At 56.8% G+C, this 56,299-nt stretch carries 58 protein-coding genes and 1 tRNA gene (1 of these 59 cut by a window edge); 33 read left to right on the top strand and 26 right to left on the bottom strand.

The window, feature by feature from the left end; all coding sequences use genetic code 11:
* The 4 genes in view from BMY44_RS00295 to BMY44_RS00280 are tightly spaced (at most 34 nt apart) and all read left to right on the top strand, a layout consistent with a single transcriptional unit that may run on beyond the window.
* Window positions 1–1,193, top strand: the 3' portion of a protein-coding gene (locus tag BMY44_RS00295) for a circularly permuted type 2 ATP-grasp protein (RefSeq protein WP_089988853.1). It extends 235 nt beyond the left edge of the window; only the last 1,193 of its 1,428 coding nucleotides appear in the window; the start codon falls outside the window, past its left edge; it ends in the stop codon at window positions 1,191–1,193.
* A 1-nt stretch (window position 1,194) separates the two neighbouring features.
* On the top strand, window positions 1,195–2,136 hold the full coding sequence (locus BMY44_RS00290; RefSeq protein WP_089988851.1) for an alpha-E domain-containing protein: 942 nt from the start codon (window positions 1,195–1,197) through the stop codon (window positions 2,134–2,136).
* The gene (locus BMY44_RS00285; RefSeq protein WP_089988849.1) at window positions 2,136–2,933 is read left to right on the top strand and encodes a transglutaminase family protein; all 798 of its coding nucleotides are present in this window, start codon (window positions 2,136–2,138) and stop codon (window positions 2,931–2,933) included. Before BMY44_RS00290 ends, BMY44_RS00285 begins: the two co-directional genes overlap by 1 nt.
* A 34-nt stretch (window positions 2,934–2,967) precedes the next feature.
* Window positions 2,968–3,699 carry a proteasome-type protease gene (locus BMY44_RS00280; protein ID WP_089988847.1) on the top strand — a complete coding sequence of 244 codons (732 nt, stop codon included), beginning with the start codon at window positions 2,968–2,970 and terminating at the stop codon, window positions 3,697–3,699.
* A gap of 19 nt (window positions 3,700–3,718) precedes the next feature.
* Here BMY44_RS00280 and BMY44_RS00275 read toward each other — a convergent pair whose 3' ends face one another.
* Entirely contained in the window at window positions 3,719–4,555 is an 837-nt protein-coding gene (locus tag BMY44_RS00275) for a nitroreductase family protein (RefSeq protein ID WP_089988844.1), read from the bottom strand.
* A 127-nt stretch (window positions 4,556–4,682) separates the two neighbouring features.
* On the opposite strand from BMY44_RS00275, the gene BMY44_RS00270 reads away from it, so the two are divergent.
* The 7 genes from BMY44_RS00270 to BMY44_RS00240 are packed head-to-tail and all read left to right on the top strand — an operon-like array spanning window position 4,683 to window position 10,399.
* Window positions 4,683–5,405, top strand: coding sequence for a succinate dehydrogenase/fumarate reductase iron-sulfur subunit (locus tag BMY44_RS00270; RefSeq protein WP_089988842.1), 723 nt, complete (start codon window positions 4,683–4,685; stop codon window positions 5,403–5,405).
* Window positions 5,405–5,761, top strand: coding sequence for a succinate dehydrogenase/fumarate reductase transmembrane subunit (locus BMY44_RS00265; RefSeq protein ID WP_089988838.1), 357 nt, complete (start codon window positions 5,405–5,407; stop codon window positions 5,759–5,761). The genes BMY44_RS00270 and BMY44_RS00265 overlap by 1 nt, the downstream gene beginning before the upstream one ends.
* Window positions 5,758–6,111: a succinate dehydrogenase, cytochrome b556 subunit gene (gene sdhC / locus BMY44_RS00260; RefSeq protein ID WP_089988835.1), complete on the top strand. Its 354-nt coding sequence runs from the start codon at window positions 5,758–5,760 to the stop codon at window positions 6,109–6,111. Before BMY44_RS00265 ends, sdhC begins: the two co-directional genes overlap by 4 nt.
* Window position 6,112: 1 nt before the next feature.
* Entirely contained in the window at window positions 6,113–7,870 is a 1,758-nt protein-coding gene (locus tag BMY44_RS00255; RefSeq protein ID WP_089988832.1) for an L-aspartate oxidase, read from the top strand.
* Entirely contained in the window at window positions 7,867–8,823 is a 957-nt protein-coding gene (locus BMY44_RS00250; protein ID WP_089988829.1) for a fumarate hydratase, read from the top strand. Before BMY44_RS00255 ends, BMY44_RS00250 begins: the two co-directional genes overlap by 4 nt.
* Window positions 8,820–9,737 (top strand): homocysteine S-methyltransferase family protein, encoded by a 918-nt coding sequence (locus BMY44_RS00245; protein ID WP_089988827.1) that lies wholly within the window; start codon window positions 8,820–8,822, stop codon window positions 9,735–9,737. Before BMY44_RS00250 ends, BMY44_RS00245 begins: the two co-directional genes overlap by 4 nt.
* Window positions 9,734–10,399, top strand: coding sequence for a fumarate hydratase C-terminal domain-containing protein (locus BMY44_RS00240; RefSeq protein ID WP_089988824.1), 666 nt, complete (start codon window positions 9,734–9,736; stop codon window positions 10,397–10,399). The genes BMY44_RS00245 and BMY44_RS00240 overlap by 4 nt, the downstream gene beginning before the upstream one ends.
* On the opposite strand, the gene BMY44_RS00235 is transcribed toward BMY44_RS00240, so the two are convergent.
* Window positions 10,400–11,020, bottom strand: coding sequence for a glutathione S-transferase family protein (locus tag BMY44_RS00235; RefSeq protein ID WP_089988821.1), 621 nt, complete (start codon window positions 11,018–11,020; stop codon window positions 10,400–10,402). It lies immediately after the preceding gene.
* Between the two features lie 23 nt (window positions 11,021–11,043).
* The gene (locus tag BMY44_RS00230; RefSeq protein ID WP_089988818.1) at window positions 11,044–11,787 is read right to left on the bottom strand and encodes a sulfite exporter TauE/SafE family protein; all 744 of its coding nucleotides are present in this window, start codon (window positions 11,785–11,787) and stop codon (window positions 11,044–11,046) included.
* On the opposite strand from BMY44_RS00230, the gene BMY44_RS00225 reads away from it, so the two are divergent.
* Both BMY44_RS00225 and BMY44_RS00220 read left to right on the top strand, forming a co-directional pair.
* Complete coding sequence (locus BMY44_RS00225; protein ID WP_131801546.1) at window positions 11,776–12,210, top strand: hypothetical protein; 435 nt, start codon at window positions 11,776–11,778, stop codon at window positions 12,208–12,210. The genes BMY44_RS00230 and BMY44_RS00225 overlap by 12 nt on opposite strands.
* Window positions 12,197–12,985 (top strand): inositol monophosphatase family protein, encoded by a 789-nt coding sequence (locus BMY44_RS00220; RefSeq protein ID WP_242650442.1) that lies wholly within the window; start codon window positions 12,197–12,199, stop codon window positions 12,983–12,985. Before BMY44_RS00225 ends, BMY44_RS00220 begins: the two co-directional genes overlap by 14 nt.
* Here BMY44_RS00220 and BMY44_RS00215 read toward each other — a convergent pair.
* The 5 genes from BMY44_RS00215 to BMY44_RS00195 form a co-directional block, all read right to left on the bottom strand.
* The gene (locus BMY44_RS00215; protein ID WP_089988813.1) at window positions 12,982–14,046 is read right to left on the bottom strand and encodes an ABC transporter ATP-binding protein; all 1,065 of its coding nucleotides are present in this window, start codon (window positions 14,044–14,046) and stop codon (window positions 12,982–12,984) included. The two genes, BMY44_RS00220 and BMY44_RS00215, sit on opposite strands and share 4 nt — an antisense overlap.
* Window positions 14,043–16,259, bottom strand: a complete 2,217-nt coding sequence (locus BMY44_RS00210) for an ABC transporter permease (protein ID WP_089988811.1) — start codon at window positions 16,257–16,259, stop codon at window positions 14,043–14,045. Before BMY44_RS00210 ends, BMY44_RS00215 begins: the two co-directional genes overlap by 4 nt.
* Before the next feature lie 3 nt (window positions 16,260–16,262).
* Complete coding sequence (locus BMY44_RS00205) at window positions 16,263–17,243, bottom strand: ABC transporter substrate-binding protein (protein ID WP_089988808.1); 981 nt, start codon at window positions 17,241–17,243, stop codon at window positions 16,263–16,265.
* 548 nt (window positions 17,244–17,791) lie between these two features.
* On the bottom strand, window positions 17,792–17,947 hold the full coding sequence (locus BMY44_RS00200; protein ID WP_089988806.1) for a DUF1328 domain-containing protein: 156 nt from the start codon (window positions 17,945–17,947) through the stop codon (window positions 17,792–17,794).
* Window positions 17,948–18,370: 423 nt separating this feature from the next.
* Window positions 18,371–19,459 carry an AI-2E family transporter gene (locus tag BMY44_RS00195; RefSeq protein ID WP_089988803.1) on the bottom strand — a complete coding sequence of 363 codons (1,089 nt, stop codon included), beginning with the start codon at window positions 19,457–19,459 and terminating at the stop codon, window positions 18,371–18,373.
* Between the two features lie 221 nt (window positions 19,460–19,680).
* On the opposite strand from BMY44_RS00195, the gene BMY44_RS00190 reads away from it, so the two are divergent.
* Window positions 19,681–20,481: a PRC-barrel domain-containing protein gene (locus BMY44_RS00190; protein ID WP_089988801.1), complete on the top strand. Its 801-nt coding sequence runs from the start codon at window positions 19,681–19,683 to the stop codon at window positions 20,479–20,481.
* A 370-nt stretch (window positions 20,482–20,851) separates the two neighbouring features.
* Window positions 20,852–21,847 (top strand): GNAT family N-acetyltransferase, encoded by a 996-nt coding sequence (locus tag BMY44_RS00185; protein ID WP_089988798.1) that lies wholly within the window; start codon window positions 20,852–20,854, stop codon window positions 21,845–21,847.
* Window positions 21,848–22,122: 275 nt separating this feature from the next.
* Here the strand turns inward: BMY44_RS00185 and BMY44_RS00180 are convergent, their stop codons facing one another.
* The 3 genes from BMY44_RS00180 to BMY44_RS00170 form a co-directional block, all read right to left on the bottom strand.
* Window positions 22,123–22,794 carry a VPLPA-CTERM sorting domain-containing protein gene (locus BMY44_RS00180; protein ID WP_089988796.1) on the bottom strand — a complete coding sequence of 224 codons (672 nt, stop codon included), beginning with the start codon at window positions 22,792–22,794 and terminating at the stop codon, window positions 22,123–22,125.
* Window positions 22,795–22,911: 117 nt separating this feature from the next.
* Window positions 22,912–23,607, bottom strand: a complete 696-nt coding sequence (locus BMY44_RS00175) for an anti-sigma factor (RefSeq protein WP_089988794.1) — start codon at window positions 23,605–23,607, stop codon at window positions 22,912–22,914.
* Window positions 23,604–24,101 (bottom strand): sigma-70 family RNA polymerase sigma factor, encoded by a 498-nt coding sequence (locus BMY44_RS00170; protein WP_341349651.1) that lies wholly within the window; start codon window positions 24,099–24,101, stop codon window positions 23,604–23,606. Before BMY44_RS00170 ends, BMY44_RS00175 begins: the two co-directional genes overlap by 4 nt.
* 234 nt (window positions 24,102–24,335) lie before the next feature.
* On the opposite strand from BMY44_RS00170, the gene BMY44_RS00165 reads away from it, so the two are divergent.
* The gene (locus tag BMY44_RS00165; RefSeq protein WP_089994277.1) at window positions 24,336–24,749 is read left to right on the top strand and encodes a DUF7282 domain-containing protein; all 414 of its coding nucleotides are present in this window, start codon (window positions 24,336–24,338) and stop codon (window positions 24,747–24,749) included.
* Window positions 24,750–25,208: 459 nt separating this feature from the next.
* The gene (locus BMY44_RS00160; RefSeq protein ID WP_242650441.1) at window positions 25,209–25,628 is read left to right on the top strand and encodes a WYL domain-containing protein; all 420 of its coding nucleotides are present in this window, start codon (window positions 25,209–25,211) and stop codon (window positions 25,626–25,628) included.
* A gap of 26 nt (window positions 25,629–25,654) precedes the next feature.
* Here BMY44_RS00160 and BMY44_RS00155 read toward each other — a convergent pair whose 3' ends face one another.
* The 9 genes from BMY44_RS00155 to BMY44_RS00115 all read right to left on the bottom strand — a co-directional run bounded on the left by BMY44_RS00155 (window position 25,655) and on the right by BMY44_RS00115 (window position 36,623).
* Complete coding sequence (locus tag BMY44_RS00155) at window positions 25,655–26,713, bottom strand: serine hydrolase domain-containing protein (protein ID WP_131801545.1); 1,059 nt, start codon at window positions 26,711–26,713, stop codon at window positions 25,655–25,657.
* A gap of 11 nt (window positions 26,714–26,724) precedes the next feature.
* Window positions 26,725–27,726, bottom strand: a complete 1,002-nt coding sequence (locus BMY44_RS00150; protein WP_089988784.1) for an alpha/beta fold hydrolase — start codon at window positions 27,724–27,726, stop codon at window positions 26,725–26,727.
* Entirely contained in the window at window positions 27,723–28,757 is a 1,035-nt protein-coding gene (locus BMY44_RS00145; protein ID WP_089988782.1) for a serine hydrolase domain-containing protein, read from the bottom strand. The genes BMY44_RS00150 and BMY44_RS00145 overlap by 4 nt, the downstream gene beginning before the upstream one ends.
* A 27-nt stretch (window positions 28,758–28,784) precedes the next feature.
* Window positions 28,785–29,465, bottom strand: coding sequence for a DUF4386 family protein (locus BMY44_RS00140; RefSeq protein ID WP_089988779.1), 681 nt, complete (start codon window positions 29,463–29,465; stop codon window positions 28,785–28,787).
* The gene (locus tag BMY44_RS00135; protein WP_089988777.1) at window positions 29,462–30,355 is read right to left on the bottom strand and encodes an SDR family oxidoreductase; all 894 of its coding nucleotides are present in this window, start codon (window positions 30,353–30,355) and stop codon (window positions 29,462–29,464) included. Before BMY44_RS00135 ends, BMY44_RS00140 begins: the two co-directional genes overlap by 4 nt.
* 237 nt (window positions 30,356–30,592) lie before the next feature.
* A complete protein-coding gene (locus BMY44_RS00130) occupies window positions 30,593–30,955 on the bottom strand; it encodes a glycine zipper family protein (protein WP_089988774.1) in 363 nt (120 codons plus the stop codon).
* A gap of 106 nt (window positions 30,956–31,061) precedes the next feature.
* Window positions 31,062–32,087, bottom strand: coding sequence for an AraC family transcriptional regulator (locus tag BMY44_RS00125; protein WP_089994275.1), 1,026 nt, complete (start codon window positions 32,085–32,087; stop codon window positions 31,062–31,064).
* Window positions 32,088–32,426: 339 nt separating this feature from the next.
* Complete coding sequence (locus BMY44_RS00120; protein ID WP_089988772.1) at window positions 32,427–35,399, bottom strand: zinc metalloprotease; 2,973 nt, start codon at window positions 35,397–35,399, stop codon at window positions 32,427–32,429.
* A gap of 222 nt (window positions 35,400–35,621) precedes the next feature.
* A complete protein-coding gene (locus BMY44_RS00115; protein WP_089988769.1) occupies window positions 35,622–36,623 on the bottom strand; it encodes a LacI family DNA-binding transcriptional regulator in 1,002 nt (333 codons plus the stop codon).
* Window positions 36,624–36,926: 303 nt separating this feature from the next.
* On the opposite strand from BMY44_RS00115, the gene BMY44_RS00110 reads away from it, so the two are divergent.
* From BMY44_RS00110 to BMY44_RS00085, 6 genes are all read left to right on the top strand, one after another.
* A complete protein-coding gene (locus BMY44_RS00110) occupies window positions 36,927–38,195 on the top strand; it encodes an ABC transporter substrate-binding protein (RefSeq protein ID WP_089988766.1) in 1,269 nt (422 codons plus the stop codon).
* Between the two features lie 109 nt (window positions 38,196–38,304).
* A complete protein-coding gene (locus BMY44_RS00105; protein WP_089994272.1) occupies window positions 38,305–39,150 on the top strand; it encodes a carbohydrate ABC transporter permease in 846 nt (281 codons plus the stop codon).
* Window positions 39,147–39,986, top strand: a complete 840-nt coding sequence (locus BMY44_RS00100; RefSeq protein WP_089988764.1) for a carbohydrate ABC transporter permease — start codon at window positions 39,147–39,149, stop codon at window positions 39,984–39,986. The genes BMY44_RS00105 and BMY44_RS00100 overlap by 4 nt, the downstream gene beginning before the upstream one ends.
* Window positions 39,987–40,016: 30 nt before the next feature.
* Entirely contained in the window at window positions 40,017–41,060 is a 1,044-nt protein-coding gene (locus BMY44_RS00095; protein WP_089988761.1) for an ABC transporter ATP-binding protein, read from the top strand.
* A 9-nt stretch (window positions 41,061–41,069) separates the two neighbouring features.
* Window positions 41,070–42,347, top strand: coding sequence for an MGH1-like glycoside hydrolase domain-containing protein (locus BMY44_RS00090; RefSeq protein ID WP_089988759.1), 1,278 nt, complete (start codon window positions 41,070–41,072; stop codon window positions 42,345–42,347).
* A 44-nt stretch (window positions 42,348–42,391) separates the two neighbouring features.
* Window positions 42,392–42,820: a GNAT family N-acetyltransferase gene (locus tag BMY44_RS00085; RefSeq protein ID WP_089988756.1), complete on the top strand. Its 429-nt coding sequence runs from the start codon at window positions 42,392–42,394 to the stop codon at window positions 42,818–42,820.
* 175 nt (window positions 42,821–42,995) lie between these two features.
* Here the strand turns inward: BMY44_RS00085 and BMY44_RS00080 are convergent.
* Window positions 42,996–43,085: transfer RNA gene (locus tag BMY44_RS00080), tRNA-Ser, on the bottom strand.
* A 197-nt stretch (window positions 43,086–43,282) separates the two neighbouring features.
* Here BMY44_RS00080 and BMY44_RS00075 point away from each other — a divergent pair.
* From BMY44_RS00075 to BMY44_RS00065, 3 genes are all read left to right on the top strand, one after another.
* Window positions 43,283–43,954 carry a cupin domain-containing protein gene (locus BMY44_RS00075; protein ID WP_089988753.1) on the top strand — a complete coding sequence of 224 codons (672 nt, stop codon included), beginning with the start codon at window positions 43,283–43,285 and terminating at the stop codon, window positions 43,952–43,954.
* A 65-nt stretch (window positions 43,955–44,019) separates the two neighbouring features.
* Window positions 44,020–45,255, top strand: a complete 1,236-nt coding sequence (locus BMY44_RS00070; protein ID WP_089988749.1) for a putative DNA modification/repair radical SAM protein — start codon at window positions 44,020–44,022, stop codon at window positions 45,253–45,255.
* Between the two features lies 1 nt (window position 45,256).
* Window positions 45,257–46,681, top strand: coding sequence for a UdgX family uracil-DNA binding protein (locus BMY44_RS00065; protein WP_089988747.1), 1,425 nt, complete (start codon window positions 45,257–45,259; stop codon window positions 46,679–46,681).
* Here BMY44_RS00065 and BMY44_RS00060 read toward each other — a convergent pair.
* From BMY44_RS00060 to ychF, 3 genes are read right to left on the bottom strand one after another with little or no spacing between them, the layout of a single operon-like run.
* On the bottom strand, window positions 46,678–47,094 hold the full coding sequence (locus BMY44_RS00060; RefSeq protein WP_089988744.1) for a VOC family protein: 417 nt from the start codon (window positions 47,092–47,094) through the stop codon (window positions 46,678–46,680). The two genes, BMY44_RS00065 and BMY44_RS00060, sit on opposite strands and share 4 nt — an antisense overlap.
* Window positions 47,095–47,141: 47 nt before the next feature.
* The gene (locus BMY44_RS00055; RefSeq protein WP_131801544.1) at window positions 47,142–47,525 is read right to left on the bottom strand and encodes a hypothetical protein; all 384 of its coding nucleotides are present in this window, start codon (window positions 47,523–47,525) and stop codon (window positions 47,142–47,144) included.
* A 17-nt stretch (window positions 47,526–47,542) separates the two neighbouring features.
* A complete protein-coding gene (ychF, locus tag BMY44_RS00050; protein WP_089988739.1) occupies window positions 47,543–48,640 on the bottom strand; it encodes a redox-regulated ATPase YchF in 1,098 nt (365 codons plus the stop codon).
* A gap of 96 nt (window positions 48,641–48,736) precedes the next feature.
* On the opposite strand from ychF, the gene BMY44_RS00045 reads away from it, so the two are divergent.
* On the top strand, window positions 48,737–49,153 hold the full coding sequence (locus tag BMY44_RS00045; protein ID WP_089994270.1) for a VOC family protein: 417 nt from the start codon (window positions 48,737–48,739) through the stop codon (window positions 49,151–49,153).
* On the opposite strand, the gene BMY44_RS00040 is transcribed toward BMY44_RS00045, so the two are convergent.
* Window positions 49,154–50,428: a reverse transcriptase family protein gene (locus BMY44_RS00040; protein ID WP_165611756.1), complete on the bottom strand. Its 1,275-nt coding sequence runs from the start codon at window positions 50,426–50,428 to the stop codon at window positions 49,154–49,156.
* Window positions 50,429–50,718: 290 nt separating this feature from the next.
* Here BMY44_RS00040 and trpA point away from each other — a divergent pair, with 290 nt between their 5' ends.
* The 5 genes from trpA to BMY44_RS00015 all read left to right on the top strand — a co-directional run bounded on the left by trpA (window position 50,719) and on the right by BMY44_RS00015 (window position 54,542).
* Window positions 50,719–51,510 (top strand): tryptophan synthase subunit alpha, encoded by a 792-nt coding sequence (gene trpA / locus BMY44_RS00035; RefSeq protein ID WP_089988733.1) that lies wholly within the window; start codon window positions 50,719–50,721, stop codon window positions 51,508–51,510.
* Window positions 51,511–51,730: 220 nt separating this feature from the next.
* Window positions 51,731–52,894: an alpha-hydroxy acid oxidase gene (locus BMY44_RS00030; RefSeq protein ID WP_089988731.1), complete on the top strand. Its 1,164-nt coding sequence runs from the start codon at window positions 51,731–51,733 to the stop codon at window positions 52,892–52,894.
* A gap of 34 nt (window positions 52,895–52,928) precedes the next feature.
* On the top strand, window positions 52,929–53,327 hold the full coding sequence (locus tag BMY44_RS00025) for a hypothetical protein (RefSeq protein WP_089988728.1): 399 nt from the start codon (window positions 52,929–52,931) through the stop codon (window positions 53,325–53,327).
* Between the two features lie 87 nt (window positions 53,328–53,414).
* Entirely contained in the window at window positions 53,415–53,927 is a 513-nt protein-coding gene (locus BMY44_RS00020) for a copper chaperone PCu(A)C (RefSeq protein ID WP_089988726.1), read from the top strand.
* Between the two features lie 3 nt (window positions 53,928–53,930).
* Entirely contained in the window at window positions 53,931–54,542 is a 612-nt protein-coding gene (locus BMY44_RS00015; protein WP_089988723.1) for an SCO family protein, read from the top strand.
* 30 nt (window positions 54,543–54,572) lie between these two features.
* Here BMY44_RS00015 and BMY44_RS00010 read toward each other — a convergent pair whose 3' ends face one another.
* Window positions 54,573–55,721, bottom strand: coding sequence for an MFS transporter (locus BMY44_RS00010; RefSeq protein WP_089988721.1), 1,149 nt, complete (start codon window positions 55,719–55,721; stop codon window positions 54,573–54,575).
* Window positions 55,722–55,794: 73 nt separating this feature from the next.
* Here BMY44_RS00010 and BMY44_RS00005 point away from each other — a divergent pair, with 73 nt between their 5' ends.
* Entirely contained in the window at window positions 55,795–56,193 is a 399-nt protein-coding gene (locus BMY44_RS00005; protein ID WP_089988718.1) for a VOC family protein, read from the top strand.
* Window positions 56,194–56,299 lie beyond the last annotated feature (106 nt).

Raw genomic sequence — 56,299 nt, 5'->3', positions numbered from 1 at the left:
CAGAGTGGTCGAAACTGTCAAAAGGGGTGGATCAGCGCGTGCGGGCAATCAACGCATTCCTGCATGACATCTACAACCGTCAGGAAATTCTGAAAGCGGGTATTGTTCCGATTGATCTAATCGCAAAGAACGATGCGTTCCTGCCGCAGATGATGGATTTCACCCCACCCGGCAGCGTCTACACGCATATCGTGGGTACCGATATCGTCCGCACGGGCGAAGATGATTTCTTTGTACTTGAAGACAATGCGCGCACGCCGTCCGGTGTCAGCTATATGCTCGAAAACCGCGAAACGATGCTCCAGATGTTTCCCGAGCTGTTCAGCAAGATCAAGGTGCAGCGAGTCAGCGACTATCCCAAGAACCTGCGCGAGTCGCTCGAAGCATCGGCACCGCCGAACTTCGACGGGTCGCGCCCTTGCGTCGTCGTGCTGACACCCGGCATTCATAACTCGGCGTACTATGAACACAGCTTTCTGGCAGATCAGATGGGCGTTGAACTGGTCGAAGGACACGATCTGCGCGTTATTGACGGGCATATCGCAATGCGCACGACGCGCGGTTACAAAACGATCGATGTGATCTATCGCCGGGTCGATGACGATTTCCTTGATCCACTGACGTTCAATCCCAACTCCATGCTTGGTGTCCCCGGAATTATGGATGTCTATCGCGCGGGCAATATCACAATTGCAAATGCTCCCGGAACCGGCGTTGCGGATGATAAGGCGATCTATAGCTACATGCCCGATATCGTCGAATTCTATACCGGCGAGAAAGCGATCCTGAAAAACGTCGAAACCTTTCGCTGTTCAGAAGCAGACAGCCTGCAATATGTGCTCGACAATCTTTCGCAGTTGGTCGTCAAGGAAGTCCATGGATCGGGCGGTTATGGCATGCTGGTCGGACCTGCGGCCAGCAAGGCTGAACTCGCCGACTTTGCCGACAAGCTGAAAGCCAGACCCGCCAACTACATCGCACAACCGACCCTGTCCCTGTCCACCGTGCCGATTTTCACTGAAAGCGGTCTTGCACCACGCCATGTCGATTTGCGCCCTTTCGCACTTGTCTCACCACAAGGTGTGAACATCGCGCCGGGCGGACTGACCCGTGTGGCCCTGACCGAAGGCAGCCTTGTGGTGAACTCTTCCCAAGGGGGCGGCACCAAGGACACTTGGGTGCTGGAGGACTGAGATGCTTGGAAAAACGGCAGGTGGACTTTACTGGATGTTTCGCGGGTTGGAGCGCGCGGAAAACACCGCCCGGCTGATCGAAGCAGGTTTCCGGATTGCACTGACGCGGTCCAGCGATCCCGAGTCAGAATGGCAATCCGTTATTGTGACTGCCGCACAGCAGCAAAGTTATGAATCAAAGCATCAAGGCTTTGACAGCGCCCGCGTAACGGATTTCCTGCTGCGTGATCCCGACAATCCAAGCGCTGTGCGGTCCGTCATCAAGACGGCCCGCGACAATGCGCGCCTGACCCGCACGGCGCTGACAACCGAGGTCTGGGCCGCAGTCAACGAAACCTGGATGATGCTGGACGAAATCCTGCGCGATCCAGTGCCCGAAGCCGAATTGCCAGATGTGCTCAACACGATCCGCCAGCAATCCGCACTGGTACGCGGCGCATTGCATGGCACGATGCTGCGCAACGATATCTATGACTTCTGCCGTCTTGGTACTTTTATGGAACGGGCCGATAATACGGCACGGATCATCGACGTGAAATATCACGCGTTGCTGCCCGCTCCATCCTTTGTCGGAAGCCGGATGGACAACGTTCAGTGGGAAATGGTCTTGCGGTCTGTCTCGGCCCACCGGTCATTCCGCTGGGCAGTCGATGGCGAATATAACGCGGCCAATATCGCCGACTTTCTGATCCTTGACCGGCGCATGCCGCGCTCTCTTGCGTTCTGCACCAGCCAGCTTGTCGAGAACCTGACCTATCTGGCGGATGAGTATGGCGAGGACAGCGCAAGCCTGCAACTGGCGAAGTCCTTCGATGCACGCCTGAAAGATCGCGATATCAACTCGATTTTCGAGGAAGGGTTGCACGAATTCCTTGGATCTGCCCTTTCGGCTGCTGCCATGCTGGGCCAGCAGATCGAGCAAGAATACAGGTTCAATTACTGATGCCCCTGTCGATAACCCACACCACGCGCTACACCTATGACCAGCCGGTCAGCTATGCCCTGCAAAAGGTGCGCTTACGGCCGCAATCCAACCCGCTGCAAGAGGTGATCCGTTGGGACCTATCAATTGATGGTGGCCGGATCGAAACAAGTTACCGCGATCACTATGGCAATCATGTCGATCTGGTCAGCGCCGACATTGACACGCAGGAAATGACGATCACGGCGACAGGAGAAGTCGAAGTGAAGGATCGCGCCGGCGTTTTGGGCATGGTCTATGGTCGCGCCCCGCTTTGGCACTTTACACAAGAAACGCCACTGACGACAGCCGGACCGCTGATTGCGCCGCTGGCCAAAATCGCGGCGGTCGATCCCGTCACGACTGAAGTGCTGCACGCCCTCTCTGCCGCCATTCTGGAAGCCGTGCCCTATCAGGCGGGCCAAACACACGCAGGCACTTCCGCAGAAGAGGCGATGACCCTGCAATGGGGTGTTTGCCAGGACCACAGCCACATCTTTCTGGCCGCTGCCCGTCATGCGGGAATCGCCGCGCGCTATGTCAGCGGGTACCTGCATATGACCGACCGCGTCGATCAGGATGCCAGCCACGCTTGGGTCGAAGCGCATGTGCCCGACCTCGGGTGGGTGGGTTTTGACATTTCGAACGGGATCAGCCCGGACGAACGCTATGTCCGCCTTGCTGTCGGGCGTGACGCGCAGGACGCCGCTCCGATTTCGGGGTTGCGCATGGGCAGCGGTGACGAGACCATGATTGTATCTTTGCAGGTGCAGCAGTAAGCCTTGTCGGACAAAGATTCCAAGGACCAGTTCCATGACATATTGCGTTGGCTTGCGTTTGAACAAAGGTCTTGTTTTCATGGCCGACACACGCACGAATGCAGGGGTCGATAACTTCTCGACGACCCGCAAGATGTTCAGTTGGTCAATTCCCGGCGAACGCGCGATCACGATCATGACGGCTGGAAATCTGGCGACGACGCAGGCGATGATCAGCCTTCTGAACGAAAGGTCCGAAGCGGTTGCTGATCGCGACCCCGGCATTCTGAACCAGCCAACGATGTTTCAGGTTGCCCGACTGGTGGGTGCCACGCTGAAAGAGGTCATCGCCTACAGCACTCCGTCGTCCCCGTCAGCTGCTGATCAGTTCGGCGCATCCGTGATCGTCGGCGGTCAGATCAAAGGCGGCAAGCCCACCATCTTCCTTGTCTATCCCGAAGGCAACTTTATCGAGGTGTCAGCGGATTCCCCATTTTTCCAGATCGGCGAAACAAAGTATGGCAAACCCATTCTTGTGCGCGCCTATGACGCCGACCTTGCCTTTGAGGATGCGTTGAAACTGCTCATAGTGTCCTTTGACAGTACTGTGAAATCGAACTTGTCCGTTGGTCTGCCGTTCGATCTGCAGGTCTACGAGAGCGACAGCTATGATGTCGATCGGACAGCGCGGATCGAAACGGATGACCCGGTTTACAAGCGCATTTCATCCCGCTGGGGCGATGCGTTGAAGAATGCCTTGGATCAGTTGCCGCCCTACGAAATCTAAACACGGCGCAGGGGGCGTTTCAGTCCAGCTTGAAGCCAATCGCACGAATGTAGGCCCCGAAATCCGCCCGCTCTGGCTGGCTGTATTGCCGCACCTTGTCTTCGGACCAGCCGTAGTCCGCGCTTTCGCCAAAGGTTTCGACGTTGCGCTGCCGCGCATAAGGCAGCGCTGCAGCGCGCGAAGTGTCGTAATCACGAACCGCTTCTTTCAGGTTCTCCTCGCCATAGCGATCAGTGTGACAGGTGACGCGCAGCGGCAGACGTGGCGAGATCGATGCCGCACTCTCCGGAAAACCCACCGCCAGACCGGCAAACGGAAAGACATGGTTCGGTAGGCCAAGCAGTTTTGACACGGCAGCAGATTCATTGCGCACGGCACTGATCGGACAGCAGCCAAGTCCCATCGCTTCCGCCGCAGTGACAAACGCACCCAAAGAGATGGCCGCATCGCCCGCCGCATTGAAGACAGCATCGAAATGATCGTTGGCGAATGGCACGTCGTGGATTTCGTGGAGTAACCTCTGACGACGGTTATTTCCGCAGAAAATTGCGATCATCGGGGCCTTTGCCACCCAGTCCTGGCCCGCAACAAGCCGGGAAAGTTCACTCCGGACCGCGTCAGATTTCAGCAGTATTATGTCGCGCTGCTGCAAATCGCTTTTGGTCGGGGCGGACATCGCGATGGCACATAGAAGATCAAGCCACCCGTCAGGCACAGGTTCGGGCCGAAAAGTCCGACAGGAGCCACGCGCAGCCATGTTTGCAATCAAGTCGTGGTCAGAAAACGTATCGACATCCAATAGAGCGTCGCAAAAGCGTGCGTGCAGCGCTGAGTGGAGTTTGGAGTCCTGTCCCATCTTGCCTTTCCCGCGCTTGCCGCGCCGTTACAATCGGACTGCAGAAAGCCGCAAACTTCGCCTTCTTTCGAGCCGCCTGTCATGTATAGTCTGTCATGGATGCCCCATTTCTTGAAAGGCGCATTTTATGCCAGCGGACAGCTTCACGGTCACAATCCGGCGTGGCCCAGACACGCCGGATGCGCGGCGTGTCTTCGATGTGCCCACCTATGCAAATCAAACCGTGCTGGACGCTGTCACATGGGTGCAGCAAAACGAAGACCCGACGCTGAGCTACCGCTTTGCCTGCCGGGTCGGCATGTGCGGCTCTTGCGCGATGATGGTGAACAGTGTGCCGCGCTGGACATGCCGGACGCAGATTTCCAAAGTGCTGAACGGTGGCAATGTCACACTTGAACCGCTGCGCAATCTGCCCGTGGTCAAGGATCTTGTCGCCGATATGGACCCGTTCTTTGACAAATGGATCGCTGCTGAAGGTCTGCACCACGGCACGCTAACCCGCGATGATCCAATTGCGCCGGTGGACACGCAAAGTCCCGAACGCGCCAATGCAGATGCAGGAATTGAATGTATCAACTGTTCCGTTTGCTACGCGGCCTGCGATACCGTTGCAGGCAACCCGGATTATCTGGGCCCAGCAGCATTGCAACGGGCGTGGACTTTGCTGAACGACGCAAAGGACGCCGGCCGCGCGACAATACTGGACGCCGTGTCCGGTCGTGACGGGTGCCACAACTGCCATGCAATGGGGTCCTGTACGACCTATTGCCCGAATGAATTGGACCCGATGACTGCCATAGCCGGACTGAAACGCGAGACGGCACGATTGTTCTTCAAAAGGCACCGTTGATGCTGACCTTACGCCTTTACATGTTGCAACGGATCACCGCCCTGCTGATGGCACCCTTCGTCATCATGCATCTGGCCGTCATGATCTACGCGGTGCAGGGCGGCCTGAGTGCTGCAGAAATTCTTGACCGCACGCGAGGATCGCTGATGTGGTTTCTGTTTTACGGCAGTTTCGTTCTGGCTGTGTCGGTCCACGGCTCGATCGGATTGCGCGCGGTCGCGCATGAATGGGGCGGCCTGAACGGTCGCGTCCTGGATTTGTTCATGTGGATCATTGGTGCCTGCTTGCTACTGCTCGGAGCGCGGGCCGTTTGGGGCGTAACCTATGCCATTGGACCGGGCGGAGGTGCGGGATGAAGGCAACTGCTGGCATTACTGCGCGCGCACATCCGTTGTGGCTCGCCCACATCCTGCATCGTCTGTCCGGCATCGGGTTAGCGCTGTTCCTGCCGCTGCACTTGTGGGTGCTCTCGCTTGCGATCACAAGCCCGGCGCGGCTGGATGGCTTCCTCTCATTGACCGAAAGCGGCGTCATCAAGCTTGCGGAATTTGGGCTTGTCTTCCTTCTGGCGGTCCATATGTTCGGTGGTCTGCGCCTGATGGCTTTGGAATGGTTGCCATGGTCGTCACCGCAGAAAACGCTCGCTGCGTTGGCGACGGCCGTGTCGTTCCTGATTGCCACGCTCTTTCTGCTCAAGGCGATCTGACATGCGCTTGTCCGACATAGACCGCCACGATACCGATATCCTGATCCTCGGCTCCGGCGGCGCTGGACTGTTTGCTGCACTCCACGCCAGGCAATCCGCCCCCGAAGGCACCAGGATCACGATTGCCGTTAAAGGACTGATCGGCAAATGCGGCTGCACCCGCATGGTCCAAGGTGGCTACAATGTCGCGCTGGGCGGTGGCGATACGGTCGAGCGGCATTTCATGGATACGATCGAAGGCGGCAAGTGGCTGCCCAATCAGGAAATGGCGTGGCGGCTTTGCGAACAGGCGGTCGTGCGCATCCGAGAGCTGGAGAACGAAATTGGCTGCTTCTTTGACCGAAACCCGGACGGGTCTCTGCACCAGAAAGCGTTTGCCGGTCAGACGGCAGACCGCACAGTTCACAAGGGCGATCTGACAGGGATCGAGATCATCAACCGTTTGATGGAAAAGGTTCTCGCCTCTGGCGTTGAAAAGCTGCAGGAACATCGCGCCGTCGGCCTGATCCCAACGACGGACGGATCGGCCATCGCCGGTGTCCTGATGATAGACATGCGCACCGGACGGTTCCGGCTTGTGCGGGCAAAATGCGTCATGATGGGCACCGGCGGCGGGCCGACGATGTACAAGTATCACACGCCAAGTGGCGACAAGACGATGGACGGTCTTGCCATGGCCCTGCGCGCGGGTCTGCCGCTACGCGACATGGAGATGGTGCAATTTCACCCCACGGGCCTTTTGGCAGGTGATCACACGCGCATGACTGGCACCGTGCTTGAAGAAGGCCTGCGCGGCGCGGGTGGCCAGTTGCTAAACCACGCAGGCCAGCGGTTCATGTTCGACTATGACGCCAAAGGCGAACGGGCTACGCGCGACGTGGTCAGCCGCGGCATCTATGCCGAGATGCGCAAGTCCAATGATCCCAAGCAGGAAGGCGTGTTCATTTCCATGGCGCACCTTGGCCCTGAAAACGTGCGGGCCAAGTTCAAGGGGATGGTCAAGCGCTGCGAGGACAGCGGGTTTGATCTGGCTGCAGGAAAGGTCGAGGTGGTGCCGACCGCGCATTACTTCATGGGGGGCGTTATGGTGGATGTGGATACGCGCACAGAAATGGAAGGGCTCTATGTCGCGGGTGAAGACGCAGGCGGTGCCCACGGATCAAACCGGCTGGGCGGCAACGGCGTTGCCAATTCCACAGTGTTCGGCGGGATTGCTGGCGATGTCATGGGCACCGAAGTCCGCGCCATGGCGCTGCGCGCCCCGGATGAAGATGTGCTGGCCGCGGAGTTCGAAAGGGCAGTCCATCCGCTGACCCGGACGCCGGGCTTGGTGCTGCCCTTGCGCAAACAGTTGCAGGATCTGATGTGGGAAGACGTCGGCGTGATGCGCACCAAAGCAGCAATGGAGAGAGGCTTGAAAGGTATCGCAACCGTGTCTGACGCCTTGATGGATGTTGGAATCGCAGCCGATAATCTAGCGTTCAATCTCACTTGGCATGACTGGCTGAACCTGCGCTCGCTTTGTGATATATCAGAAGTGATCACAAGGGCGGGGCTCGCCCGCGAAAACTCGCGCGGCGCACACTACCGCGAGGATTTTCCCGAACCGGGCACGATGGAGCAAAGCGAGTTTACGGTGGCACAAAAAGACGGAGACATGTTAAAGGTTTTAAGCAGGCCGGTCGCATTCAGCATTGTGCGTCCGGGCGCGACGATCATGCCCAAAGGCGCACCCGAAACGCTCGTGTCAGCTACATGATCCCCATTCACCTCATTCAATCGACTGCCGAAACCCTCATGGACAAGGCCGCCATTGAAATCCCTCAGGATTATCTGGAAGGCCTACAAGAGGCCGCGCGAACCGAGGACGGCGACCTTTCTTCCTTCGTGCTGAAAGCGATGCTCGACAACTACGAGGCCGCCAAAGAAGACCGCCGCGCGATGTGCGGCGACACTGGCGTGCCGCGCTGGTTCGTGAAAATGGGAAACGAAGCGCAGATCGAAGGCGGGATGGTCGCGCTCGAAGCCGCGCTGCGTCGCGCGACCGCCAACGCCACCAACGGGGTCCCCCTGCGCCCGAACCGGGTACATCCGCTTTGGCGCACGGATCATAACAACAACGTCGGGATCGGTGCCCCGGAAATCGAATACACCTTCGAACCGGACGGTGCGTGGATCGACCTGATCACTGTGCACAAGGGCGGATTGTTCGGCACCGACTACCGGATGCTGTTTCCGTCTGACGGCGTTCAGGGGATCAAGCGGTTCTATCTCGACAGTCTCATGGCCTTCGGCAAGCGCGGCCTAGCTTGCCAACCGGCAATCATCGGGATCGGACTTGGCGGATCAAAGGACATCTGCATGACGCTTGGCAAACGGGCTTCGACCCTGCGCATTGTCGGCAGCCGCAACCCCGATCCGAAAATCGCCGCAATAGAAGATGAATTCAAAGAGCTTGGCAATTCCATCGGCATGGGGGCCATGGGCTTTGTCGGCAAGAACATGGTAATCGATTGCCACATCGAAGTTGGCTATTGTCACACCGGCGGATTGCCCATGTCGGTGCACGCCTTCTGCCTGTCGTCACGCCGGGCAGTGGCACGCATTTACGCGGACGGGCGCGTCGAACACCGCACAGACCCGGATTGGTTCACCCCATATCAACGCCGCGAAACTGTAGAATGGGAACCAGTTCAAGAGGCAACAGAATGACACTGTTGCCGCATCAGTCGGACAAGCGCTTTGTCGTCTGGACCGGCATGGAAACGGATCTGATTTTCAATCAGGGGATCGATCTTCCGGGGTTCGCAAGTTTTCCGCTGCTGGAAAAGGAAGACACCAGGTTACTTTTGGCCGATTATGTAAAACGCCAGATTGATCTGGCGGCGCGGCACGGGATCGGCACGATTCTGGAAAGTGTCACATGGATGGCGAATGCTGATCGGGCGCGCGCACTTGGATATAATGAACAAGGCCTCATCACGGTGAACCGCGATGCGATTGGATTTCTGGCTGAAATACGTTCGGAGCACGACACGTCCAATGTGCTCATCAGCGCCAACATCGGTCCGCGGAGGGACGCTTACACCGCAGACCAAACCATGTCACCAGACGATGCAGAATCGTATCACGCAGCACAGATCGCAAGCCTCATCGGCACAGAGATCGATCTGTTGAGCGCATACACATTAAGCAATTCACCCGAGGCGATTGGCATTGCCCGCGCCGCTAATAAACTTAGCATCCCCTGCGTCATCGCCTTCACTGTCGAAACAGATGGTCGACTGCCAAGCGGCCAGCAGCTCGATGACGCGATTGCACAAACGGACGCGGCAACGAACACCAGTCCGGTCTATTACATGATCAACTGCGCCCATCCCGATCACTTTGCAGATAAGCTGTCGGGCAATACACGCATTCGCGGCGTCGTCGTGAACGCGTCCAGATGCTCTCATGCTGAGCTGGACGAGGCTACCCAACTGGATGACGGCGACCCGGTCGAGCTTGCAGAGCAGGTTGCCGGCCTCTTGCGTGCGCACCCGGCACTGGGGGTATTCGGGGGCTGCTGCGGGACCGATCTGCGCCATCTGGACGCGATGGCGAAACGTGTAGGTGCGATACAATGAGCCCGCGCGAGGTCCGCCTGTCCACGACACCAACCCCCGAAGCCATCGCCGACCTGCGCCTTGGCGACGTCGTCTATCTGGACGGGCTGATGTACACCGCGCGCGAGGGCGTCTACATGCGCGCGCTTGAAGACAAGGCCAACATCCCGATGGAATTGCCTAGCCAGTCGGCCGCGAATTTTCATTGCTCCCCTGCAGCGCGGATCAATGCGGACGGGTCTTTTGACATGGGCGCGGTAACGGCCACTGCGTCATTCCGGTTTGCAAAATGGTTGCCCGAGTGGATGGCCAAAACGGGTGCCAAATTGATCGTCGGCAAAGGCGGCATGACGTCCAGGGACTACAAAGAGTATTTCGTGCCGAATGGTGCGGTGTATCTGTCTACCGTCGGCTATGGCACCGGCGCGCTCTTGGGGCGCGGTGTCGAAAGAGTCGAGGCGGTACACTGGAACGAGGAACTGGGGTTGGCGCAGGCGATGTGGGTGATCAAATGCAACCGCATGGGTCCGTTTATCGTTGCGTCTGACCTGAATGGGGATTGTCTGTTCGAACGTGAAAACGCGAAGATCGCGCAAAATGTCGCGCGCGTTTACGAGGGAACGAAGCCAGCGGTCCTCAAACGCTATGGCGAAAGCGATGATCGCACGGATGAGGTGATCTGATCAGTCCAGATCATGTGCAGCCATAGCTGCCTGCGTCGCCGGACGGGCAAGCATGGCATCCCTGTGGGCTACGAGGCGTTCATATGGTGCCAGCGAAACGTCCGCCGCTGCTAACCAATGTCCGATCAGGAACAGATAGGGGTCACAATAGGTGTAGGATGATCCCATTGCCCATGGGCCAAGACGCAGACACTGGTCAAGATAGGCGGCACACGCCGCAAGATTGCGCGGCGCGACCTGCCGCATGTCATCCTGTGCCGCGATCGTGTCTGCCCAGCGCGGGGCGCGCTTCAGATGCGCAAAGGCGACATGTACCGTCGCACAAAGATAGGCGCAAAGTGACCGCGCCTCTGACTGCGCGAAAATGCCGTTCGGTAAGGTGGCGGATGCCGGATGCGTCGCAGCGATATACTCAAGGATGGCCGGGTTTTCGGTGATGACCCCGTCTGGTGTTTCCAGTACCGGAATGCGCCCTTTCGGATTGCGCGCCAGAAAGTCCGCCTGCTGGTGCGACCCCTGCCCGATCGGCACTTCGATCGCCGCAAAATCGGCGGCGACCTCAAGCAATAGAATATGCGCCGCCAGCGCGGACGAACCTTTGGAATAGTAAAACTTCAGCATCTGCCTTTCCTCACCCGTCGCGCTCAGAATAGTTCGCTGGCCAGCACACCCAGCCCCATCAATAGGGTCAGAATGATCAGCAATCTGCGGAACCCCGTATCGGTCAGCTTGCGAAAAACCATGATGCCAACCTGTGCTGCAACCAAACCGACTGGCACAGTCAAAAGGAGCGCCTGCACCGCCGTTGCGTCATAGGCACCTCGCAAGGCCAATAGGCAGATCGTCGTGCTTAGGATCACCACATTGAAAGGTTGCAGAACCGCCCGTGTTTCCGACTTCGTCCAGGGTCGGATCGACAACCACATTGCCGGAAAAGCACCAGAAACAGCCCCGACACCACCACAGACACCGCCAACAAAACCAACACCCTTGTCTATCCATGGGGTCGGTCGGGAAAAGGCTGGCAAAGCAGCGCGAAAGCCAAAGTAACCGCCATAAACGATCAACATGACCGCGATCGCTATCCGCAGCGTGCCCGCATCAATCACGTTCAAAAGCGACAGGCCAAGCGGTATTCCCAGCAAGCCAGGCAGTACAAAACGCAATAACCGTCTAGGCTGGGCAAATATCTCGGCCCTGACAATCCAAACCCCCTGCAACCCGGCCAGAACCGACATGAGCGCAACAATCGCCACCGCCGTCACGGGATCAAGAACGACAAGGTAGAAACCCAATGCAAAAAGTGCCGTTCCCGTTCCCGAAAGCCCGTTAATAAAACCCCCGGCTATGGCACCAATGCCAAGGAACATGATTGTTTGCACATCCATTACCCGCTTACCTCACGGGTCTGCACGCCGTTGCGCGGCCGTCGTATTGTCATCACTCGCATTCCCGCAATCGACGCGCAATTGGCGCTTTGGTTTGGTGGCACCCTATGGACTGGCCAACACAGCCGCAACGCGGAACGCAGATGTACGGGCATCCACGGACAGTTTGCGGCACTATCCGACGCTGATTTGCTGATCCACCATCCTGAAGGCAACGCCGATGTATTCCTCATCGTGCGCAACAATGCGCCCTCTTTAACCGTGTCTGCAGCCTCAATTTCTCATCGCATGGAATTCCGCGACGCTGATTGCCAATTCGGATCAACACGAAAAGCAACAGTTCCAATTCAGGGATTTCCGGCACAAAGTAACCAGACCAATTATGAAGACCATGAAGGTGGAATGTGGAATGGCTTTGAATGACCGTGCGTCGGCTGCGATCAAAATCGCGCAAAGTGGGGGAGCCTTGGCCAAAGACTACTTCGCCCGTATCGGCAGCATCGAGATCGTCGACAAGGGCGTTCAGGACTTTGTAACGGAAGCAGACCAGAACGTTGAGCTGCATATCCGATCCCTCATCGAAGAAGCCTTTCCCGACGATGGCATTGTGGGAGAGGAACATGCCGTAAAGACCGGAACAACAGGCTATCGCTGGGTCATTGACCCGATTGACGGTACAAGCAATTTCATCAATGCGATGCCCGCTTGGTGCGTCGTGCTGGCTGTCGTCAAAGATGATATGACCGAGTTTGGTGTGATACACGACCCGATGCACGACGAAACCTACCAGGCTGTCCGCAAAGGCGGGGCAACGCTGAATGGTGAAACTTTGAAAATGGCCACGGACGCGGCTTTTGATCGTGGCAGCGTCAGCACCGGCTACTGCAATCGCTCGGACAAGTCCGCAACTCTGCGGATCATCGAGGAACTGATCAAGCGCGATGGTGTCTTTCATCGCAACGGGTCCGGTGCATTGTCACTGGCCTATGTCGCAGCAGGCAGATTGATCGGCTACATAGAAGAGCACATGAACGCGTGGGATTGCCTTGCCGGCCAGTTGATTATCGCCGAAGCGGGCGGCCGTATCGAGACGCAATCCGCAGACAGCATGATTGCCAATGGCGGGCGTGTTATCGCAGGAAACGCAGGCATTTTTGACGATCTGGTGGCGATTGCGAATGCATCTTATGGCACTTAGTCGACCGCCAACAAGACCGGCCCGATCCGATCCAGCCCGACCATTACGGTATCTCCGATGGCCAAGGGGCCATCCACGTCTTCACTGACCACAAAGACCGTCCCGAAATGGGCCGCCAATGTGTATTCCATGCGACTGCCGACATAAGTCGCTTTTTCCACCTTCATCGGCACCCCGCCCGCAGCACCCAGTTTGAAACGCGTTGGACGCACTGCAAGATTTGCAGGCCCCGGCATCATATCACGTGCAGACAGTTGATGCTTGAGCGTACCGATCGCAATATGCGCGGTGTCACCTTTCACATCTATGATGTCGCACGGGATGATATTTGCCTCTCCGATAAAGTCGGCAACAAATTTGTCGGCAGGCGCGTCATACAGCTCGCGCGGCGCACCGACCTGCGCAATCCCTGCATTACGCATCACCACGATTTCGTCTGAAACAGCGAGTGCCTCCTCCTGATCATGGGTCACGTAAACAACGGTCAGGCCAAGGTCTTGCTGGATGTCACGGATGTCCTCGCGCACTTGACGACGCAGCTTTGCGTCAAGGTTCGAGAGCGGCTCATCAAAAAGCAGAACCTGCGGCTCAAGCACCAGTGCGCGTGCGACCGCGACACGTTGCTGCTGACCGCCAGATAGCTCTGATGGCAGGCGATCACCAAAACCTTTCAGCCCCACAAGATCCAACCCCTGTTGCGCACGATCACGCGTCTCGGACTTGTCAAAGCCGGAAAACGTTAGGCCGTAAGACACGTTTTCCATCACCGTCATATGCGGAAAAAGGGCGTAGGATTGAAACACCATCGATACGTCCCGGTCGGTCGCAGGCAAAAGCGTTACATCCTGATCCCCGATATGGATCGACCCCTTTGATGCAATCTCTAGCCCTGCGATCATCCGCAGGGTTGTGGTCTTGCCGCAGCCAGAAGGGCCGAGCAGCGTGACGAGTTTGCCCGCCTCGATTTCCAGATTGATATTATCCACAGCGACGACATCCTTGCCGTAGATTTTGGTCACATTTCGGAAACTGACCGGGGCGGCCTTCGCATTGATGCTCATGTCTTTCCCTTCGGTCCAGAGGCCGCACGCCTGCCGATGTTGATCCGTCCGACGATCAGCTGCATGGCCAGAACAACGCTCAGCATCACAAAGATCAGCGTCGTTGAATAGGCAATCGCAAGGCCATAATCGTTATTCTCGACCCGACCGATGATATAGCTGGTTGCCATGTCATACTCTGCTGAGACAAGGAAGATCACCGCCGAAATCGCCGTCATCGCGCGGACAAAGCTGTAGACAAGCGCAGCGAGGATCGCAGGCCGCAGCAGCGGTAGGATCACGCGCCGGAAGGTCTGCCATGAATTCGCACCCAGCGTCAGCGAGCTTTCGTCGAGCGATTTGTCCAGCTGCGACATGCTCGCGATGCCTGCCCGCACGCCCACGGGCATGTTGCGGAAGATGAAACTGACGACAAGGATGATGCCGGTCCCCGTGATCTCGATCGGCGGGACATTGAAGGCGAGGATGTAACTGACACCGATCACCGTGCCTGGGATCGCGAAAGACAGCATTGTGCCGAATTCAAACGCATTCTTGCCCGCGAATGTCTGCCGCGTCAGAAGATACGCGGTGATGAGGCCAACAATGGCTGTCAAAGGTGCGGCGATACCGGCAATCTGCAGGGTCGTCCAGAAACTGTTCCATGCAGAACCGGTCCAGCGGATGCCTTCGTCTTCAAACCGCACCGAGAACGCCGTGACGTAATGCTTGAAGGTCAGTGTGTTGTTCACACCCCAAAGCTCTACGACGGACCCATAGAGGATCATCAGATAGACCACGATCGTGAAGGCCGCCCAGCCCAGCGCGATCATCAGAACGGGGATCGATAGAGCTTGCGGCATATGCGGATGCACCCCGCTATCGCCCTTGCCCGAGACGGTTGTGTAGCTTTTTTTGCCCAGCCAGAACCGCTGCGCATAGAACGCGCCCAACGTGAAGCTAAGCAACACCATCGCGAGCACCGCAGCTTTGCCCTGATCATATTGGGCCCCCACGATCGCAAAAAAGATTTCCGTCGACAGCACGTCAAAATTGCCCCCCAGCACCAGCGGGTTGCCGAAATCAGCCATGCTTTCGATGAACCCCAATAGAAACGCATTCGCCAGTCCCGGCCGCATCAAAGGCAGGGAAACGGTTTTGAATACTTGCCATTTGCTCGCGCGCAACGTCTGTGCCGCTTCCTCCATGGACGGTGACACGCCTTCGACGACGCCAATCAACACAAGAAAGGCGATTGGGGTAAATGCCAGCGTTTGCGCGATCAAAACACCCGGCATCCCGTAAAGCCAGCGGGTCGGTTGCACACCAAAGAGATCGGCAAAAAAGACAGTAACCGATCCCGACAGGCCAAAAAGAAGGATCAACGCAAGACCGATCACAAACGGCGGCGTGATCACCGGCAGCACGGTAAGCGCACGCAGAACCCGCTTGTAACGAAAGCCAGACCGCGTGACGACCAGCGCAAAGAAAAGCCCCAAGACTGTCGTCAGAAACCCGACAAGCACCGCAAGAAAAAGCGAATTCCATGCAACGCCACAACGTCCGCCGGTCAGACAGCCAAGGCCCCAAAGTCGGTCATCAAAAAATTTGGACGCAAAGACAAAGAAGGAATAGCCCCCGTCCTGCGTGATAAACGCGGCCGTAAGCATCTTGGCGATGGGAAAAAACACGAACGCGGTGACAATCACGACGACCCCGCCGATGGAACTGACGACGAAGACGTCACCGTTGATCGCACCGCGCGCTGCAATGCCCTGCGTCAGGATGAACAAGAAGGCCGACGCACAGATCAGCGCACCATAGCCCATCCCAAACTGGCGATCATTCAATTCGCCGAACGCAGCTTCCATCCAGCCGAAATTCCAGCCACGAATGCCGATGGAAAAGCCTTGAATGATCAACCATCCAAAACCAAATGACCCCGCAAGGATCAGTATCTTTGCATATAGCGGGTCACTCTTGCCGCGGCGAAGCACCAGAAACGGCATCAAAAGCGGGATGAACAGCGGAGTCAGCCAGACCTTTTCACCTTGGGCAACCAAAAACGCGCCCGGTGCATAGTCCGCGTCAAACGGATAGCCTTCAACGATCCATTCGAAGCGAAAGAAATCTTCGATCCCATACCATGGCAGCAGGCAAAAGCCGACCAACCCGGCGATAATCCAAAAGACCAAGACCGGGTTGGAGCCACCTTTCTTTAAGGTATGTGCCACGTCTTACTGCGGCAGAATCGATACCTCTTCGTCCCATTTCTGCAGCAACCGCTGACGCGTGTCAGATGAACCGTAGGTCCGGAAATCATAGTCGATCAAGGTGATCTGGCTCATGTCGGGCGCACTTGGCGACGTCTCCGCATTCATGTTGGATGGCACCTGAAAGGCGTTTACCTCAAGCGCGAGGTTCTGGGCCTCTGCCGAAAGGGCCCAATCATAGAATGCCTGCGCGCTTTCCATATTGCGCGCACCGTCGATGATGGACATCGACCCGATCTCATAGCCTGTTCCTTCGCATGGGGCGACGGGAACGATCGGGAAACCACTTACCGCTTGCGCAACTGCGTCATGCAGGAAAACGATACCAATCGTGTTTTCACCACGGCCAGCCGCCTTGATCGGCGCTGAACCCGACTTTGTATATTGGTTGATGTTGGCATGCAGCCCGGCCATGTATTCAAAGCCTTCATCTTCCCCGAAAAGCTGCACCATGGTTGCCAGTGTCGTATATGCCGTTCCGGATGAATTCGGGTTCGCCATCTGGACGTGGCCCTTGAACTCAGGCTTCAACAAGTCTTCCCAACAGGCAGGCGTGGGCAAATCATTGGCGGCCAGCAGGTCCGTATTGTAGCCAAAGCCCAATGCACCTGAATAAATACCGATCGTCTTGTTGTCAGCGCTTTCCGCCTGACTGATCGCCCAAGGATGCAACTGGTCGCGCATGGGAGAGATATATTCGGCCGTCAGCCCCTCTTCGGCAGCCTGCAAATGCGGATCACCCGTACCACCCCACCAGACGTCACCGCGCGGGTTGCTGCTTTCTGCTTTGATCTGGGCAAACGTTTCGCCCGAAGACTTGCGGGTCATGGCGACTTCAATTCCGGTCGTGTCCTGAAAACTGTTGGCCATCAACTGGCACCATTCTTCCTGTGCGGAACAGTAGAATGTCAGTTTGTCCGCGGACGCCGCATTTGCAGCCGTCATCAAGGCAAGTGCTGTCGCACCAAACGTGATGCGAGATGTTGTATTAATATTCACGATATCCCCCCTTGAGCATTCTTGCTCTGTTTGTGCTCAAAGCTTAGGGAAATGGTTGCGCGCTTGTAAAGGATTTCGTCAGAAGCCTTACAGGTCGCCATTTTCTGTGAAGGATGTCTTTTTTACGGAGTTGTAGGTTGGTCTGGACCTAGCGCACCGGCCAATCTGCGTGTGTGGGTCGCGAGCCGGAGCACCCGAAATAAGGCAGTTCCATTGATCAAAAAATCGCCGGTCTACGCGCTATTGAAACGGCTTCCGTTACAAAAAGTGTCTATGCAAATCAGCCGACCGGTACGCCGTCATTGTCCTGTGCCACGCTGAGGATGAGACAAGACACCTGAAGGCGTGACCGACCGGCTGATGGAATAGTTTTTCAAGCGCTTGGCGCAGTGACCGTGAAAACGCGTGCTGTTTCGAAGGCTTCGACATACACGCAACGTCCGAAGGTCAAAGTCCGCCTAGCTTTGTAAAATCTTCCGTGTTCGCGTGAGTGGTCAGACGTTTCTTCTGACGAACGCCACGATTGCCAAGATCAGGAATACGACAAACAAGACTTGCGCGATCCATGATGCTGTGCCCGCGATGCCGCCAAAGCCCAAAATAGCTGCAACGATTGCTACAACCAAAAATATCAATGCCCATTTAAGCATAGCGTTTCTCCCTTTGCTGATCATGAAACTCTTGAACGCAGATAATGTTCCAAATTGTTTGGTGGTCTGACAAAAATTTTTGGGGCGGGTTTGCAATCAATGGAAATGACTGGCTCATCCAGTCATGTCCCCTGTCGGTGCAATCCCGTCAACGTTCGTACTGTTTGGCAACGTTGATCGTTTTCTGAAGTTTTGGACGGCGTTGGATCGCGCGGCTTCAAAATACACGGCGTAGCTGCTGGATAATGCGCCAACCTATTGCAGAACCGCCGCTCGGATTGGCAGTACACGACCGGTTACTTAGTCAGCAGCCTGACCTCAGCAAATTGCACTCATGAATGCGACCCCTTCCAGAGGAAACAATCCCAAAAATTAGGTTACAGACAGCAACCTTTCAGTTCGGCCCTCTTCTTTACGCTGCACCTAAGCAGTTCCATCGGCGGTGCGTGGCGTCGTCTGGACGACTGTACGGGGGCCAAGGAAATTGCCTAACACGGTTAGTCCAGGAACATTGGTACAGACCGCTTTCAACAGTACCAGAAACGGTACGGCCATCAGCGCTCCGGGCACACTCCACAGCCAGCTCCAGATTATTACAGTCAGGAAAACCGAAACGGTATTCAACTCAAGGCGCTTTCCCAACACATGCGGTGTCACGAACTGGCCCTCAATAGATGTCAAAAGCAGGTATACAGCTGCCGGCAAAAAACCCATTCCCAGCGTATCAAAGCTCAAGATGCCAAATGCGGCGACGACCATTGCGCCGACGATCGCACCGACGAACGGCAAGAAATTCAAAACGAACGCAAGCAGCCCCCACAGTATGGGATTTGGCAATCCAATCAAATACATAGCAACGCCAATACTTACGCCAAGACCGGCATTTATAAGTGTAATGGTCAAAAAATAACGTGAAATCTGCCGTTCGATCTCGCGCGCGGTAGTTGCTGCGCGGCGCTTGTCTGAAAAGCTGGGAAATGCCTCAAGAAGCTTCACATAGAAAAGATTTCCGGACGCAAGAATAAATAGCGCAAGGACCAAACCTACAACGGTCAATCCCAAGAAATTTGCAATGCTCCCAGCCGCAAAAGCCAGTAGACTTGGCTGTTCGACAGCGACGACCGGCGTGCTGTCACCGCCATTTGCCAGCCCTTCAACCTGTTCGCTCGCGTCCTGGGCGTCCTCCAACATGCCTGCAACCCCTTCAAGCTTTTGCCGGAGTTCCAGCCCCATCGATGGCGCATCATCTAAAATCTCTGTAATTGGACCGCTTAGCATGTAGGTGCCGAACACGAGCGTCAAAACCGCGCCGAGAATAAGCACGAAAGCTGAAACCGGCTCTGGAATTCTAAGTCTCGCCAGCGCACGGACAACTGGACTGAAGGTAAGCGCGACAAGGACGCCAATGACAATCGGCAGAAACATGTCGCGGGCGACATAAAGAGCGGCAAAAGCCAAGATCACCGAAATGAAAACGAGCAGATTTTTTATCTTTTTCTGGGTATCGTCCATCCTGTCTTCTCCTTGTCGATCAAACCGATAGTCATAACCCGCAACTGTGGCGCTTGTTCATTGCCACTTCAAGATAGGGCGGTTCAACGCGGCCTATCACGGTTTCAGTCGACGACTGTACACAAATAAATTCGTTTCGATGGAACCTTGATCGCTATCCGAAGTTTCTCAGTCAGAAACGCTCAATCGAGCGTGATCAATTCGCAAACTGGAGAATCATAATGAAACGTTTTCTCGCAACTGCCGCGACAGCGCTGGTCCTTGGGACCACAGCCTACGCCGACGGCCACACCGCTGCATTCTTGGACATGACGTTCGATGAAGCGGTCAATCTTAACGCATCCGAGCTGATCGGCATGCGTGTTTACGCCACTGAAGCGGACATCAACAACGAAACAACTGTTGCTGCCGACGGTGAAACCGAATGGGACGATATTGGCGAGATCAATGAGATCGTGCTCAACCGTGATGGTACAGTACAATCGGTCATCGTTGGTGTTGGTGGCTTCCTCGGTGTAGGCGAGCGTGATGTCGCAATCGACATGTCCCAGCTCAAGTTCGTGAACGAAGACGGAGATACTGGCGATTTCTTCCTCGTCGTTAGCGCAAGCGTCGCTGGCGTAGAAGAGGCACCTGAGTATGCCTACGATCGTCAGGACCGTGCTGCCATGGAAACGGACGCTCCGATGGATCGGCCAATGCTGACAGCTCCTGCAGTTGAACGTGACGGCTACCAGACTGCGACTGTGCAGGATTTCACCACAGAAGACCTGACCGGTGCGCGCGTTTACGGCCCCGGCGATGAAGATGTCGGCGAAATCAGCCAGCTTCTGCTGTCCGATGATGGTGAGCTTGAGCGCGCCGTCATCGACGTAGGCGGCTTTCTCGGTCTCGGTGAGCGCCCTGTCGCGGTAACATTTGATGAACTTCAGATCGTCCGGACAGAAGACGGAAGCGATGTGCGTGTTTACATCGACAGCTCGCAAGAAGCGCTTGAGCAACAGCCAGAATACGAAGGCTAAATTGCTCAGCTGACTGAAGGCTTTTTACCTTTGGTCAAATAGCTAGGAGATGCGTCCAAAGCTTCAGTCAGAAGCCTTGGGCGCATCTTTCATTTTTGGCGAACCACTGTCTGCTGGCAAATGGTGACCTGTGCGGCTCCAATGAAACGCGGACGTGTGGCGCAGCACAGAAAAAGCACGATAGGCGCTATCCGCTACACATCACTCTTTCGCTTTGATCATGCTTCTGAAAGCGATGGGCGCGCCATTCCGGGCCCTCGAAAAAAAGGTTAAATCGCTGCGGCGCAGCTTATTACGCTTTGTCAATTTGGTACCGTCGGCCGATACAGGCACCAAGACAAAATCAGCACATGCAAAGAATTGTTGAACCATGCCCAAAACCATTCGACCAGCAAAGCCTGATGACATACCGCATTTGATCAAGCTCCTGATGCTGGATGCGCATGAGCGGCACGAAAAGAATGAAAATCTCTGGAAAATTGCAGACGATGCGCCAGAGCAAATCGAAAAATCATTGAAATTTGCACTGACCGCTGAACAGCAACCTTTCAAACAGTTCTGGCTGGTTTCCGTTGACGGAGATCAGATTACCGGCGTTGCGCATGCAATGATGTTGCCAGTGCCGCCGATCTATGCGGGATCTTTCGGTGAGCCGGGATTGATCCTTCCCGACTGTTTCGCAGCGCCTGATGCGCCAAGCGGAACTGTCCCATCTTTGCTGGCCGCAGCCGAGAATGCGCTTCACCAAGCCGGTGCACGTGTCACACTGACTTCCACCGTGGCAGGAGAAGACTGGCGGACCGTGTCCGAGGCGATGGGCTACAAACCCCTCACGCTTTATCTTTCGTGCACTGTTCTTGGCGAGGGGGACAGACCCGCCGGTGTTCGGCTCGCAACAGAAGACGATGTTCCGGGCATAGTCATGCGGAGCGCCGAGAACCGGGAGGTTCTTTTCGACATCGATCCCTTCTGGGAAATCCACCCCGAGGCCGATCAACGATTCTCAGCGTGGATGGCGCGTAGCCTAACCCTGCCGGATCGCGACATGATGGTTATGGGGTCACCCGATAATATTGCGGGATATGTGATCGCGCAGCCCGCCTCGCGACTGCATTTTCCCCCGGCCCATGACATCACGGGCACGGGTGTAATTGATGACTTTTACCACGCTGAACTGGCCAACCCAACTGCGCTTGGTCAAGGCAGCGTTGGTGCGAGTGCGCTTTTGCAGGCAGCTGAGTCCGCGTTTGCCAACCGCGGCATGGGTGCCGCATTCGTCGTGTGTCCGGCGGGATGGACATCCAAGATCGAATTACTGAAGGCTGCGGGTTACGAGACTGCGATGGTTTGGTCCATTAGAAGATAGGACGTCCTGTGCATTGCCACCGGGGCAATCAGCAGAATTCAATAGAATGGGCTTTCGTCAGTCTCTTTTCATCTCAGCATGGCTCATCTGAACTGTCACCCACAGTCGCTCGCTTCAGTTTGTAAACCTCCGCATCGCTTTGATCGTTCGCAGGGACGTGACTCAAACTCACAGCGAAAGCTCTAAGGTAAATAAAACAGACCCCGCACCCGTAGGTTGGAGCCTGCCTTTGTTGAAATGGCCGATGACCGGCAACTTCGCCAGTTCGTGAGCAATCAGCGCTTTTTGCGCAGCCGACCCACTAGCCCGAGCGACGCCAGAGCAAAGCCAACCAGCGGAAGACTTGCAGGGAGTGGCACGGTGGAAACTTCAGTTTCAAATACAATGTTGTCAAAGGTGCTAGACCCGCCAGACAACAATGAATTGTCATCATCAATATTCAGCAGAAAGCTGGCAATGCCTGTTCCGGCGATCGCGATTGTCAGTTCTGAATTCGAACGCAGTACGCCGGATGTCGTGATTTCATTGCCGTCAACGTCAAATCCAAGCAATTCAAAGATATCCAAATCGCCGCCGGAGTCGCCAACGACAAGGCTCAAAGACGATACGGTAAACCCGTCAAAAGAGCCGCCAAAAGTGCTTCCGCGTTCATTCGTAACCGAAGGTGCCGCGCCAAAAGGTGGGTTCGCTTGGCGGGCGATATTGCCGCTTTGTGCTGGACCAGGTGCTCCGAAAAACGGTCCGGTACCAACTTGGATCGGTCTGTCGAAGATCAGCCCTGAAATACCTGTCCCTCTGGAACCGCCAGTACCATAATTTATCGACGGGTCATTCGGACCGTAGAACCCCGTCGTGCCCTCAAAGTCGATTGTGATTGTTGCAGCGCTAGCGGGTGCCGCCAAGGTCGTAATCGCCAAAGCGATAGCCGTCTTGCCAAAAAAATTCATGTTTTCCATTCCCTGTTTGTGCGCTCATACCACGCCTTTACCTATAAGGAACGCTGCAAGTGGGTTAAGAGTTTCAACAAACTGAAAAAATAGTTGTCCAGCAGCATCGACGCGTGACTAAAACGTGTCCGACACGACAAGAATATCGGTCGTTCCAAAGACCCGGCCAGACGGAGAGCCCGTTATTGATCCACCTACCGGCTCTTCGCTGACACCAAGTGTCAGGACGCTATTCACCGCGGCAATGGTTGGCGGGAGATCAAGTCGCACGCTATCGCCCTCGGGCCATAATCCAACGGATATCGCGGGTTCGTCTGGACCATGTGCCCAGACCTGGAGGATCCGTCCTTCTGGTGCAGCACCGCGTGTCTTGGTCAAGATGACTTGGTCCGTGGACTTATCCACCACCGCGATGACCCGGAAATCGGCAGCATCCGAAACAATCTCAGCGGCGAAGAGCGGCCCTGCATTGTCACGCTCCGGTGTCAATAACATGACGCCAAGTGCAAGAAACCCGACAGCACAAATCGCGCTCAGCATTTGCCAGACACCGACACGCTGCCAAATGGACACGGGGACATCTTCGGGGAACAAGGCTGCAAACAGTGCCTTCTTCGACGCTTGATTCGGTTGCTCCGGGATGATCTCATCCACGAGCTGAGAAAGCTGAATTTCCCAATACGCAACACGCTGCGCAAACCGTCGGTCATTTCTGATGCGTTGTTGCAATTCTTTCAAATCGTTCTCGTCAAGCAATCGTAGAACAAATTCGGCAGCTAGCATATCTTCATCATGGTTCTGGTCGTCTGTCATCGGGACATACACTCCCTTAGATTGGCGAGCCCGCGTCGCAACCACGTACGCATTGTATTGAGGGGTATATTGAAACGCGCCGACAGGTCTTTGTAGGTCTCGCCGTCCAGATAGGCACCCTTGATGGCATCACGGCGATCTGTTTCGAGTTCGTCGAGACATCCCATGATGCGCTTTACCTCAGAGGAGGCCACTGCCGATTGTTCGGGAGTGGGTCCCGTTGCGGCAAAATGGTGGATGTAGTCATCAATGTCTTGCGTCGGCTTTTGCTTGCGCAAGCGATCAATCGCCGAATTGCGCGCAATCGCAATCAGCCACGACATCGGCGAATAGGACGTTACATTGTAGCGCCCGGCATTCTTCCATATCTTCACGTAAGCGTCTTGCATCGCGTCCTCTGCAACGTCCCTTTGCTTAAGAACACGCAGACAGACTGAAAAAAGTTTCCCGGATGTCGCATCATACAGCCGCGAAAACGCTTCACGGTCCCCCATGGAAATTTGAGATATCAATCTTTCAATCTCTGACAATTCCATCGGTTGATGAACTCCTACCCAAGCGTGCGCCTGTCGCATCTGCGTTCACTAAGGAGCGCAATTCCTGCATTTGCAAGCCGAACACGCGCTGCAAAAAATAAATCACGCCGTCTGAAACTTTGCACCCGTCTGTCCCGTATCTCTTGGCATATGGCAGTCACAACGGCTGCCAGCACGAAATCGGAGAATCCTATGAAGACGCTTATTTCTGCCCTCGCACTTACTTTCGTCGGAACAGTCGCAGTTGCTGATGGGCACGCACCCACCCCGTCCGTTGAAGCTGTCAATCAATCAGTTTCAAATGGCATTGTCAGCGCCGAGATGGTTGTCGCCGCCGAAAACGGCTGGATGGTTGTTCACCGGACAGACACTGAAATGAAGCCCGGTCCTGTGGTGGGTTACGCGCCATTGCGCATGGGTGACAATGTCGATGTAGCGGCGATCCTGATGGAAGAAGTCAGCGCAGGCGACATGCTGATGCTGATGGTTCACGCTGAAACAGGTGGCATGAGCACGGGCGTATTCGAATATACGCTTGGTGCAACAGAAGATGGTCCTATCCGCGTTGACGGAGAACTCGTCATGGCAACTATCACTGCCGAGTAAAGCAACGCGCATCAATCGCTTGAAGGGACTTTGGTCAAACCAAAGTGAAAAATAAGGTCAGGACAGGACAGCTTCATTGATATCCGATCCTATCTGAAACGCATTTTCTCGCGATGACACAATTCGAAATCACTGCCGTATCCTACGTGGGTACGGCAGTGATCTTGTAAGAACATGCATGAGGCCGAGCGAACGACATCCTCCGCCAAGTCGCCATGACAGAATAAATCGCAAGACGCATACGAGGCTTGTCGCGCACCGCGAAGATGTGGGATGCAGGACTGTCACCTCAAGCGATACATTAAACGCCCGACAGATGTATGGGGCCGGACCACAGCAGTCCGATGCGGGACACCGCTTGTGCGCCCATACAAGGGGTCACGTCAGACATTCTGTAAATCTGCTGATTGCCACGGCATAGCCACCAACGTTACTGTTTGCAGCGAACGGACTAAGCAAGTGGCAATAAAAATGAGACTGTCCCACGCAACTGCGGGCGTTATTCTAGCCATCTCACCGAGTTCCCCGGTGTTGGCCCAATCAGAGTTTGAATCCCTACTGTGTGAGGCCGCAGAAACAGGTGCTGTCGTCGAGATCGTTTACGACGAAGATGCCAGTAAGGGTTGTCTGCCGCGACTTCTCGATGTTCATCAGGTCGCAATCGGGAACAACGGGCTTCTTTATTTGCACGGCTGGCAAACCCGTGGATGCACGAAAGGCAGGGACTATGAGTCTGAAAGAATTTTTCGCTTTGACAAAATTCAGTCAGTCGAAGTGATCGAAGGTGAGTTTGGTGAGCGGTCACAATCCGTCAAGGACGAAGGATGGGACGGCTGTATCGGCACAAACTGCTTCATTGAAGAAAATATATGCGAATAAGCTAGGATATCACGAGGTGTGTCGGATCAAGTGTTGGCAAACAGATCATGGGCTTTCCGCAAAGGATTGGACCAGTTGAGCTTCGTGCTTGCCCATAGATTCCCGGCAACTCCGTTATTGGACAGAATACCAAAAGCGGCTTTTCGTTCGGGGCAAATATGAAGCGAGCAAGACGATCCAGCCGTACCTCCATTATGAAACAGGAATCCCGGTTTCTGTTTGTCCATCGCCACTAAAAGCCAGCCATAGCACTGCGCTGTCGGGGTCAAGGCTCCGCCCGGCCCAAGTCCAAGAATTGGCAGCGTCGATTGGCAGATTGCCCGATCAAGTGCCGTTTCAGGGCCGTTCAGCGCCTGAAGAACCGCCATCGCAAAGCAAGCAAGATCGCGAGCGCTGGATCGCAGGCATCCTGCCGCTGCCAGGCTTTGAAAGGTCCAGGGTGGAACAGATTTGCCGTTGGGTGCTTTCGGTTTCGCAAAGCGGCGCTGCTGTCCACTGACCAGACGATCTGCGGTATCTTGCAATCCCATCGGGCCGGTCACTTTCTCGGCGAGAAGTTCGACAAATGGCTTTCCCTCCATCATGGCCATCGCCTCGCCCAACAGACCGACCCCTACATTCGAATAGACATGCCGGTTCTGACGTGGGGCAGCAATGCTGCGCCGGTTGTGAAGCCACGCCAGCAAATCGGATCGCGAAAACGTTGCATAGGGACCATCTGGCTGCTGTCGAAACAACGCTTTCCATAGCGGCATGAAGTAATTTGGCAGCCCGCTTGTGTGTGACGTCAGGCGCTCAGCGGTGATCCAGTCCGGCACGTCTTTCAGTGCGTCCGACATGTCGCGCAGCGGGGCCTTCGGATCTATCTTACCCTCTTCGACAAGCCTGCAAAGCAACACCGCTGTAAAGACTTTGGTGATCGAGGCGATCTCAAAAATCCAATCTTCACACGGGTCTTCGCAGATCGGCGCGCCACGGTTAAGGTATGTCACCTCCCCGTCGCCAAGCTGGAAAGCAACGACAGCGTGTCGCGGGCTCTCATAGGGTCGCATCATGGATTGAAGGTGCTTGGTTGTCGCGTTCATATCAAACACCTTCACTCCAGTGTCCCCGCGTTCAGAAATCTTCGGATGACAGCCAACGCGGCATTCGGATTGTCCCAGATGACATCGTGCCCAGCATCGGGAATAATGCTCAGCTCTGCCGCACTGAATAGGCTTAGATGGCTTTGTTGCAGTTGCTCTCCTGTCCAGTCGTTGCACGCTCCGGCCATCAGCAGAACCGGGCCAGAAAACCCAGCCGCTTTTGCTGTAAGCCGTTCCAGTTCAGTCTTTTCCGACTGGCCCCAGGTATCGCTGCTTAACCCACCAAATCGCCAGTGTGGTGCAGTGTAGCCATCGCCGCAATGATACGGGTTTTCGGGGTGGTCCGCAAAAACGCCAACCATATGCCCGATAAGGAAATCGTGCCGGGCCGCTTCATCCGGGCCACCAATATGCTGGGAACGCAACCCTGTGACGATCGCCTCCTTCCAATAGTTTGGGCCGGACAGATACCGCAGGCTTTCTGCTTGCCACGTTGCGTGCCCGTTCCGGTCAAGGTAGCCGGGTTCGATCAGCACTGCCGCCTGCACACTGTCTAGGCTCTGGCCCAGATAGGCCGTCGCCAGCATCGCGCCCCAAGAATGCCCGATCAAAGTGGGTGCCTCTTCTGAGGACAAGCGGTCAATAACCGCCGCAAGTTCATCAAGGTGGCCATCCAACGTCAGCATCTCGGCGGGCACGCGTTCGGACAACCCCGCGCCACGTTGGTCGTAGAACACAACACGATATTGATCAGAAAGCGCCTCAAGCGCCTGCAATGACCGAAAGTCGCCGCCCGGACCGCCGTGCAACACAATGATCGTTGGCGAACCTGCGGGCCCGTTTACTAACTTCAAGTGCAATTGGACGCCGGCCACGGTTTCAGATGGCAGGGACAGGTCATCTGTTACCAACCGGGCGACAGGATAGTCACCGCGCGTGGCAACAAAGGCTGCCATGATTGCCACAAGGACGCACCCGCACATGACGATAGCCCACTTCAGGATGCGTTTCATCGGGAACCTCGATCTTTCGCGACAAGGTCCAGAACGCGTAGCATCAACTTAATAGGGCGGCGTGAGGCGTCCGTTTGATTGAAAGTGCCGATCAGGTAGATATCCGGTTCAGGCGCATGGAAGGCGAAAGATCCGCTTGCCCCGGAATGCCCTATCATTTCCGGGGTGGCACGAAACAGCGTCATCCACCGGGGCAGTTTGATGCGCATCAAACCATAGCCGTACTGAAGCGGAAAAAAGAGCCGGTTCCATTGACGCATTTGCGCCGTGTTTTCTTGTTTGAAAAGCTGGCCCTGCATGAAAGCGCGTAGAAAGATCAGCATCTCGTCCAGCGTTGATATGATACCGCCGTCCGGTCCCATGCTGGTCAGGATCTGCGGAACGTTCAAAAGCGCGTCCCGATGATAAACCGGCAAACCGAAGTCGGTGCCTTGCAGCACCTGCGTGTCGTTCAGGCCAAGCGGTTCACAGATGCGGCTTTGCAGCGCCTGATCATAGGTCAGACCTGTCGCATATTCGATTACGGCCCCAAGCAGTTGGTAGTTGGTGTCAGAATAATATGACCTGCCGCTCTCGGGTGCTGCCTGCGGCGGTAGTGCCTGTGTCATCTGCAAGACATCATTCAGATCATAGCTGCGATCGTTGCCCTTTTTCAGGTCGGCTGCCAGATCGCTTTCATAATAATCCGCAAGACCGGAAGTCTGATGCAGCAACTGCCGAACAGTCAACAAAGGGCTATGATCCACACCCTTCACGACATGCAGGCCCGACATGTCGGTGTCGGCCAGGATGCTTTGCACGGACTGATCCAGCCTGATGCGTCCGTCATCGGTAAGTTGCATGATCAGCGCTGCAGTGAACATCTTGCTGATACTTGCGATCGGGAACCGCGTGTCGGATACCGCAGCACCCGAACCGCCCTTGAAATCAACTGCTCCATCGCCAGAGGCGACCCGCAGGATCAGCCCATGCGTGAACGCCTTTGCACATTCGGCATCGATCAAGGCTTGCAGATCTTGCGAAAGTGTCATCGCTTAACTCCTTCCCTGCGCTTGGGCCTAGGAGGGCGCGTACGTCGCCGCACCATCGCGCTTGAAAAGAAGCGCAAGACCAACCGCGATGAACCATGCAATCGCGCCAAGGCCGAAAACAGCGCCCGCAACATCGCCCAAAGGCGGTAGGATCGTCAGCAGCCCGCCAATACCCGTGAACAATCCAAGCGCGATGACAATCTTGCCAAAGGCGCGGTGTAACAGGCCAGCAAAGCTGACGCAGAGGATCCAAACCCCTCCGGCGATTTCGTTCCCGCCACCAAGGCCAAGTTCAACCGCATGAAGGATTTCCCAAGTCTGAACTGCCATTTCAAAGTCGGTCAGGGCCAGTATTGCCACCCGTTCCGTGGTCACGTTGGCAACCATTCCCGCGCCAAGAACCAGCGTCGTCCAGATCAGACCAAATGCCAGTGCAATGCTGCCCCAGTCTGGTGACTTGGATCTCAGCCGGCTTGCCAGTGCGACGACCAGCACGGCTAGCGCCAGTGCATTCACGATGTAAATCACAGTGTTCCACGTGATCATGAGCGCTTGGTTTTCAACCGTGAAGCGGACCGTGTCAGCGGCGTCGATGGCGCTCGTGCCATATCCTGAGTCCGCCAACACGGTGACGAGCAGAACAAAGCCAAAGATGTAGGTGGCCGCACAGGCCAAGGCCGCAAGGCCGCCAATTCGTTGCATTGTCATGATTTCTTCCTTTCCATTGCAAATTGATGAACGCGCGCCAACTGAGTTGCGGCGAGGGTGTTTTCAAAGTGATCCTTCAAGTGAGAACTGCCGTGTCGTGCCCCAACCATGTCGAGGGCGAGCGCACTTAGAAAAAAGCGGGCCGGCCCGTGGATGCGCCGTGGCGTGACAAGCGGTAAGATGCGCAAAGCAATCCGTCGCAAGACGTCGGGCAAAAAGGTAATTTGCGGGGCGGTTCCGATGCTGGCAAACGCCAGTTCCGCCAATTCCTTTTGGGTGAAGACGTCGGGCCCACCGATATCGAGCCACTCAATCTCTGCCGCCACCGCGTCTGCAGTAGAGGCCGCCAGATCCGCCCCGTCGATCGGGTTGATCTTTTTGCTGCCGTCGCCGAACAACCAGACCCGCCCGGACTGCGCCATCCTCAGAAAGTCGCCCATGTCCGAGAAGTATCCGGTCGGATAAATAATCGTGGATGCCACCATAGAACGCTCCAGTTCAGCCACAAAGGCGGATTTGGCTGCAACCATGGGCACCTGCGCCATATCAGAGGCACGGAGAACATGAATGAAAGCAAAGCGTTCCACTCCTGCCCCCTCTGCCTCGCGCAGCAGATTAAGGTTGGCCTGATAATCGACATCCCAATAATCCAGACCGTCCGCCTGCCGCGTAATACCGATGCAGGAAACGACCAGATCGACCCCGGCCATGACACCCTTGAGGGTGGCAGGCGCGGTGGCCTGCGCCTCGACAAGTTGATCTGCGGCGATGGGCGCAGCATTGACCGCTTTGCGAACAAGAGCGATCACATACCACCCGCGGCGTTGGTATTCCGCACAAAGGTAGCGCCCGAGGTAGCCGGTCGCACCGGCGATCAAGACACGTTTCATGGTGTAGATCCTTCCGTTGATCGGGTGTGTTGGGGTCTTGCTTGGAACATGGATATGCCCGGCTGATGGACAGGCCACTTGCACTTAGCTGCGTCCGTAATGCCCAAGTCTCGCAAAAGGTGATCCGGAATTTCATGGTGCGCGACCGGCACAGAACTTGCATCGCCGGTCAGCAACGCATGAAGCGCATGAAATCGTCGGGCGCGAAGGCGAAGAATCCCATGCATCGCCGTGCCCCTAACCGACGACCCTGTGGCCACGACCACGCAGGCATTCAAGAACAATGGACTTTCGCCGTTCGCTGACGTCCGCGGCACTGGAAACACCGCCAACCAGCGCGCCTGCAACAGCGCCACCCAATGCATCGCCACTTTCGGCTTCACCAAGTGCTGCACCCACGCCGGCACCCATAACGGTTGCCCCCAGCGTCTCCTCATCGAACTGGGTTTGATTGCGGGCAAGTGCCTGACAGTCAGCCAAGTCAGCCTGATAGGCAGGGGTTGGTGTCCCATCCAATATGGGCTGGTAGTTTGCTCCGCTATCCGCACAGGCCGCCATCAGGACTAGCGCAGCAGCGGAAAGTGAAAGTTGCGTTTTCATTGTCTGATCTTTCTCGTTTCAATCTCGAGAATGGAGATAGCCAGTCCTGAATGGTTGCGGCATGACCGCAGGCATCAACGAATTGACACTTCGTAACAGATTGTCGTCAGGCAGCCTGACTAAGGTAGGCCGTCGGGCTAAGCCCGGTCCACCGCTTGAAAGCGCGTACGAATGAGGAAGCTTCCGAAAATCCCAGAAGATAGGCGGTCTCGTTAACGGTGACCTTTTGACCGCCCAGATACTCCATCGCCATGCGTTGTCGGAGATCGTCGTGGACTTCAGCGAAGGTAATTCCTTCGTCCTTCAGGCGACGATACAGGGTCTGGCGGCTCATCGCGATGTCTTTGGCGACCTTGTCCATCGAGATCGTGCCTTCATGCAGTTTGGGCAGGATTTGCGCTTCGATCTGCGATCGGATGGTTTTGTCGGCCTGCAACTTTGCCAGCATTTCATCTGCATGGCGGGTGAAAACACCAAAGGCATATGCGTTTCCGGGCTCGAACTCGGTTTCGGGGCTGTCCCAGATCGGATCAATCTGCAGTGCATTTCGGCTGGCGTTGAATTGGACAGGTACACGAAACAGGTCTGGATATTGATCGACATGCGGTGGCGGCGGATAGGTCACCTCCATCCCGATCTCAAACGTTGAGTCAGGGAATGACTGACGAAATTCGCTGATAAACCGCGCAAACGATCCTTCAACACCTAGATAGTCCTCCGGTGGGACGACTAGATGGTCGACGATCCAAAGACCGGAATCTGTGTGCAACAACTCAAACCGGTCGGTAGCCGCGAGCAGGTTCACATCGGACATCAAATGCAGATAACGGTTCAGCTGTTCGATTGAGTGACCAAGCGACGCCGAGGTGTGGACGATCTGTCCAACAACCGACATGGTCTCAAGGCGCGACTCCAGCGTGTGCCGAAGCAGCAGGGCCGTGTCACCCGTTTGCTGGATCGCGGCACCGATCAAGGCATGATAGGCTGCCACCGGAATGCGGTTGTCCTGATCTGACAGATCATCCTGCGTAAGGCCGCTCTGATCTAGCAGGACGTCACGCTTTGCACCGCGCTCGCAGGCGTAATCCGCAAATGCTGCAGCGAAACCCGCCGCCATTGTCTGTTCTGTCACGATTGCCACCTCAATCCGCAGAGCTGATCACAGAATAAGTCCGGAACTCGGGCTTTTTCAAGCAAGGCGGATACGGTCGACGCCTCATCTCAGGGCTGGTGCGTAAATTCTAAGCTAGACTAGAAGCCTCAGGTCTTATGCCGCCTGAGGTGCACCCCCAGTATTTCAGGAAAATGCCGCAGCCGCGTGCCCGCGACAATGTAGTCGTACCAAGCTATAAGAGATGTCCGAATAGGTAGCCGGGTTTACACTGCCCGAGTTTGCCGAAATGCAATTTGGAACGCTGGAATATTAGCGAATGCTGCGCAGTGCAGCACCAACACGAAACCAAACTTATGGTCAGTCACATTGAAGATCCGGTGAGAAGATACTCCCAAGTTCGCTCACAAGATTTCTGCAAAGCCGATTACCAATGACTTCCCAATCATTCTGGTTTGCATACTCAAAATCGTGGATTCCGTCAGCTTTGGGACGAAACTCCAGTTTGGCCCAGTTTGCCGGTTTGTTGATCGCGATTGAATGCACGCTTCGCAGATTGCTGTCGACTCTGTGCTGGAAAAAGACGTCAACTCCGAAGCCGAACAGTGATGCATTGTCAAATGGCGACGCAAGACCAACGCGCAATTCCTGCATCAATGTGCCATCTGCATTTTCTGTCGTGCGCACATATGATTGCAACATGCGTATCGTGCGTGCCTTTTGGCGGAAATCATTCGCTTCATCGCGCCTGATGAACAATACGTAAAGGCGACCAGGATAGTCGATGTCGCCTTCGGCAAAGCTAACCCATGCCATGGACGGACGACCCGCAACCTGGGTATTGTCGCCATCAAAAAAATTGAGTCTGGTCCACGTTTGACCGTCTTGCGATGCCTGATACAGGGCGAGCCGTTTCGTGAACGGCTGAGCAAACGCGCCGTAGAGTTCCGCGCGTCCGGGCTGATCCAGATATCCACGCCCGATGCCAGGTGATGTTCCATCAGGCAACGCGATACGATCACCGTTCTGGTCCACAATAGCCAGCGGTGACCCCCAATTCGCGAAATCATCTGCACAGGTCAGGCTTTGGGTGACAACAAATCCGTCCGGATCGGTATAGGCCAAGACAAGCTTGCAATGGCCCAGTTTGGCCAGCGATGGTTCACCCTTTGCACTGTCGGGCTCGGCGATGATGCTTGGGGCGCTCCAAACATTTGCGCCGGACGCATCTTGTGTCAGGCGGCTTTCCATCACGGAGCCATTCGCGCCGATTGTCACCACAATGGCCGCGTCTTCGGCGCGGTGCGCCACCCCGGCCACATCAATGCCGCCCGTTGCATCAAGCCCGGGGATGCGTGATGGGATTGTCCACGTGAAACACGGGTCAAGCGACGGCGTGGCACAAGCCACGTTCGAGATTTCACGGCTTAGAAACGGTAACCCCAGTGTGGAATGCGCGATAATCAATTTGCCATTTAGGCGGGTCATCCCCGGGGCCTGCAAACTGGCCGATTTTTCAAGTATGCTGCGGTTATATCGCGTGAACTCACAGCTCGTACCGGGTCGAAAATTTGCATAGGCGCGCACCGTCTCGCCAGCTGGCGCAATCACACCGTCCCGGTTCCAATCGACATGCCCTTGGGTTCGATCGATCCAGTAACGGAACATGCTGTCGAGATCATCAAGGTATACGTCATTGCCGGGATCAACGGCCTGAAATTCTGTCAGGGCCGCATTATTCAACGGCGAGCGGCCTTCCCCATCAGAAAATCCACGACCAGTGTTCTGATACGCATAGCTTATCAGGCTTGGAAAGACCGGCATACAGTTCGGATCAACGTCACCCCACCTGCGATCCACACCGGAATGACCAAGACCCAAGGCATGTCCAAACTCATGAGCCAGGATATCCTGATTATTTACAGGTCCCACCGAGGAATAGTTGTCTATTGCAGTTTGTCCGCCGCTGTCGCCATGGGCCATGATGTAGCGAAATATGCCGCGTCGTGCGGGCGACATGTTTGCAACCCAGGCGTCCTTGTAATCGGCACGAACGCCTTCCTGCGAAGGCTCGAGCACTGAATATCCGCCCCAGTCGCCGTAAATCGTGGCATGAGCGGGCGTTGCAGGCGCTCTGCCGATATCCAGATGCACCGATATTCCGTGCACTTCGTCGAGGTTCCTTAGACTCGCTGCGCGCCGTGCCAACCTCTCTGCCGGGACGACATCTAACGTGTCAGCAAAAAATGAAGCAAATGCCTGTGCCGTTGCTTGATTCACCCTTCGCGGCATCTCCACTGCCGTTGTCTTGGCATAGTCGATTTCGATAAAAATGTCTTTGTGCCGAGGGTTTGCGCCCCACGCTGGCAAAGTCATCGCCTCATGCACCCGCACATTGGAGCTGCGTTGGTACGTCTTCACGACGCCCAGCGTCTCCCAATCGTCCTGAAGGCCGTCACCATCGCTATCCTTGGTGTCTGCAAGTTGCGCACAGTCAAAAGAAGTGCCGGAGGCCAAAGTCAGCGTATCTGCACTACTGTCGCAGGTACCTAGTGAACGCTCTAACAGTGTTCCAAGAGTATCGCCGTCAACGTCGCTGCCTGAAACACCACTGTCATTTCGCACCACGCGGATGATACCCGTCGGATGACTTTGCCTGTTCCGAATACCAACCAAAGCAGTTCGCGTCCCCAGGTCAGCTGTCAGGATCATCTTGCTGGCCCCTCCCACACCGCCCGAACTGGCGCGGTCCACAATGCTTTGGGATCCGCTGTCGAGTACATAAATGGTGTGGCTGTGTTCGGGGCCGTTGGGCATGCCCACAGTTTGCAACGCTTCGCCGGCCATAAGATCCTGATACCGCAGATGCGCGCCACCGAATGGAACGTCCTCCATCCAGGGTTGACCATCGCGCATCAAATCAACCAGACCCGCACCATTGGGTGCTGTCGATCTGATTACCAGCAACATGTCATCATCGGCTGGAAAAGCGATTTCAGTCGGGTTCGCATCAGAGGTTCCGCTGTCAAACATAACTTCGGTCTTGTCGCTATCGCGAAGCAGATGAAACGCAGGCTGTGCGACAGCGCGAACATTGACGGCGCGAATTTGGACGGTCTGCCCCGGCATTTGCGGGATGCGAATTTCGCTAATGCTGGTGGCAAACGGGTGGCGTACACGCCCTTCTTGCGACGTATCTTCTGCCACGTCGGTTCCGGGTACAGTATCGTTGTGGGCTGCCGTATGGTCGGCTCGTGCAGACGATGCGACATTTGTGATGACTGCAAACAGCAAAGTTGCCGCCGCGATTGCGTGCGAAGAATATCTTAACATTGGATTGCCCTCGGTTATGTCGAAGTAGCAAATCTCAAATTGTAATGTGATCAGCTTAAGGCATGACGGGCTTTCCGTCCAATTCTTGTCAAAACCAAGCGCAATGTTGCATGCAATTCCCGCAGAACCTCGCACGGAAACGCAGAGTCAAAAACAGACCTTAGCCATAAGAATATAGGTGCGGCACGGCTAACCTGGCGACTGGACGGAATATCCTGATTTTCAGGGCGCGCCCGTCGTATCTCTGATAATAAGCTCCGCAGAAATCTCGGATACCGTGACAGGCGTATCCGGATCACGAATGCGGTCCAGCAAGACTTGGCCCAGTTTGTGGCCCAACTTGTGGGGGGACACAGCCATCGTTGTAAGCGGCGGGGTGGCGACAGCGGCGTCCTGAATGTTGTCGAAACCGGTGACAGAAACATCTTTACCGGGCGTCAGGCCAGTCCGTTGCAATGCAAGGCAGGCACCCAAAGCAACCATATCACCATTACAAACGACCGCCGTAATTTCCGGATGTTCGCGGTGCAGGTCTAGCATCGCCTCAAGCCCTGCAAGCTTATTGTCCGCAGAATCCCAGACTATCCCATCGCCCATCCCGCTAGCCGAAAGTGCCTTTTGATATCCCGCGATACGATCTTTCCGCACGAGCGTCATTTCCGTTCCGCCAAGATAGGCGATCTTGCGGTGACCCAACTCCAAGAGGTGCCGCGTCGCGGTCGCAGTCGCTTCGGCGTTTCGAATGCCGACATGGTCAATACCGGGGCGCAAATTGCGCAAAAAGGTTACCGTCGGTATCTTATGGGCTGCCAACAGACCAAATGTCTCATCCGTCGTTGCAAGCGCGGGAACCCATATCAGCCCACCACGGCCATGCCTGATAAAGGCCTCCAACTGGCGGCCTTGCCGAACTGCGTCGTCGCGGGTGTCAAGGATTGAGACGAGATAACCCTCTGCCTCAAGCAGGTCGACCACGCCGCTGATGACTTCGGCGTTGAACGGGTTCGACAGCTGATTGATGATAAACCCGATCTCTCGGTTGTCACCGGACCGCATTGCAGCAGCCTTTTGATCCGGCACATAATGCAAGGACCGGGCCGCCTGCAGCACGCGATCGCGGGTCTGTTCCGAAATCCGCCCGGTGCCTCTAAGAACCTGGCTGACGGTCGGTATGGAAACCCCCGCTTCCTTTGCGACAGTGCCAAGGGTCGGCTTGCCTGACATGTTTCACGCCTCATTTGATTTAACGATATATCTATGGCCTCCGCATTACTCAGTCAATTTTTCGTGGAGATCGCCGTTCGATAAGCCGTCGCACACACCTTGTGGGCAGTTTCACGCGCATAATCGTTGACAGGTGGTATATCGTTATATCAATATTTCGGTATTCGGACGATTCGACTTGCGGGCTTCGGCCCAGGTGATTTCGGCACCGACCGGTCCTGCCTGACACAAAAACAGGCATGGTCATCTATCAACGGGAACCGACAGGGAGGTCGGCCCCGAATTACATTTCTGGGAGGAAACATGACCCTACTTTCCAAATTCGCTGGCGCCGCTTCTGGTCTCGCCCTGTCCTGCGTTGCCGTTGCCGCGCAGGCCGATGTTCTTTTCTGGTCAACACAGGCCAAACCCGTTGAAGAGGCTCAAGCCATGCGCGAGCAGGTTCTGTCCGGCTTCGCCGACGGCGTTGACTATCAACCCAATGACGGTGGCCCGTGGATTACCCGCCTGAACGCTGAGCTGGAGGCAGGCACAGGCACAATCGGTGTCCTGGGCGCGTTGCACGGCGACTATTCCGCGATGGACCCTGAAAATCTGGTCGATTTGTCTGATCTCGGCGCTGCGGCGAGCAGCGATACATTCAACAACCTTGCGATGCTCGGCACAGATCAGATGCAATATATCCCCTGGATGCAGGCTAGCTATATCATGGCTGCAAATAAGGAAGCCCTGCAGTATTTGCCCGAAGGCGCGGACATCGACGCTCTGTCATATGACGAACTGATCGCATGGGCTGCAAACGTTCACGAAGCAACCGGCGAGGCCAAGTTCGGCTTCCCAGCGGGTCCGGATGGTCTGAAACATCGCTTCTTCCAAGGCTATCTCTATCCGTCCTACACCGATGGTGTGGTACGTACGTTTGCGTCTGACGAAGCCGTCGTCGCATGGGAAAAGTTTGCCGAACTGTGGGCACATACAAACCCCGCATCGACCAACTTCTCGTTCATGCAGGAACAGCTGTTGTCCGGTGATGCGTGGATCGTCTTCGATCACACTTCGCGCTTGGCCGGCGCATTCAATGAGCGTCCGGACGACTTTGTGGCCTTCCCTGCCCCGGCGGGCCCAGCAGGTCGCGGCTTCATGCCGGTGCTTGCCGGTGTCGCCATTCCAAAAACAGCGCCTGATATGGATGCTGCCAAAGCGCTGGTGAGCTATATGCTGCAGCCAGAAACGCAGCTCGCGACGCTGCGCGCCACCAGCTTCTTCCCGGTCGTGGACGTCGAACTTCCTGACGATCTGCCGCCTTCGGTACAGGCTGCCGGTGCAGCCATTGCCAAGATGAGCGGTGCCCCCGATGCAAACCCCGGGCTGCTGCCTGCGGGACTGGGTGACAAGGGCGGTGATTTCAACCGCGTCTTCGTCGACAGCTTCGAGCGGATCATTCTGGGCGGTCAGGACATCCGCACGGTACTTGACGACCAGAAAGAAACGCTTGCCGCGATCATGAACGAAACAGGCGCGCCTTGCTGGGCACCTGATGCACCTTCCGATGGTGCCTGCCCTGTCGAGTAATCACAAAACAGGCTGACAAACAGCCACCCGTCCGGGCCTCTCTGGCCCGGACTCCCCCACCTTTCCCTTAGTCGAGACTGCGCATTTGCGCCAACGCGGAGTGATGCTGATGAACGCTCGCATATTGCCATATGTGTTGATCCTGCCGGTCACGCTCTTTTTGTGCCTGTTCTTTCTCTACCCGTTCATTCTGGTCGCCCAGCAGGCCTTCGGGTCGTCTGACGGCTGGTCGCTCGATAACTTCCGCGAAGTTGTCAGCTATTGGAAATTCCCGATTTCATTGCGGAATACGCTGTTGCTGGCTGCCGCCGTCGTGCCGATCCAGCTTGCACTTGCACTGTTGATGGCAACGATGGTCAGTCGGATGGGAAAGGGCCGCGATCTGGTGCTTTATGTGTGGACCATCCCGCTGGGTATTTCGGACCTTGCCGCCGGGATCATCTGGCTGGCCATTTTCGAACAGTCAGGATTTCTCAACTCCATGCTGGCCGGCCTCGGCGCAATCGACAAACCGGTCAATTTCCTTAGCTACCAGAACCCGTGGATCGTCTTTCTCGCCATCGCATTGGCCGAAATCTGGCGCGCAACGGCAATCATGCTCGTCATCCTTGTTGCTGGAATCGGACTGATCCCCAAGGAATACTATGAAGCCGCCGACGTTTTCGGGGCCTCACGCTGGAAACAATTCACGCGGATCACGCTGCCCTTGCTGCGCCCCAGCCTGCAAACGGCCCTTGTGCTGCGCGTCATCCTCGCCTTTGAAATCTTTGCCGTAGTCGCAGCACTTGGCGGCACACTATTCCCAGTTCTGATGGGGGAAACATATGCCTACCAGTTTGACCTGCTTAACAGCGGTGCAGCCGCCGCCATGGCCTTGATCATCCTTGGCATTTCGATCGGCTTCACCCTGATCATACTGCGCATCCTTCGGGTCCCGAAAGGAGCATCGATATGACCGATGCAACCAACGCCGACGTAGCCGTCGACACGCGCAAATCGGGCCGCGCTCTCTATGTGGCTTCTGTGGTGTTGCTTTGCGCATGGGTGATCGTGCCGATCTACTTCCTGCTGATCAACACATTGTCCTCGCCGGAAGCGGTGAACAGCTTTCCAAAATCGTTTGTTCCCGAATTCGACTTTGGCAGCCTCCAGTTCTTTGCCGGGTTCGCAGGAATGCTTACGGCGCTCAAGAACTCGATCGTCGTGGCACTGATGACAATGGTGATGTCCATCGCCATCGGTGCACCCGCTGGCTACGCACTGTCGCGCTTCGACTTCCCCGGCAAAGGGCTCTTCCGACTGCTGATCCTACTGACCCGTGCCTTTCCCCTGCCCTTGCTCGCGCTGCCGCTGGCAGTCATGTTCATCCAGACCGGACTGGACGACACGGCCTTTGGCCTCGCACTGGTTCACACGACGCTCGCGATCCCCTTTGCTGTACTAATAACCTTCTCGCTCTTCTCGGGTATCCCGATCGAGCTGGAAGAGGCGGCATGGACGCTGGGCTGCACACGACTCACAGCGTTCAACAAGGTGGTGCTGCCGCTCATCCTCCCCGGCATCACGGCCTCTGCGATCTTTGCATTCGTGATCTCGTGGAACGAGGTTTTCGCGGCGGCCGTCCTAACGATCGAGAACCGCACGCTGACAGCGTTCCTGCTGCAAAACCTCGACACATCACCACTGCACCTGAAATTTGCAGGCGGATTCATCCTCGTTGTGCCTGCGTTGATCTTCATCTTCGCTGTGCGCAAATACCTATTTGCCATGTGGGGCATCGCGAACCGCTAGGCGGCGCGACCCGGAAAAGGAACCTTTGAAATGGCTGAAATTCAGATCAAGAACGTCGCAAAGTCCTTTGGTGCTTATCAGGCGCTGAATAATATCAATCTGACGATTGCAGATCAGGAATTCATGGTCCTGCTCGGGGCCTCCGGTTGCGGCAAATCCACTTTGCTGCGCATCATCGCCGGACTTGAAACCGCGTCGGCGGGCGAGGTCTGGATTGGCGGAAAACGCATCGACCATCTGGCCCCGAAGGATCGCGGCATCGCGATGGTGTTCCAGAACTACGCTGTTTTCCCGCACCTGACCGTGTTCGAAAACATCGGCTTTGGCCTGCGGATGAACAAGCTACCCAATGACGAGGTCAAACGCCGTGTCGAACGGGTCGCCGGGTTGATGCACATCGAAATGCTGCTCAAGCGATATTCGGGCGAACTATCGGGCGGCCAGCGCCAGCGCGTGGCCGTGGCGCGCGCTTTGGCGATGGAACCGGATGTCATCTTGATGGATGAACCGCTGTCAAACCTCGATGCATTGCTGCGCATGGAAATGCGCGCTGAACTGAAAGGCGTACTGGCAGAAAGCAAGACAACCGCAATATACGTGACCCATGATCAGGTCGAAGCGATGAGCATGGCCGACCGGATCAGCGTCATGCATGAAGGCAACATCGTGCAGGCCGCGGCCCCGATCCAAGTATACCGCGACCCGGCTGCCAAATTCGTTGCCAGCTTTATCGGGAATCCGCCAATGAACTTCCTGCCCGCGACCCCCGCAGGGGGCGGCAAATGGCGGGTCGCAGGAAAGACTTTCGACGGGCCGAACTCTGACAAGGCCAGTCTGCAATTCGCCATCCGGCCTGAGGATATGAACCCGGCCGAACACGGGCTTGTTGCAACCGCCAAGATCGTGGAACCACTCGGTGCGCATTTGCTTGTCACCTGCCAGATCGACGACGCCATGTTCCGGGTCATTCTGGATAGCGACACAGTCGTGAAAGCGGGCCAGACGCTGACCCTCGCCCCCCAACCCGACCGCGTGCGCTGGTTCGACCCGGACACCACGCTTGCCGTCGCCTGAAAGAGCGCCATGACACAGAAGATGATTGACCAGGCAAAGGCCGTGATGCGCAAGAATGATCGCGGAAACTATACGGTGCCGACCCACGGGCTCTACCCGTTCCAATGGAACTGGGACAGCGCGTTAAGTGCACTTGGCTTTGCACATTTTGACGAGCCACGTGCGTGGACTGAAATCGAAACGCTTTTCGCGCATCAATGGGACGATGGAATGGTGCCACACATCATTTTCCATCAACAAGATGAGGGATATTTCCCCGGCCCCGACGTCTGGGGCACAAGTCGGCCTGTGCCAACATCTGGCATCACGCAGCCCGCCGTCGCAGGTTTCGCGGTACGCCGTATCTTTGAGCGCGCCACCAACAAAACGCTCGCGGTCGAAAAAGCCCGCGCATTGCTGCCCCGCATCCACGCATGGCATCAATGGTTCTTTGCCAACCGCGATCCGCAAGGGTCCGGCCTGGTGGCGATCATTCATCCTTGGGAGAGCGGACGCGACAATTCAGTTGATTGGGACGCGGCGTTTGAGAGGGTCCCGACGGATGGTGTGCAACCCTTCACCCGACGCGACACCAGTCATGCGAACCCCGCACACCGGCCCACGGACGACCAATACAAACGCTATATCTGGCTGGTGCAAAAGTTCCGCAGCCTTGGCTGGGACAACACCAAACTGCATGACGCCTCGCCATTTCAGATCGTTGATCCGGGTTTCAACGCGATCCTGATCCGGTCCTGCGCCGATCTGGCCGTTCTGGCCGACAGCCTGGGTGACACCGAAATCGCTGCCCAATCCCGCGCCATGGCGGAAAAGGGTATTGCGGCAATGGACAGCCTGTGGAGCGAAGCACATGGTCAATATCTGTGCTATGACCGGTCTATCAGCGCTTCCGTTGACAGCCCATCCATCGGCGGGATCCTCGCTGCGTTCGCTCCGATCCCGAAGTCACGCGCCAAGGCCATCGCTGACCGGATCGACGCCCTTTCGCTCAGTTGCAATTACCTCGTACCAAGCCACGACCCAACGGCACCGGAATTTGATGCTCTGCGCTATTGGCGCGGCCCGATATGGCTTATCGTGAATTACATGATTTCCGACGGTCTTAAGTTGGCGGGCGAAACCGCAATGGCCGACCGTATCAGCGCCGATTGCCTCCGCCTGATTGAGAAGGCAGGTTTTGCTGAATACTACGGCCCGATTGGTGCCGAACCCTGTGGCGGTGATGCGTTCACTTGGACAGCTGCCATGGTCATTGAAATCCTCAGCACGCACGAGATGGCCGCATGAATCTTCTACGGGCCAGCGACGTCACACTCCGGCTGGCATGAGCGATGTCAGTGCACGATATCCAGCTCGCGACACCCAGTGATAGCGCCGCGATTGAAGCCGCACTTCTTGCAGATCTGCGGCAGCGTTCACCGCAGGGTCATAACGAAACGATAGCATTGGCTATGAAAGCACCCGACGGGAGCCTGATCGCCGGACTGAACGGATCAACGTCTTACGGATGGTTGCTTGTCAAAGTGCTTTGGGTCGCACCGGACCAACGCCGGCGGGGGTACGGGCGCGCCCTTATTGCCGAGGCCTTTCGCAAAGCCAAAGCGCTGGAGTGCCAAAGCGCCTGGCTTGATACGTCCGACTGCGAGGCGAGACAGTTTTATGAGCGTTTGGGTTTTTCGGTATTTGGCGCTTTGCAGAACAGCGGCTCGCAAGTCCCCCCCGGCCATCAGCGCTGGTTCATGAATACCGTGATCCCATAAATCAGCGCAAATACGCAACTCTAACCCACATCACGGCCGCCCAGATCGGATGACGATCGCAGTTGCGACGCCGTCGGAGAGCCGGTGAGCGTGGAGACGAAACGCCACTGTCAGCACGCAAATCGCCAAATTCCGATTTACTAACATGTGGTTATGTAATGGTAATTGAGGAAAATGGCGGAGACGAAGGGATTCGAACCCTCGAGACGGTTTCCCGCCTACTCCCTTAGCAGGGGAGCGCCTTCGACCACTCGGCCACGTCTCCGCTGACCCGTTTAGCGATGGGCGCAAAGGGGGGCAAGGGGCAAAACGGGGGACCCCTCAATTCACCGAGATCGCGTGTCACAGCGCGTGCACCGGACGTGCACAGGGCGTGCACCGCCTGATGCGTCGTTTCGCGGGGCTGTTCTTATCAACGGACCTGATCCAGTATTGCGACAAAACGACGAGAGGCGCGGCCCCATGAACCTGAACGCTGATTTTTCCGAAATCGTTCTGCTACATGCAGATGACATCCCGTGGCGGGCCTCTCCCATGCCGGGCGTGGCGCGCCGCATGCTAGACCGGATCGGCGACGAGGTGGCGCGGGCGACGACGATTGTCCGCTATGCGCCAGACAGTCAGTTTTCGGCTCACACCCACAGTGGTGGTGAAGAATTCATCGTGTTGGAGGGCGTGTTTCAGGACGAGCACGGCGATTACCCTGCCGGCACCTATGTGCGCAATCCGCCGACGTCATCGCATACGCCGGGATCAGCAGAGGGTTGCGTGATCTTCGTGAAGCTGTGGCAGTTCGATCCGGATGATCGCACGCAAGTCCGCGTTGACATGCACGCGACCCCGACGCCGGACCGGCCCGGTGTTGGACTACTCCCATTGTTTAAGGACGCACGCGAGGAGGTGCGCGTGGAAACATGGGCATCGGGCGCGGATGTCGCAATCGACGCGCCTGACGGAGCGGAGTTTCTGGTGCTGGAAGGCGACGCCACCTGTGACGCGGGCCAGTTACGACCACTGTCATGGCTTCGCCTACCGATCAGGTCGCGCCTGCGTGCCAAAGCGGGCAAATCCGGTGCGAGGGTCTGGATGAAACTGGGCCACCTGCCCTATGCGCAGGCCCCCGCCGTTTCCTGACCCCGCGACCAAATTGCACGGTCTCTGTTCTTGATAGTTCGCGCACGAGAACATATCATGAACAAATGTCGAAACAGACCTTACAACAAAAACTTGCCATCCTGAGCGATGCAGCCCGTTACGATGCGTCTTGCGCATCTAGCGGGACTGCGAAGCGCAATTCATCCGACGGGAAAGGGCTGGGATCGACCGAAGGGTCGGGCATCTGTCATGCTTATGCGCCTGACGGCCGCTGCATCAGCCTGCTGAAGATCTTGATGACGAATTTCTGCATCTATGACTGTGCCTATTGCATCAACCGCGTGTCATCAAACGTGGAACGCGCCCGTTTTTCAGTGGATGAGGTCGTACATCTGACTATTGAATTCTATCGGCGCAATTATATCGAAGGTCTATTCCTGTCATCGGGCGTCATCCAGAACCCCGATAAGACGATGGAGGACATGGTCCAGATCGCCCGGCGTTTGCGGCAGGAGGAACATTTTCGCGGCTACATCCATCTCAAGACGATTCCCGATGCGTCACCAGTCCTGATCGAACAGGCCGGGCTTTATGCGGACCGCCTGTCGATCAATGTCGAATTGCCGACCGATCAGTCGGTGCAGGCCTATGCGCCGGAGAAATCACCGGCGACCATCCGCAAGGCAATGGGCGAGGTGCGTGAAAAGAAGGCCGCCACGAAAGAGCGGTCATTCACCGGCAAGCGCCCGCCAAAGTTTGCCCCTGCCGGCCAAAGCACTCAGATGATCATCGGTGCCGACGGGTCCAACGATGCAACCGTGTTGCATCAATCCAGCACACTTTATAGCGGATATAAGTTAAAGCGCGTCTATTACAGCGCCTTTTCCCCCATTCCGGATGCGACGGTGAAACTGCCGCTGGTCAAGCCACCGCTGGCCCGCGAGCATCGGTTGTATCAGGCGGATTGGTTGTTGCGGTTCTATGGTTTCGACGTGGACGAGATCACGTCGGCCACACCGGACGGGAACCTTGACCTCGATATTGATCCGAAACTGGCCTGGGCCTTGCAGAACCGCGCGGTGTTTCCCGTTGATGTCAATCTGGCAAGCAAGGAGATGCTGCTGCGCGTCCCCGGGTTCGGCACGAAAACCGTCCAGCGCATCATCGCAACCCGCCGCCATCGCAGGCTGCGGTACGAGGATATCCAGCGCATGGGTGCGTCATTGAAGAAGGCGCAGGCCTTTATCACGGCTGCTGGCTGGACCCCCGGTGCCCTGACCGACAGCTTGCATCTGCGGGCGCGTTTTGCGCCGCCGCCGGAACAACTGACGTTGTTCTAGGATGCTGACAGTTCCCCTTCCCCGTATCGGCACTTGGGAGGCGTGGCGCGATGCTGCCCGCCGCCTTTTGGCGGCTGGCGTTCCGCCCCGCGAGGTCCTGTGGGATTTCGACGGCAGCGACGCCGATCTGTTTGCCAGCGACGATCGCCTGCCCGATCCTGACCGTCAGATCACTGTGCCGAAATCCTTTTTATCGCTTGCCCAGAACGCTGTTTGGCACGGCGACCCGGAACGGTTTGCCCGCCTTTACGCGTTTTTGTGGCGCGTTGTCGAAGAACCGCATCTGATGGCCGACCGCGCTGATCCAGATCTGGCACGTCTTCGGGCGATGGAAAAGAACGTGAACCGCTGCAAGCACAAAATGAAAGCCTTTGTCCGCTTTCGCGATTTGCAGACTGGCGGAAACCGCCGCGCCTTTGCCGCCTGGTTCGAGCCGACCCATCACACCGTCGAACCCACCGCCCCGTTTTTCGCCCGTCGCTTTGCCGATATGGACTGGATGATCGTGACCCCCGATGTCACCGCCAAGTTCGAGGGCGGCGCTGTTTCGTTCCTGCCCGGCCAGCCAAAGCCCGATCTGCCAGAGGACGCCGCCGAAGAGCTTTGGGGCACGTACTTTTGCAACATTTTCAACCCTGCCCGCGTGAAGATCAGCGCCATGACATCGGAGATGCCCAAAAAGTACTGGAAGAACATGCCAGAGACCCGCCACATCCCTGCCCTGATCGCGGGCGCGGAGGCGAAGGTGCGCGAGATGCAGGCCAAGGCCCCGACCCTGCCCCCAGAACGCATGGCCCATATCCGCGAGCAGTTGCTGGCCCGTCCGCAGCCTGCGTCCTGGAACATGCTTGATGCAGGGTTGAGGGGGTGTGTTCAGTGCCCGCTACATGCGCCCGCGACGCAGGTTGTTCCCGGTCAGGGCCCCCGCGATGCCGAGATCATGATCGTGGGCGAACAACCCGGCGATCAGGAAGATCTGGCCGGTGTTCCCTTTGTTGGCCCTGCTGGCCAGTTGTTTGATGCGTTGGCCACAGAGTCAGGTCTGGATCGCGGGCTGGCTTACGTGACCAATGCTGTCAAGCATTTCAAATTCGAACCCCGTGGCAAGCGTCGCATTCACAAGACCCCCCACAAGACCGAGGTGCACGCCTGCCGCAACTGGTTGCAGACCGAGATCAGGCTGGTCCAGCCAAAGCTGATCGTCGCTCTGGGTGCGACCGCCTTGGCGGCGTTGACGGGGGACGGGAAGGACTTGTTAAAGCGGCGTGGCGGGATCGAAGACCATGACGGCACACCTGTTTTTGTCACCGTGCATCCGTCTTTTCTGCTGCGCTTGCCCGTGGCAGAGCAGGCAAAGGCCAAGGCAGAATTTGTCCGCGATCTGCGGATGGCCCGCGATTATCTGGCGGTGGCCCATAAGGCCTAGTCGGTGTCGACGATCTGGTGCACCTCGATCACGTTGCCGTCGGGGTCGTAAAAGAAGACCTGATGCCAGCCTTTGACCGCGTTGCTGCCCCAGTCGGAATAGGGCACCCCCTGCGCATCGAGGTGCGCCATGAAGCCTTTGATGTCGTCGGTGCGATAGGCGATGTGTCCCCGTTCGAGCGGGTTGACGACCTGGCCGGAGCGGAAGGAGTTCAGCACATCGCGCGGAGTCAGGTGCATCTGGATATCGCCATCCGTGACGAAGGACACGTCACCGACCAAACCTTTTTCCTGATTGAGCGGGGGCAGTGCTGCGGGGTCTTCATCGCCCAACAGCAGAATGTCGCGATAGAAGGTATCCATCGCCCCGACGTTGGTGGAACAGAGGTTGATGTGGTGCAGCTTGAGTTTCATTGCGCCAGCCTGACCGAGACATCAAAGCTGCGCAAGATGGATGATGCTCAGGCCGCGCGTTCGTCGAACAAGAGACACTGGTAACGCTCTTCGGCGGCGTCCGTGATCCGCTCTGCATTGGCGTTCAGCCCGCTCGCGGCACCGATGGACGTGCTCAACTCGCCCTCGCCCGTTTCGACACCGCTGACGATGCGGTTGGCAAAGATTTCAGCAGCGGCGTCGATATTGCGTTCAACAAAGATATGCGCCTCGGTCGCGCGGGCCATCGTTGCGGCATCGTTGTCGCCGGGCGCACACGCATAGGACACAACCGACAATCCGTCAGACGTCGGGAAGTCGATGATCTGTCGATCAGGGTAGGCGGACCTGACAACGTCTTCGGCGGAACAGGCTGCCAGTGCCAGTGCCCCAACAAATACGGGCAAACGCATGATGAAATTCCTTTCGTTCAAGTATTGAACAAAAAGTGCATCACATCGCCGTCTTTCACAAGATATCCCTTGCCTTCCGCACGCATCTTGCCTGCTTCCTTTGCCGCCTGTTCACCGCCGAGTGCGACGAAATCATCATAGCCGATTGTTTCGGCCCGGATGAAGCCGCGTTCGAAATCGCCGTGGATGACACCGGCAGCTTGTGGGGCCAGTGTGCCTTCCTTGATCGTCCATGCGCGTGCCTCTTTCGGGCCGACCGTGAAATAGGTCTGCAAGTGCAGAAGTTCGTAGCCTGCCCGGATCAAACGGTCGAGACCAGGTTCTTCGAGACCCATTTCTGTCAGGAACATCTCGGCCTCTTCGGCATCAAGTTGCGAGATTTCTTCTTCGATCCGCGCGGATATCACGACGTGTGAATTGCCTTCCACCGCTGCCATTTCGGCGACCCGTTCAGATTGGGAGTTGCCACTGCCAGCGCTGTCTTCTTCGACGTTGCAGACGTAAAGCACAGGCTTGGTCGTCAGTAGCTGAAGCAGTTTCCATGCTTTCGCGTCTTCGGCATCGATGTCGACGGTGCGCGCCGGTTTACCGTCTTCGAGGGCGGCTTGCGCCAATTCAAGCAACCTGACCTGCTGCACCGCTTCCTTGTCGCCACCGCGCACCTTGCGCACGAGGTTCTGCATTCGCTTTTCGATGCTTTCAAGGTCGGCCAGCATCAGTTCGGTTTCGATGACGCTGGCGTCTTCGACCGGATCAACCCGACCTTCGACATGGGTGATGTCGTCGTCTTCAAAGCAGCGCAGCACATGGGCGATAGCGTCACATTCGCGGATGTTGGCAAGAAACTGGTTACCCAGCCCTTCGCCCTTGGAGGCCCCTTTGACGAGCCCTGCGATATCCACAAAGGTCATACGTGTCGGGATGATCTGCCTTGACTTGGCAATTGCGGCCAGTTTGTCGAGCCGCGCATCAGGCACAGCGACATCGCCAACGTTGGGTTCAATGGTGCAGAATGGAAAGTTCGCCGCCTGCGCCGCTGCGGTCCGTGTCAGCGCATTGAACAAGGTCGATTTGCCGACGTTCGGCAGACCCACGATACCCATCTTGAAACCCATTGCGGCTCTCCTTTTGATCCTTGGCGGCTTCTAGGCGTCCGCGCCCTGCCCTGCAAGCGGATCATGTGGTATCCTTCGCGTTGGGAGGACTATTCCATGCAAATCGCACCATATCTCTTTTTCAATGGCAACGCGCGCGACGCTGCCACGTTCTATGCAGACGTGTTCGGCGTTGATGTGCCCGAGTTCATGACGATGGACGGTGCCCCGCCAGAGATGAACGTCCCGGAAAACCGGAAAGGCTGGATCATGCATTGCACCATGCAGATCGGGGACTATCAGCTGATGATGTCTGATGATTTCATGGCCAACAGCCCGCCGATGGCCGGGTGCAACGTGCAACTTAATTTTGAAACCGCTGCCGAGGGGAAGCGCGTTTTTGATGCGTTGTCCGCAGGGGGCGAGGTCCGTATGCCATGGGAGCCGACGTTCTGGTCGGCCGGATTTGGCGCGTTTTCCGACAAGTTCGGCGTGCGTTGGATGATCGGCACGGACGAACCGCCCGCAAACTGATCAGGCACGCGCCATCAGCCGTTCAAGCTTTGCCCCGCGTGCGGGGTTTAGCTGTCGCACCCAGGCAATCTGACCTGACAGCCGGGCCTGAAGCGCTGGGTCGGTCTGCCATGCCCGCGCGTGGATGGCCGCCTTTATCTGGTCAAATTCCCGTCGGTCCACGTTTGTTGCATTGTTGACCACGATGCCCGTCACAACCTGTCGTCGATGGGACGGCATCAACCGGGTCTTGGCTGGATTCAGGGCAAAGCCTTCCTCCGATACGATGTCTGGAACTGCCACGCAGATTGCGCGGATGATGTGTTCGTCCCCCGAGAATGTCAGATCATCCGCATAGCGCGTGTAGGTTGCGCCAAGACTGCGCGCCAAACCCGTCAATCTGCGATCAAGGCCATGGGCCGCGAGGTTGCCCAGCGCCGGTGATGTCGGTGCCCCTTGTGGCAGATGGGCGACGCGCAGGGCTTGGCGCTGATGGAATCCCATCCGGTTGCGGATACGGGCCGGCGTCGTCACTGTACACAGCCCCGTCAAAGCGTGCGCAACGTTCGGCGGATAGCCCAGCGCGCGGAAAATTCCATAAATCCGCCCCCCCTGAATGGACGAGAAGAAATCGCGCAGATCGTGGGCGACAACAGCCTTTTCGCCCACATGCCGCGCGGCAGCCTCGATGCAATTGCGCCCCTGTACAAAGCCGTAAGCGTTCGGATGCGGCAGGATATGGTCAAGAATAGCCCGCAAAATCAGCCGTTGAAGTGATTTCAGCCGTGGCTTGGGGGCTTCGATCAGACGGTGCCCGCCGCCGATTTTCGGGCTGAGATGGTAGTGGTAATGGTTGACCGCCATGTCGCCATGTTCTTCGTGGCGACCCGTTTGGTCGGCGTAATAGTCCAATTGCTGAGGGGTCAGCAGCATCCAGTCCGCAAGGTCGCCAAGCGTGGCAAGTTGCGGGATTTCCAGATGGGCGAAAGCCTGCAATGGCTGCATTTTCGGAGCGCGGAGGTCGGGCGCGGGCCAAACAGAGTTTAACACACAGTATCGGTGGATGCGCGCAAAGACGGAACTTTGCGCAAGCGCGCTTGCAACTGCCGTGCGGCCGGGCGCGATTTGCGTCGGGAAGTGATCCAGCAGCCCTTGGGTTTGTAGCTGCGTGAACCGCTGCAGCGCGGGTGGAAACCGGCGGCAAAGGCAATCTGCGATGCCGCGCTTGTCCCACACCGACAGGCTGAGGCTTTCGGCCAGGTTTTGTGCCAGACGTTTGGGGGATTGCGGGGTCAACGGACGGTCTCTGCTCCTTCTTGTCATGCTGGAACGGCACTGGGTGAAACCCAGAGACGTTCAGGCCATGTGATGTGCAGGTCGTTCTCTCAGACGGGGATACCCCGCCCCGATGTGCCATGCAGGCGCATCATTCCAGAGACCGCCGTTGGCTGTCAGGATGTCTGACCGGTCCGAATTTATCAAGATGGCCGCGTGGGCCGTCTGTCGTGGGCCGCGGGACGCTTTCAGGCATTGATTTTCCCTGCATCATGCCGCAAACCGCTGCGAACGCTACGAAGGGACAGACCATGAGCCGCATCGCCGCCAAATTCGCAGAGCTCCGTGCCAACGGACAGAAAGCCTTTGTCAGCTATATTATGGCGGGTGATACGGATTACGATACCGGTCTTGCCGTGATGAAGGGCCTGCCCGCTGCGGGTGTCGATATCATCGAGTTGGGGATGCCGTTCACCGATCCGATGGCGGATGGTGCGACGATCCAGCTTGCCGGCCAGCGCGCCCTTGATGGCGGGATGACCCTTGAAAAAACGCTGCAATATGCCCGTGAATTCCGCAAAGAGGACGAGACGACGCCGATTGTGATGATGGGGTATTACAACCCGATCTATTCGCTCGGCGTTCCTGCGTTTCTGAACGATGCGAAGGCGGCTGGCATCGATGGTCTGATCATTGTCGATCTGCCGCCCGAAGAGGACGAGGAGCTTTGCATTCCGGCGCAGGCCGCGGGCATCAACTTTATCCGTCTTGCGACCCCGACGACGGACGACAAGCGCCTGCCGACCGTGCTGCAGAATACATCCGGGTTCGTCTACTACGTCTCAATGACCGGGATCACCGGGTCTGCCGATGTGCAGGCAGATGCCGTCGCACCCGAGGTCGCGCGCATCAAGGCCGCGACCGATCTGCCAGTCATTGTCGGGTTCGGCATCAAGACGCCCGAAGCCGCCGAAGCGGTCGCGAGCGTGGCAGACGGGGCCGTCGTCGGATCGGCCATTGTCGAGCGAATTGGCCAGGGTGACAGCGTCGACGCGGTTCTGGCCTTCGTCAAATCACTGGCAGACGGTACCCACCGCGGCTAGCTCCGCGCTTTCTTCAAATACCGGAAAACTTCGGTCGACATTGACCGGCAGAGACCAATTCTTTGCCGGTCGTTTTCATTATTCTTCTCTCTCTGGCTCGCGATCTGGCGGGTCGATGCGTGGCCAATTGTTCGCCGAATGTTCGCCTGCGCAGAAACTTCTTGTAGAAATCTATCGCTATTGGTAAATAAATTTTACCAATTTAAGAAAGGCGCGACTCATGCCAGTGATTACGAATATCGATGATCTGAAGCGGATCCATAAACGCCGCACACCGAAGATGTTTTACGATTACGCAGAGTCGGGAAGTTGGACAGAACAGACGTTCCGCGAAAACACATCCGATTTTGACAAGATCAGGCTGCGTCAACGCATTGCCGTGGACATGACCAACCGCACCACCGCAAGCCAGATGATCGGCGAGGACGTTTCCATGCCTGTCGCCCTTGCACCTGTCGGATTGACCGGCATGCAGAGCGCGGATGGTGAAATCAAGGCTGCCCGCGCGGCTGAGAAGTTCGGGGTGCCTTTCACGCTGTCCACGATGTCGATCTGTTCGATCGAGGATGTTGCCGCGCGCACAGAGAAACCGTTCTGGTTTCAGGTCTACACCCTGAAAGACGATGAGTTCATGAAGCGTCTGTTCGAGCGCGCCAAGAAGGCGGGTTGTTCGGCCATTGTGATCACGCTGGATCTGCAAATCATGGGCCAACGTCATAAGGACATCAAGAACGGCTTGTCCGCCCCACCAAAGTTCACCCTTGCCAGCATGGCAGACCTTGCCACGAAGTGGTCATGGGGTCTTGAAATGCTGGGCACCCCACGTCGTTTCTTCGGCAATATTGTCGGACATGCCAGCGGTGTGAAAGATGCATCATCCCTGTCGTCTTGGACGGCCGAGGCGTTTGATCAGTCGTTGGATTGGGCCCGCGTGAAGCAGCTGATCGAGATGTGGGACGGCAAGGTGATCCTGAAGGGCATACTGGATGCCGACGATGCCCGTAAGGCTGTCGAAGTCGGTGCCGATGCGATTGTCGTTTCCAACCATGGCGGTCGCCAGCTTGACGGCGCGCTGTCGTCCATCCGGGTTCTGCCATCCATCGTTGCTGCCGTCGGCGACAAGATCGAGGTGCATATGGATAGCGGTATCCGGTCCGGACAGGACGTGCTGAAAGCGATTGCCATGGGGGCCAAGGGCGTGATGATCGGGCGGGCCTGGGTCTATGGGCTGGGCGCGATGGGCCAACAGGGCGTCACCAAGGCACTGGAGGTCATTCACAAGGAACTGGATATGACCATGGCGCTTTGCGGCAAACGCGATATCAAGGATGTCGATCGCGATATTCTACTGGTGCCCGAAGATTTTGAAGGCCGCTGGGTCTGATTTGATCACTGCGATGTAAGCGACTTTTGCGCGCATGTCCTTTTCATTTGCGTGCGACTCCCGCTATATCTGCGCCATGATGGCCCGTCCGTTCTATGTTCTTGTTGCACTTGCTGCCGCGCTTTGCATTGCGCTGAGCAGTGTTGCGTCGGCTGCCCGGATGGCCCCGTCTCAGCAGGACACGCCGCAGATACAGGCCTATCTTGCTGCTGGCGGATCGCTTTCGGATATTTGCGCAGATGATGATCTGACCCATGCGGATCATGACTGTCCGTTTTGCCGGTTACTGTCCGATCCCGACGATCTGATACCAACACCTGCTACATGGATGCTGGTCTTTGACCGCACAGAGCCGACGGTTTCCGATCTGGGCTTGCCCGCACAGCGGCTGGTTTTGCCGGTTCAGGCCCGTGCGCCGCCCTGTCCGGTCTGACCCTTGCGCCTTGGCGCGATATCACTTTGACCAGACAATACGACGTTGGCAGCGGTGCGTCCGCGCACGTTGATCCGGAGACGATCCATGAAATTACTGTCCCTTACCGCCCTGTGCCTGGCCGCTTTTGCCACGCTGGCATCCGCAGAAACCAAGGTTGGCGATCTGATGCTGACCGATCCATTCACCCGCGCCACGCTGCCCAATGCCCCCGTGGCCGGTGGCTTTCTGACGATCGTGAACATGGGCGAGACTGATGACACGCTTGTCGCCGCCACGTCCGACATCGCCGGAACCACCGAAATCCACACCATGGAAATGGACGGCGACGTCATGCGGATGCGCGAGCTAGAAGATGGCTTGCCCGTTCCCGCCGGCGAAGCAGTTGAATTGAAGCCCGGTGGCTTTCATCTGATGTTCATGCAGTTGAATGCCCCCCTTGTCGAAGGCGAAACCGTCAGCGTGACCCTAACGTTCGAATCCGCCGGGGAGGTGACACTGGACCTGCCTGTCGGTGCGATCAACGCCCGAGGCCATGGCGGCATGTCCGGCGGCGGACACGGCACGATGGATACCGACAAACCCAAAGTATCGGAGTAATTCATGGATTTTTCAGACGAGACGATGAAGAAGATCCGGCTGGGGGCATGGGCGCTTGTCGCCCTTGCCTTGCTTGGCATGGCATGGGTACAGTTCCTGTCCCCCCGCTTGGAGCAGTCGATCACGGACACCCTTGGCCGCGGCGATTACGAACTGGTCGCGACTGACGGGACTGTCTTTACCGAGGAGTCGCTGAAAGGTGGCCCGACCGCCATATTCTTTGGTTTCACACACTGCCCCGAAGTCTGCCCCACCACCCTTGGTGATATTGCCACATGGCAATACGAACTGACCGGAAGCGACACAGAAACGGCGTTCCGCGCCTATTTCATCACCGTCGATCCGGAGCGTGATACCGTCGAAGTGCTGGACGATTACGTATCATGGGCGCCTGGTGTTGTCGGCCTGACCGGCAGCCGCGAAGAGATCGACAAGGCCATCAAGGCCTTTGCCATCTATGCCCGTCGTGTCCCGGGCAATGAGGAAAACTACAACATGGATCACACCGCGTCCGTGTTGCTGTTCGATGCAGATGGAAAGCTGTTCGAGCCGATTGGCTATGGCGAAGGTGTCGATCGGGCCGTTGCCAAGATCCAGCGTCTTTTGACAAGCTGACCCGTGCGAGGTGCGTGTCCGCGCGCCCCTTCAGACCCTGTTTTGTTGGGGGAGCCGTGCTGCCAGCAGTGCCAGCGGTGTCGCCATAAGCAACAGCACCGATACGCAGAGAAACGCGATCCGCAGCCCGAAGGCTTCGGATACCAGCCCCATGAGCATTGGCGCAAAGAAGAAGCCCGAAAAGCCGATCACGGCGCACCGGCTGATCGCCTCAGTCCGCAAATGTGGCGGCACCACCTTCCCGACAAGTGCAAGCCCGATCGGCCCGATGACCGACACACCAAGCCCCAGCGTGCCGAACCCAACGTAGGCCACCAGCGGTGTCGGGGCGAGTGCGGCAATCACCGCCCCTGTCGCCGCAATCGCGCTGGCGCAGATGACAACCGTTAAGTCGCGGAATCGTTCGGATATCGCCTGTCCCGAAAATCGCCCGAATGCCATCGTGAATCCCAGCATAGCCGGACCAAGCGCCCCTTCCGCTGCCCCGCCGCCAAGCGTGCGTTCGACATGCAGTGCCGACCATGCTTCGACCGTGGCTTCGGACATAAAGGCCATCAAAACGATCAGGCCACACAAGACGATCGGCCAGAGCGGGTATTTTCCCGCATAGCCGTCTTCGGCGGCCACATACGTCACGTCCATCTGCATGAACGGCACAAGGAGGACCGAGAAACAGCCAAAGCCTGCGAAGACGTAGATGGGTGGGATGCCCGCCTCGCGCGCAAAACCTGTCAGCACCGCCGCCACCGCGTAGGCAAGCGAGAACATCGCGTGGTTTGCGTTCATCAGGGGGCGGCCCGTCTTGGCCTCAAGCTCGCTGACGCGCGCGTTCATCACGACGTCGAGGATTCCCGATGCTGCACCGACGAGGGCCATTGCAAAAACAAAGACCAGCGGAATGCTGATCTGTGCGGGCACAAGCCACGCCAGTGACAACAGAACGATCCCGACCTGCATCGCGCGCGCGCCAAGGATCTTGTCAGCCTTCGGAGCAAGAAACATCGCCGATACAAGACCCGTCGCGGACCCGATCAGAAGTGTGCCGAACACGGCGTCATTTGCCCCAAGCTGTGCTTTCAGCACTGGCACGAACGCGGCAAAGCAACCCCAGAACAGTCCGACCACCACGAAGGCGGCGGCTGGTTTGCGAGAGGTGTAAAGGGCGCTGAGAACGGACATTGCGCAGGGTTGGCAGGGTTCTGGTATGAAGACAAGGTGGTCCGTAACCGCATTTCAAATTGAAAGATAACCGATGAACCAGTCTTTGACCCTCACTGCGCTTGTCGTGCGCGACTATGACGAAGCCATCGCGTTCTATGTCGACACGTTGGGCTTTGAATTGGTCGAAGATACCTATCAGCCCGAACAGGACAAACGCTGGGTTGTGGTCAAGCCAAGGGGCGACGGTACGGGTCGTCTGTTGCTGGCGCGCGCATCGGACGACCATCAGGCACGCTATATTGGGGATCAGGCCGGCGGGCGAGTGTTCCTGTTCTTGCAGACAGATGATTTCTGGCGGGATTATGAAGCGTATCGCGCGAAGGGTGTTCAGTTTGTTCGGGAGCCGCTTGAGGTCGCGTATGGGACAGTTGCTGTGTTTACAGACTTGTACGGCACAAAGTGGGACCTTGTAGAATTTGTAAGGGGATGAAGGTCGGGTTTGAGCCCTCTGGCATCCTTGTCTGGACGGCGATAATGGCGGACAGTGGGTTGAGATATCTGGACTGTGACCATGCCATTCTGCGACATCACGATCT

The organism is Cognatiyoonia koreensis, assembly GCF_900109295.1.
Taxonomy (GTDB): domain Bacteria; phylum Pseudomonadota; class Alphaproteobacteria; order Rhodobacterales; family Rhodobacteraceae; genus Cognatiyoonia; species Cognatiyoonia koreensis.
The sequence above is the reverse complement of the archived record's forward strand: the minus strand, read 5'-3'. Positions and strand labels throughout refer to the sequence as shown.

Excerpts from the sequence above, each read along its gene's own strand:
- BMY44_RS00290 (WP_089988851.1), top strand. The coding sequence starts at position 1,195 with ATGCTTGGAAAAACGGCAGGTGGACTTTACTGGATGTTTCGCGGGTTG.
- BMY44_RS00285 (WP_089988849.1), top strand. The coding sequence starts at position 2,136 with ATGCCCCTGTCGATAACCCACACCACGCGCTACACCTATGACCAGCCG.
- BMY44_RS00280 (WP_089988847.1), top strand. The coding sequence starts at position 2,968 with ATGACATATTGCGTTGGCTTGCGTTTGAACAAAGGTCTTGTTTTCATG.
- BMY44_RS00275 (WP_089988844.1), bottom strand. The coding sequence starts at position 4,555 with ATGGGACAGGACTCCAAACTCCACTCAGCGCTGCACGCACGCTTTTGC.
- BMY44_RS00270 (WP_089988842.1), top strand. The coding sequence starts at position 4,683 with ATGCCAGCGGACAGCTTCACGGTCACAATCCGGCGTGGCCCAGACACG.
- BMY44_RS00265 (WP_089988838.1), top strand. The coding sequence starts at position 5,405 with ATGCTGACCTTACGCCTTTACATGTTGCAACGGATCACCGCCCTGCTG.
- sdhC (WP_089988835.1), top strand. The coding sequence starts at position 5,758 with ATGAAGGCAACTGCTGGCATTACTGCGCGCGCACATCCGTTGTGGCTC.
- BMY44_RS00255 (WP_089988832.1), top strand. The coding sequence starts at position 6,113 with ATGCGCTTGTCCGACATAGACCGCCACGATACCGATATCCTGATCCTC.
- BMY44_RS00250 (WP_089988829.1), top strand. The coding sequence starts at position 7,867 with ATGATCCCCATTCACCTCATTCAATCGACTGCCGAAACCCTCATGGAC.
- BMY44_RS00245 (WP_089988827.1), top strand. The coding sequence starts at position 8,820 with ATGACACTGTTGCCGCATCAGTCGGACAAGCGCTTTGTCGTCTGGACC.
- BMY44_RS00240 (WP_089988824.1), top strand. The coding sequence starts at position 9,734 with ATGAGCCCGCGCGAGGTCCGCCTGTCCACGACACCAACCCCCGAAGCC.
- BMY44_RS00235 (WP_089988821.1), bottom strand. The coding sequence starts at position 11,020 with ATGCTGAAGTTTTACTATTCCAAAGGTTCGTCCGCGCTGGCGGCGCAT.
- BMY44_RS00230 (WP_089988818.1), bottom strand. The coding sequence starts at position 11,787 with ATGGATGTGCAAACAATCATGTTCCTTGGCATTGGTGCCATAGCCGGG.
- BMY44_RS00220 (WP_242650442.1), top strand. The coding sequence starts at position 12,197 with ATGGCTTTGAATGACCGTGCGTCGGCTGCGATCAAAATCGCGCAAAGT.
- BMY44_RS00215 (WP_089988813.1), bottom strand. The coding sequence starts at position 14,046 with ATGAGCATCAATGCGAAGGCCGCCCCGGTCAGTTTCCGAAATGTGACC.
- BMY44_RS00205 (WP_089988808.1), bottom strand. The coding sequence starts at position 17,243 with ATGACGGCTGCAAATGCGGCGTCCGCGGACAAACTGACATTCTACTGT.
- BMY44_RS00200 (WP_089988806.1), bottom strand. The coding sequence starts at position 17,947 with ATGCTTAAATGGGCATTGATATTTTTGGTTGTAGCAATCGTTGCAGCT.
- BMY44_RS00195 (WP_089988803.1), bottom strand. The coding sequence starts at position 19,459 with ATGGACGATACCCAGAAAAAGATAAAAAATCTGCTCGTTTTCATTTCG.
- BMY44_RS00190 (WP_089988801.1), top strand. The coding sequence starts at position 19,681 with ATGAAACGTTTTCTCGCAACTGCCGCGACAGCGCTGGTCCTTGGGACC.
- BMY44_RS00185 (WP_089988798.1), top strand. The coding sequence starts at position 20,852 with ATGCCCAAAACCATTCGACCAGCAAAGCCTGATGACATACCGCATTTG.
- BMY44_RS00180 (WP_089988796.1), bottom strand. The coding sequence starts at position 22,794 with ATGAATTTTTTTGGCAAGACGGCTATCGCTTTGGCGATTACGACCTTG.
- BMY44_RS00175 (WP_089988794.1), bottom strand. The coding sequence starts at position 23,607 with ATGACAGACGACCAGAACCATGATGAAGATATGCTAGCTGCCGAATTT.
- BMY44_RS00170 (WP_341349651.1), bottom strand. The coding sequence starts at position 24,101 with ATGGGGGACCGTGAAGCGTTTTCGCGGCTGTATGATGCGACATCCGGG.
- BMY44_RS00165 (WP_089994277.1), top strand. The coding sequence starts at position 24,336 with ATGAAGACGCTTATTTCTGCCCTCGCACTTACTTTCGTCGGAACAGTC.
- BMY44_RS00155 (WP_131801545.1), bottom strand. The coding sequence starts at position 26,713 with ATGAACGCGACAACCAAGCACCTTCAATCCATGATGCGACCCTATGAG.
- BMY44_RS00150 (WP_089988784.1), bottom strand. The coding sequence starts at position 27,726 with ATGAAACGCATCCTGAAGTGGGCTATCGTCATGTGCGGGTGCGTCCTT.
- BMY44_RS00145 (WP_089988782.1), bottom strand. The coding sequence starts at position 28,757 with ATGACACTTTCGCAAGATCTGCAAGCCTTGATCGATGCCGAATGTGCA.
- BMY44_RS00140 (WP_089988779.1), bottom strand. The coding sequence starts at position 29,465 with ATGACAATGCAACGAATTGGCGGCCTTGCGGCCTTGGCCTGTGCGGCC.
- BMY44_RS00135 (WP_089988777.1), bottom strand. The coding sequence starts at position 30,355 with ATGAAACGTGTCTTGATCGCCGGTGCGACCGGCTACCTCGGGCGCTAC.
- BMY44_RS00130 (WP_089988774.1), bottom strand. The coding sequence starts at position 30,955 with ATGAAAACGCAACTTTCACTTTCCGCTGCTGCGCTAGTCCTGATGGCG.
- BMY44_RS00120 (WP_089988772.1), bottom strand. The coding sequence starts at position 35,399 with ATGTTAAGATATTCTTCGCACGCAATCGCGGCGGCAACTTTGCTGTTT.
- BMY44_RS00115 (WP_089988769.1), bottom strand. The coding sequence starts at position 36,623 with ATGTCAGGCAAGCCGACCCTTGGCACTGTCGCAAAGGAAGCGGGGGTT.
- BMY44_RS00110 (WP_089988766.1), top strand. The coding sequence starts at position 36,927 with ATGACCCTACTTTCCAAATTCGCTGGCGCCGCTTCTGGTCTCGCCCTG.
- BMY44_RS00105 (WP_089994272.1), top strand. The coding sequence starts at position 38,305 with ATGAACGCTCGCATATTGCCATATGTGTTGATCCTGCCGGTCACGCTC.
- BMY44_RS00100 (WP_089988764.1), top strand. The coding sequence starts at position 39,147 with ATGACCGATGCAACCAACGCCGACGTAGCCGTCGACACGCGCAAATCG.
- BMY44_RS00095 (WP_089988761.1), top strand. The coding sequence starts at position 40,017 with ATGGCTGAAATTCAGATCAAGAACGTCGCAAAGTCCTTTGGTGCTTAT.
- BMY44_RS00090 (WP_089988759.1), top strand. The coding sequence starts at position 41,070 with ATGACACAGAAGATGATTGACCAGGCAAAGGCCGTGATGCGCAAGAAT.
- BMY44_RS00085 (WP_089988756.1), top strand. The coding sequence starts at position 42,392 with ATGTCAGTGCACGATATCCAGCTCGCGACACCCAGTGATAGCGCCGCG.
- BMY44_RS00075 (WP_089988753.1), top strand. The coding sequence starts at position 43,283 with ATGAACCTGAACGCTGATTTTTCCGAAATCGTTCTGCTACATGCAGAT.
- BMY44_RS00070 (WP_089988749.1), top strand. The coding sequence starts at position 44,020 with ATGTCGAAACAGACCTTACAACAAAAACTTGCCATCCTGAGCGATGCA.
- BMY44_RS00065 (WP_089988747.1), top strand. The coding sequence starts at position 45,257 with ATGCTGACAGTTCCCCTTCCCCGTATCGGCACTTGGGAGGCGTGGCGC.
- BMY44_RS00060 (WP_089988744.1), bottom strand. The coding sequence starts at position 47,094 with ATGAAACTCAAGCTGCACCACATCAACCTCTGTTCCACCAACGTCGGG.
- BMY44_RS00055 (WP_131801544.1), bottom strand. The coding sequence starts at position 47,525 with ATGCGTTTGCCCGTATTTGTTGGGGCACTGGCACTGGCAGCCTGTTCC.
- ychF (WP_089988739.1), bottom strand. The coding sequence starts at position 48,640 with ATGGGTTTCAAGATGGGTATCGTGGGTCTGCCGAACGTCGGCAAATCG.
- BMY44_RS00045 (WP_089994270.1), top strand. The coding sequence starts at position 48,737 with ATGCAAATCGCACCATATCTCTTTTTCAATGGCAACGCGCGCGACGCT.
- trpA (WP_089988733.1), top strand. The coding sequence starts at position 50,719 with ATGAGCCGCATCGCCGCCAAATTCGCAGAGCTCCGTGCCAACGGACAG.
- BMY44_RS00030 (WP_089988731.1), top strand. The coding sequence starts at position 51,731 with ATGCCAGTGATTACGAATATCGATGATCTGAAGCGGATCCATAAACGC.
- BMY44_RS00025 (WP_089988728.1), top strand. The coding sequence starts at position 52,929 with ATGTCCTTTTCATTTGCGTGCGACTCCCGCTATATCTGCGCCATGATG.
- BMY44_RS00020 (WP_089988726.1), top strand. The coding sequence starts at position 53,415 with ATGAAATTACTGTCCCTTACCGCCCTGTGCCTGGCCGCTTTTGCCACG.
- BMY44_RS00015 (WP_089988723.1), top strand. The coding sequence starts at position 53,931 with ATGGATTTTTCAGACGAGACGATGAAGAAGATCCGGCTGGGGGCATGG.
- BMY44_RS00010 (WP_089988721.1), bottom strand. The coding sequence starts at position 55,721 with ATGTCCGTTCTCAGCGCCCTTTACACCTCTCGCAAACCAGCCGCCGCC.
- BMY44_RS00005 (WP_089988718.1), top strand. The coding sequence starts at position 55,795 with ATGAACCAGTCTTTGACCCTCACTGCGCTTGTCGTGCGCGACTATGAC.